Annotated in this window: 37 protein-coding genes and 1 pseudogene; 6 read left to right on the top strand and 32 right to left on the bottom strand. The window is 61.6% G+C overall.

Annotated features, from left to right (window positions below; genetic code table 11):
* The 3 genes from ACFCU0_RS08235 to ACFCU0_RS08225 all read left to right on the top strand — a co-directional run.
* Nucleotides 1-863: RHS repeat-associated core domain-containing protein (locus ACFCU0_RS08235; protein ID WP_434973184.1), on the top strand; the 863-nt coding region annotated here is incomplete at its 5' end.
* A gap of 23 nt (nucleotides 864-886) precedes the next feature.
* Nucleotides 887-1,453 carry a HEAT repeat domain-containing protein gene (locus tag ACFCU0_RS08230; protein WP_434973183.1) on the top strand — a complete coding sequence of 189 codons (567 nt, stop codon included), beginning with the start codon at nucleotides 887-889 and terminating at the stop codon, nucleotides 1,451-1,453.
* Between the two features lie 143 nt (nucleotides 1,454-1,596).
* Nucleotides 1,597-2,289, top strand: coding sequence for a fibronectin type III domain-containing protein (locus ACFCU0_RS08225; protein WP_434973182.1), 693 nt, complete (start codon nucleotides 1,597-1,599; stop codon nucleotides 2,287-2,289).
* A gap of 365 nt (nucleotides 2,290-2,654) precedes the next feature.
* Here the strand turns inward: ACFCU0_RS08225 and ACFCU0_RS08220 are convergent, their stop codons facing one another.
* From ACFCU0_RS08220 to tssB, 32 genes and pseudogenes are all read right to left on the bottom strand, one after another.
* Complete coding sequence (locus ACFCU0_RS08220; protein ID WP_434973181.1) at nucleotides 2,655-3,230, bottom strand: PIN domain-containing protein; 576 nt, start codon at nucleotides 3,228-3,230, stop codon at nucleotides 2,655-2,657.
* A 628-nt stretch (nucleotides 3,231-3,858) separates the two neighbouring features.
* Entirely contained in the window at nucleotides 3,859-5,505 is a 1,647-nt protein-coding gene (tssA, locus tag ACFCU0_RS08215; RefSeq protein WP_434973180.1) for a type VI secretion system protein TssA, read from the bottom strand.
* Nucleotides 5,506-5,597: 92 nt separating this feature from the next.
* The gene (tagF, locus tag ACFCU0_RS08210; protein ID WP_434973179.1) at nucleotides 5,598-6,611 is read right to left on the bottom strand and encodes a type VI secretion system-associated protein TagF; all 1,014 of its coding nucleotides are present in this window, start codon (nucleotides 6,609-6,611) and stop codon (nucleotides 5,598-5,600) included.
* 96 nt (nucleotides 6,612-6,707) lie between these two features.
* Nucleotides 6,708-10,235 carry a type VI secretion system membrane subunit TssM gene (gene tssM / locus ACFCU0_RS08205; RefSeq protein ID WP_434973178.1) on the bottom strand — a complete coding sequence of 1,176 codons (3,528 nt, stop codon included), beginning with the start codon at nucleotides 10,233-10,235 and terminating at the stop codon, nucleotides 6,708-6,710.
* Nucleotides 10,236-10,353: 118 nt separating this feature from the next.
* Nucleotides 10,354-11,106, bottom strand: coding sequence for a type IVB secretion system protein IcmH/DotU (gene icmH, locus ACFCU0_RS08200; protein WP_434973177.1), 753 nt, complete (start codon nucleotides 11,104-11,106; stop codon nucleotides 10,354-10,356).
* Nucleotides 11,107-11,164: 58 nt separating this feature from the next.
* Nucleotides 11,165-12,544 carry a type VI secretion system baseplate subunit TssK gene (gene tssK / locus ACFCU0_RS08195; protein WP_434973176.1) on the bottom strand — a complete coding sequence of 460 codons (1,380 nt, stop codon included), beginning with the start codon at nucleotides 12,542-12,544 and terminating at the stop codon, nucleotides 11,165-11,167.
* Nucleotides 12,545-12,640: 96 nt separating this feature from the next.
* Complete coding sequence (gene tssJ, locus ACFCU0_RS08190) at nucleotides 12,641-13,078, bottom strand: type VI secretion system lipoprotein TssJ (RefSeq protein WP_434973175.1); 438 nt, start codon at nucleotides 13,076-13,078, stop codon at nucleotides 12,641-12,643.
* A gap of 116 nt (nucleotides 13,079-13,194) precedes the next feature.
* Nucleotides 13,195-14,730: an FHA domain-containing protein gene (locus ACFCU0_RS08185; protein ID WP_434973174.1), complete on the bottom strand. Its 1,536-nt coding sequence runs from the start codon at nucleotides 14,728-14,730 to the stop codon at nucleotides 13,195-13,197.
* Between the two features lie 76 nt (nucleotides 14,731-14,806).
* A complete protein-coding gene (locus tag ACFCU0_RS08180; protein ID WP_434973173.1) occupies nucleotides 14,807-16,054 on the bottom strand; it encodes a hypothetical protein in 1,248 nt (415 codons plus the stop codon).
* Nucleotides 16,051-19,338: a nidogen-like domain-containing protein gene (locus ACFCU0_RS08175; protein WP_434973172.1), complete on the bottom strand. Its 3,288-nt coding sequence runs from the start codon at nucleotides 19,336-19,338 to the stop codon at nucleotides 16,051-16,053. Before ACFCU0_RS08175 ends, ACFCU0_RS08180 begins: the two co-directional genes overlap by 4 nt.
* A 150-nt stretch (nucleotides 19,339-19,488) precedes the next feature.
* Entirely contained in the window at nucleotides 19,489-20,754 is a 1,266-nt protein-coding gene (locus tag ACFCU0_RS08170) for a CsgG/HfaB family protein (protein WP_434973171.1), read from the bottom strand.
* 294 nt (nucleotides 20,755-21,048) lie between these two features.
* Nucleotides 21,049-22,191 carry a CsgG/HfaB family protein gene (locus ACFCU0_RS08165; protein WP_434973170.1) on the bottom strand — a complete coding sequence of 381 codons (1,143 nt, stop codon included), beginning with the start codon at nucleotides 22,189-22,191 and terminating at the stop codon, nucleotides 21,049-21,051.
* Nucleotides 22,192-22,306: 115 nt separating this feature from the next.
* Nucleotides 22,307-24,310 carry a serine/threonine-protein kinase gene (locus tag ACFCU0_RS08160; RefSeq protein ID WP_434973169.1) on the bottom strand — a complete coding sequence of 668 codons (2,004 nt, stop codon included), beginning with the start codon at nucleotides 24,308-24,310 and terminating at the stop codon, nucleotides 22,307-22,309.
* A 33-nt stretch (nucleotides 24,311-24,343) separates the two neighbouring features.
* Nucleotides 24,344-26,146 carry an FHA domain-containing protein gene (locus ACFCU0_RS08155; protein WP_434973168.1) on the bottom strand — a complete coding sequence of 601 codons (1,803 nt, stop codon included), beginning with the start codon at nucleotides 26,144-26,146 and terminating at the stop codon, nucleotides 24,344-24,346.
* Nucleotides 26,147-26,472: 326 nt separating this feature from the next.
* Nucleotides 26,473-27,069: a hypothetical protein gene (locus tag ACFCU0_RS08150; RefSeq protein ID WP_434973167.1), complete on the bottom strand. Its 597-nt coding sequence runs from the start codon at nucleotides 27,067-27,069 to the stop codon at nucleotides 26,473-26,475.
* Nucleotides 27,070-27,345: 276 nt separating this feature from the next.
* Nucleotides 27,346-27,675 carry a hypothetical protein gene (locus tag ACFCU0_RS08145; RefSeq protein WP_434973166.1) on the bottom strand — a complete coding sequence of 110 codons (330 nt, stop codon included), beginning with the start codon at nucleotides 27,673-27,675 and terminating at the stop codon, nucleotides 27,346-27,348.
* An 11-nt stretch (nucleotides 27,676-27,686) separates the two neighbouring features.
* On the bottom strand, nucleotides 27,687-28,529 hold the full coding sequence (locus ACFCU0_RS08140) for a hypothetical protein (RefSeq protein ID WP_434973165.1): 843 nt from the start codon (nucleotides 28,527-28,529) through the stop codon (nucleotides 27,687-27,689).
* 282 nt (nucleotides 28,530-28,811) lie between these two features.
* The gene (locus ACFCU0_RS08135; RefSeq protein WP_434973164.1) at nucleotides 28,812-31,613 is read right to left on the bottom strand and encodes a hypothetical protein; all 2,802 of its coding nucleotides are present in this window, start codon (nucleotides 31,611-31,613) and stop codon (nucleotides 28,812-28,814) included.
* Nucleotides 31,614-31,876: 263 nt separating this feature from the next.
* Entirely contained in the window at nucleotides 31,877-32,743 is an 867-nt protein-coding gene (locus ACFCU0_RS08130) for a hypothetical protein (RefSeq protein WP_434973163.1), read from the bottom strand.
* A 47-nt stretch (nucleotides 32,744-32,790) separates the two neighbouring features.
* Nucleotides 32,791-35,976 carry a peptidoglycan-binding protein gene (locus tag ACFCU0_RS08125; RefSeq protein WP_434973162.1) on the bottom strand — a complete coding sequence of 1,062 codons (3,186 nt, stop codon included), beginning with the start codon at nucleotides 35,974-35,976 and terminating at the stop codon, nucleotides 32,791-32,793.
* Between the two features lie 79 nt (nucleotides 35,977-36,055).
* On the bottom strand, nucleotides 36,056-37,357 hold the full coding sequence (locus ACFCU0_RS08120) for a hypothetical protein (protein WP_434973161.1): 1,302 nt from the start codon (nucleotides 37,355-37,357) through the stop codon (nucleotides 36,056-36,058).
* Nucleotides 37,358-37,381: 24 nt separating this feature from the next.
* Entirely contained in the window at nucleotides 37,382-38,434 is a 1,053-nt protein-coding gene (locus ACFCU0_RS08115; protein WP_434973185.1) for a peptidoglycan-binding domain-containing protein, read from the bottom strand.
* A 216-nt stretch (nucleotides 38,435-38,650) separates the two neighbouring features.
* A pseudogene (locus tag ACFCU0_RS08110) lies at nucleotides 38,651-38,944 on the bottom strand (PAAR domain-containing protein); the annotation flags it as partial.
* A gap of 77 nt (nucleotides 38,945-39,021) precedes the next feature.
* Nucleotides 39,022-39,543: a DcrB-related protein gene (locus ACFCU0_RS08105; protein ID WP_434973160.1), complete on the bottom strand. Its 522-nt coding sequence runs from the start codon at nucleotides 39,541-39,543 to the stop codon at nucleotides 39,022-39,024.
* A gap of 108 nt (nucleotides 39,544-39,651) precedes the next feature.
* The gene (locus tag ACFCU0_RS08100) at nucleotides 39,652-41,883 is read right to left on the bottom strand and encodes a type VI secretion system Vgr family protein (protein WP_434973159.1); all 2,232 of its coding nucleotides are present in this window, start codon (nucleotides 41,881-41,883) and stop codon (nucleotides 39,652-39,654) included.
* A gap of 803 nt (nucleotides 41,884-42,686) precedes the next feature.
* A complete protein-coding gene (gene tssH, locus ACFCU0_RS08095) occupies nucleotides 42,687-45,638 on the bottom strand; it encodes a type VI secretion system ATPase TssH (protein WP_434973158.1) in 2,952 nt (983 codons plus the stop codon).
* An 89-nt stretch (nucleotides 45,639-45,727) separates the two neighbouring features.
* A complete protein-coding gene (locus ACFCU0_RS08090) occupies nucleotides 45,728-46,864 on the bottom strand; it encodes a type VI secretion system baseplate subunit TssG (RefSeq protein WP_434973157.1) in 1,137 nt (378 codons plus the stop codon).
* A gap of 110 nt (nucleotides 46,865-46,974) precedes the next feature.
* Nucleotides 46,975-48,717, bottom strand: a complete 1,743-nt coding sequence (gene tssF, locus ACFCU0_RS08085; protein ID WP_434973156.1) for a type VI secretion system baseplate subunit TssF — start codon at nucleotides 48,715-48,717, stop codon at nucleotides 46,975-46,977.
* Between the two features lie 164 nt (nucleotides 48,718-48,881).
* Nucleotides 48,882-49,304 (bottom strand): type VI secretion system baseplate subunit TssE, encoded by a 423-nt coding sequence (tssE, locus tag ACFCU0_RS08080; protein ID WP_434973155.1) that lies wholly within the window; start codon nucleotides 49,302-49,304, stop codon nucleotides 48,882-48,884.
* Nucleotides 49,305-49,501: 197 nt separating this feature from the next.
* Nucleotides 49,502-49,978: a type VI secretion system tube protein TssD gene (tssD, locus tag ACFCU0_RS08075; RefSeq protein ID WP_434973154.1), complete on the bottom strand. Its 477-nt coding sequence runs from the start codon at nucleotides 49,976-49,978 to the stop codon at nucleotides 49,502-49,504.
* 299 nt (nucleotides 49,979-50,277) lie between these two features.
* The gene (gene tssC / locus ACFCU0_RS08070) at nucleotides 50,278-51,816 is read right to left on the bottom strand and encodes a type VI secretion system contractile sheath large subunit (RefSeq protein ID WP_434973153.1); all 1,539 of its coding nucleotides are present in this window, start codon (nucleotides 51,814-51,816) and stop codon (nucleotides 50,278-50,280) included.
* A gap of 54 nt (nucleotides 51,817-51,870) precedes the next feature.
* Nucleotides 51,871-52,401: a type VI secretion system contractile sheath small subunit gene (gene tssB, locus ACFCU0_RS08065; RefSeq protein WP_434973152.1), complete on the bottom strand. Its 531-nt coding sequence runs from the start codon at nucleotides 52,399-52,401 to the stop codon at nucleotides 51,871-51,873.
* A gap of 1,437 nt (nucleotides 52,402-53,838) precedes the next feature.
* Between tssB and ACFCU0_RS08060 the strand changes: the two genes are divergently transcribed.
* The 3 genes from ACFCU0_RS08060 to ACFCU0_RS08050 form a co-directional block, all read left to right on the top strand.
* Complete coding sequence (locus tag ACFCU0_RS08060) at nucleotides 53,839-54,405, top strand: recombinase family protein (protein WP_434973151.1); 567 nt, start codon at nucleotides 53,839-53,841, stop codon at nucleotides 54,403-54,405.
* A gap of 767 nt (nucleotides 54,406-55,172) precedes the next feature.
* Nucleotides 55,173-55,541, top strand: coding sequence for a type II toxin-antitoxin system RelE/ParE family toxin (locus ACFCU0_RS08055; RefSeq protein ID WP_434973150.1), 369 nt, complete (start codon nucleotides 55,173-55,175; stop codon nucleotides 55,539-55,541).
* Nucleotides 55,542-55,560: 19 nt separating this feature from the next.
* A partial coding sequence (locus ACFCU0_RS08050) for a helix-turn-helix domain-containing protein (RefSeq protein ID WP_434973149.1) occupies nucleotides 55,561-55,862 on the top strand: 302 nt, incomplete at its 3' end.

The raw sequence follows: 55,862 nt of genomic DNA, 5'->3' as shown, positions 1-55,862 counted from the left end.
GAGACGCGACCACCAAAGGTGTTCAGCAACCACCGGAGGTGTTTACACGCGAGGACTACACCGGCCACGAGCTGGACGTAGAGACCGGCATGCACTACGCCGGGGCGCGGTACTACATGGGGGCGTTGGGGCGGTGGACGAACACCGATCCAATCCTGAGGGAGCAATCGCCCCGGAAGCTCTTGAAGGACGGGAAGGTGCAGGCCTTCTCGACGTCCGCCTACAACTACAGCTTCAACAACCCAGCGAATCTTCGGGACCAAACGGGCAAGTGGCCGACGCCGTGGGATCTTTTGGACTTCGCCGCGGCAGGTCTCAGTATCCGTGATGCCTGGAATAATCCGAGTGCAGCCAATATCGGATGGGCTGCAGCAGACGTGGCTGCGGCAGCTTTACCGATCATTCCATCCACTGGTATATTTCGCCACGGACGTCGGCTTCTTCAGGGATCGGCGGCTGCAATGGAGATGGTTCAGGGAGCAGACAAACTTGCCGGGGCTGGCAGAGCAGTCAGTAGAATCGGTAGTGGTGCTGACCTCGGGCAAGACGTTAACGCGGCGTTCAGGTCGATTGACAATAATCTTCGGGACCACCTCACTGATATGGACCTGAGTGGTGCCTTCAAGGAGTTGGCAGGTATAGAAATAGTGGACAGAAATGGCAATCCGGTTAACCATATCGAAGAAGTGGGCAATGCCTTATCAGGGCTCAAGTCCTCGATGGATGACTTGAAGAAGGCATTGGGGAACGACAATCTTAGCGATGAAGCGCGACAAACTATTCAGTCAAAGCTTTCGGAAACGAGCAAGCTCACAGATCAGATTGAGGGCTTTTTAAATAAGGCCGAAGAACTAAGACAGTAACCATAAACCTACGAGAACTGCAGATGACTACCTCTTCCGAGTGGACACAGGATCGTCTTTCTGAACTCCTTCGGCTTGCAAAGTCTGGTCGTCTCACTAATAAGGCACAGTCCGAGGTTTCCAAACTTCATAAGGATGTCATCAAGGGAAAGGTACCTCAGGATTGTCTCTACACCACTATTCATATATTTGGTGAGGCTGACTATAAGGATGCAAAGGCGTTCGTTCTTTCCTCCCTCACCGATAGCGATCCTCAACTGCGTAAGGTGGCGGCGCACGTTTTGGCTCATCACTGGAAGCTAGATGATTGCCAGGAGGAGCTCGTCCATCTGCTTCAAACGGATCCTAACGATGAAGTGAGAGCCGAAGCTGCGACCGGGCTGAGCAATCTCAGGGCCAGTTCTGAACATGATCAAACCGTAGAAGCCATCCACAGGGTGTTATTTGATGATGATGAGCCGTTCTTAGTGCGCAAGAACGCGTACAAGGCATTGTTGCGCATAAGAGGAGGATACGATCCCACACAAGTCTTTCGACTTACGAGAAGAGCTAGCGACATGGGTGATCTAGACCTCTCCCTTGTCGAGTAGTCGTCACGTCCACCGCGCTCGGAGCATCCGCTCCGCTGTCGGCATCTCCGGGGGCAACCACCGCCACCCTGGCCTGGGCGGGCACCCGGCCGGTGGTGCTTGCGCAGGACCACGAAGGGTCGAGCCCACTCTGGCAGCGGTCGGTGCCCAATCAAACGCTGACCTCGGAGGCTGCCCGCTCGGGCGACCACACCTGGAAGATTGAGTCGTTCTCCGGGTGTGATCCCTCGTGTTACTATGCCGTTGGCGCGTGGAAGCTGGCCGCGGACCTCGACCTCAGCCGCCCGATCCGCTTCCCGGTGTGGGCGAAGGCCCCGCCTGGGCACGGCGACCTTCACATTCAGCTGAAGTACGAGGCGGGGGGAGAATCGCACTATCCCGGAAAAGCGCAGTACGAAGGCACCGGAGCTTGGGAGCGGCTGGAAGTGCATCTTGATCTCAGCCAGATTTCAGACTTGAATGGGGTGTGGGCAGCGGTCCGGCACGTCAGCACGACCGGCGCGCCCGCCTACATCGACGACCTGCAGCTGGCCACCGGCGGCCCGGCCGCGACGACGTACGACTTGGAGGTGGCCACCGATGCCGGGTTCACGAACGTGGTTGAGGCGTGGACCGACGTGAACGCGCCGGCGGCAGAGAACCGGCAGGTGACCGTCGAGGGACTCATCCGAACGACGGCGTACCACTGGCGCGTGCGAGGCACGAACGCCGGAGGAACCGGCTCGTGGACGCGCGGTGTGTTTACGACGACGGACCGCGCACCGCGGCACTACTACCTGAAGGCCTATACCCGCAGGAGCCGGCACGGGCTCTCGGCTCGATCCGGGCGGTGGTGAACCCGGACGCCGCCGGAAGCGAGGTCGAACAGCTGTGCTGGTCACGGACAAGGTCGTCGAGACGCGCGACGACTATCCGTATAGTTCCACCTTCGGCTCCGTGAATCTCCCGTTGGTCGATGTGGCCGCCGGATGCCGGGGCGAAGCCTCACCGAGGGCACACGCCGGCGGTGATGGACTACACCGGCCACGAGCTGGACGGGGAGACCAGGATGCACTACGCCGGGGCACCCCAGGAGTGCTTCCTCCCGCTGGTCGGGGCGCGCGATACTACATGAGCGCGTACGGGCGGTGGAATGAGCCGGGGGCGTGTCGGCAGCGCATCCGCCGGGCTGCCGCGTAGGAGGGGACGATACAGCTGGAGGCTACAGGTCAGTCAGATCGAAGTCGTCGGCCAGAAGATTCAAGAAGGTCACGCCTTCTACCGTAGCTCCCGTCGAAAAGTCTTCGCTCAGCACGGTCGGGATTTGGTTCAGCTTCGCAGCGGCCCAGATCTGCGCGTCGAAGTAGGGGAAGCGATGATCCCGAACGCCCCGTACAGCTTCCAGAGCCACTGCTGACGTGAGGGCAAGAATCGGAAAGACGGCTTCAAGGCGTTCGACCTGCTCGTAGACATCGGCGGGGGCGAGCGACGGCTTAAGTTTGTGGAGCGCCACGTTGGCAAACTCGGCAAGCACCTGGGCCGGAAGCGCTGCGTAGGGCGCGCGACCGGTCCGCTCAATGGTCGTTAGGGCCCGTTCCTTCTTTTGCGATGCGCCCTCGTCAAAGCAGGAGACCAGTAGGTTTGTATCCAACAGGTACCGAGTGGCCACCAGCTTAGAAGATGAGTTGTCATCGCGTCTCATCCAGCGGCTGGCGCGGTCGGCATACAGCTCGTCCCGACTGAACCGGTAGTCTGAAGGAAGCTGGTGGCCGTCGGACAGCCGGCGGGTGGTCTTCATGAGGAGGTCCACGGCCTCGTGCCGCCGGAGAGTCCCCAAGGGGGAGGCCTCGTCCAACAAGTCGTCGAGCGCGCGACGCGCGAGTTCCGCTTCCGATACGCCGAGCGCCCGGGCCTGCCGTTTGAGCGCTTCGTTCTGCGCTTAAATGATGCAGAGCTATTTCTGAATCATACCTAACTTGTATACATCACATCATTTGAGGAGAAGACACGTCAAGCGCAGGTCGGGGTTTCGGAAGATCGGGGGTTGGAGGATTTATGACGGACGGTAGGCGTGTTGCATGCGGGCCGCTCCGGCGCACGAGGACTACACCGGCCGCGTGAGCAGCCAGGCACCCCGGGAGTACTGACCTCGCCGTGCTCGGCCCTCGCTTCGCTTAGGGCGCGCGCTACTACACGCGCAGCCTGGGACAGGGGAACGGGACGGACGACTGTCACCTCGCAGTAGTACGACCGGACGGGTGAGGGCGGCGTTCTCCGGGAATCAGGAGAGGGCCGAACGTTTTCCCAGCATAGCGCCGTTCCGTCTCGGCGCCGCGCGCAAAACGGTGCCGTGGAAACCTGAGCAGCGGTATGGATGCCCGCCCCGTGAGCTCGCAGCCGGCAAACGAGTCAACGCGTTAGAACGCTCAGCTGGAACCTTCCGCACCCGCGATCGGCTGCAGCGTCAGCGCTTTGGAGGGAGCCAACTCGCAAATCCGGCCATACACCCTTCGGGCTTGAGCGACCTCCGAGGCCGGGAGCTCGTCCGTCCGGGTGTAACAGGTATGGAGCGTGGTCCACGTCCTCAGAGCCAGGTCCGGCTCCCACTGGTCGAGCGCATGTCGCTCGATGTCTGCATGGAGTTGCTCGAGGAGAGGTAGCGCGACTTCGGGATGACCACCGTCGAGGCACAGGGACGCGATCTCCAGTTGCCTCCGAAACCGGGTGCGTCCATCGGGGGCGCTCATCTCCGTTAACCCATGCAGCGCCTCTTCAAGGGACCCCGACTGCATCTTCTGCCGCGCGTCGGCCAGGACGTCGGCCAGCGGATCGGCCCCTCCGGAGACATCAGCGGTGGACGCGTCGGAGGAGGGGGCCAGAGAGTCCAGCCATCCGAGGGTCGTGGGATCGGCGAACGGGGTCCCATCCCGATAGCTCAGGTTCGGCAGCTCGGGAAATCGCTCTATCAGCCCCACCGTGTGATGCTGAATGGCATCCGCGACGTCGGTGAACCGACCGCCGAGTTGACGTGCGGCCTGTACTTGCATGCGCTGAAGGTCCAGCCAGTAGTGAGCGGGTCCGCTCTGAAACGTCGTTTCGCCAGCGTCAAGGAGCTTTTCGAACGCCTTACGATCGAACAGAGATGCGAGAGCCGATCGCTGGGCTTCTTCCGGAGCCCGAATCTGTGTTTCCCCGGATGAGTTCGGCGGCACCGATTGAAGCGACCCCCAGCGAACCACACGAAGCAGTGCGTACGGTTCGGGGTTTGTAAGATCAATGCTTCGCCGACGTGAGGCAACGTCGGTGATGATCCGGCGCGCGTCCTCATCACCGAACTCCTCCCCTTCGCTCGGAATCTCGAGGGACGACGCCGCGGGAGAGCCGTTCGACGACGATGCAGACGGGGACGAAGGGGACGTCGTCGACTCCTCGGTTTCAGTAGATTCTGAACGTGAGACTTCCGTCTCCTCGGCCTGCGACTCAAGCCGCTGCGTGAGCCTTCGATCGACCCGTTCAAATTCACTCAAGAACCCGCTCAACGCTGGGGCCTGGTCCCCCAGCCGGTCCATTGCCAGGGTTTGGACGGCCCTGCCGTGCTTGATGGCCTGCCGGACGGCTTCTGCATCGGATGTCGTGAAGGTTTGGCGCTTGATCCACGGCGACAGATGGTCGGCCACAAACTGGAGCGCATTCGAGCGCGCGCGTGCTCGTCGTGCAGGCGGGTACATGTTCTCCCAGTGAGCATCGAAAAGCGCGTTCAATCCCGCCAGTCCAATCGCGACGCCGTCCATCCCATGCGTATGCGATTTCCCGACGACGAAGTAGCTCGCCACCCGCACGTCTTTAGACAACTCGGTGAGCACGTCCAGGCTCTTGCTCGCCAGAGCCTCCACGTCGACCTCTCCCGCTGCCGTGCTGAGATCATCGACGATGTTCTTCAGCTCCTGGTAGCTATCGTCGTACGTGATGTCGGATCCCGTTGGGGCGTCGTCGGAGATCGGAGCGCGGATCAGCTCCTGGGTCTCCTGGACTTGCGTGTCCAGGTTTGGACTGTCAGTCGTCGTTTCGGCCATGGGTACGTGCGTAAAAAAGGAGTCGGTTCGCGGCGTCTTCGATGCTGAGCGTTCGCTGTCGAGCGTTCGATGCTGAGCGCCGGTGGCGCGGGTTAAATCAGCATCTCCAGAACCGAGCGATTCGTTTCGAGGGCATCGACGATGCGCCGGTGCTCCGGCGGCAGCGAGTCGAGAATCGATGCCGCCTGTGCCGGATCTATCCTCGTCGGGTCGTACAGGAACGAGCGGTCTTCCGTGGGTTCAAACAGGTGCTCGTAGGCTCCGGTCGGTGCCGGGCCGAAGAAGAGCAGGAGGAAGAGGGGGAAAGAAGACGCTGACGCCTCCATCGTCGAGGGGCGAGCATCTTCCTGCGGATCTTGCGGCGTGGTCAGACGGCGCAGGCTCCAGAACGCAGAAACCGGAAGATGCGGAGACCGGGTGATCCGCCGGGTGGCGTCGATCCAGAGAGCTGCGCTCCGGGTTGCTGAGTCGGCGGAAGGCAATGGAATCTGGAGCCCGTAGTTGAATCGTCGGATCTGTGCTTCGGTTTTTCCCTCGAACACGTTCATCCACGCCGCGAGAAACTGCGCGGGTGTGAGAGCCGAGCCGGTGGGCAGCGAGTGGTCAAGAAACGACGTGCCGAACTGCGGAACGAAGGCATCGTCCTGTTCCGTTTCGGGCGCGAAGGAGTGGTGCGTTCGGGCCGGGACCGACCGGTCGGGCGACGAAAGGCTGCTGAGCGAGTCGATCGGGATTTCGCCTCGGATAACCCTGGAAACGAATCGGAGACGGTTCGCAAACAGGGCCGTCGAGATGTCGAGCCCGGATGCCGGCCATGCCGCCCAGAAAGGATATCGGCGGCCCGTAGAATCGCGGCTGGGTGCGAGCACCCCCTGGAGGCGGCGGGCAGACTCCGTCTCGAACACGAATCCGAAGGCTGGAGCGCGGTCGTATCCGTCCGTCGGAGCCGATGGCTGGAGAAACGCACGACGATGAGCATCCCGAACCCAGCGATCCAGCTCGTCGACTGAAATGTCGCCAACCTGGCAATGGACGTATTCCCGGTCGCCCGGTAACTTTCCGTGACATGCCATCGGAATCGAGGACGGTTCGATGTTAGAATTCACCAGTTCCGTGGGGTCGGACGAAGGGAAAATCAAGAAGACGGGCCGAAAGGCTGAGCGCGAGGGCCAGGGGGACCCGACGGCAATCCTGCTCTGACGTCAATCGAGGGATGGCGGGACCGAGAGCCGGAAAAAGCCGGCGGGATCACCGAAGAGTTCGGTTCCACGGTACATCCGAAGGTCGTACTGGACAGACACGCGGTATCCACTCTGCGACTCGTGCGTCCACGTCGCCTGGCTTAGCGTTTTCGTCGAGGCACGAACGCGGGCGTCTTGCAGCAGGCGGAAAAGGGCCCATTCGCCATCGTATCGCTTCTCGAAGACGACGCCATCGCGTCCATCCACGGACAGGCTGACCCCCGGACGCCCGGGCCATACCACTTCAAACCAGTAGGGCTGCCCCATGGTGTAGGTGTCGGACACCCCGTGGGCCGTCATGCGAACGCGGGGAATCTGCGGGGCGCCGGACGATCGTTCTGGCTGATGCGGACGCATCTCGAGCGCTACGCGGACGACGCCCCCATCGAAGAGCGCCTCCTGAAGTTGATCCGCCCGTTTGAAGAGCCGCTGCGTCTCCGGCGAAAACACCACGCCTGCGCCATCCCAGGTCCGGATGCGGTGCCGATCGAGATCGTAGAACGGTTGGATCTCAGACTGAAGGAACGTATCCAGGACCCCGGATTCCGGCTCAAAGAACCGTTCGACGTCGAGGATGGCGGCATCGACCGAGGCATCGGCATCGAACGGATACGTCCGCCCCAGCTGCACATCGAACGGTCGGGAGACATCCTCGCGCCACCGGCGATTGAGATGGGTCTGCGTCGTGGCCAGCACGTTGCGCCAGGCCTTCTGTAGAGGCTGCTCGAACAGCTCTCTTCGCAGTTCTGCATCGAACCGGTAGAGCTGCTCGTTGAGGACGTCGATTCCTTCAGCAAATTCCCCTCCATCGGCCGCAAGGACCGAGGCCGCGAGCTCGGTGGTCTGCTGAGGGTCACTGACGACGCCGTCGACCGTGCGTCCAGCGTCACTCAAAATGCTAAGGGCATCGGCGAGCTGCGGAGACGGATCGGTTACCGCCTGACGGGGCCGCAGGGCATGCAGCCAGCTAAACCGTTCGTTCACGGGGTGAGACGCTGCCTGGGACACCGAGTCGGCGGCTCCGACGCGGTCGGTCGTGGCATCCACAGCAGCGCCGAGAGCCGAATTTTCCGCAACGCGTTTGAAATCGGTCTGATTGGCTACTTTCGCGAGCAAATGCAAGATCGGCGAGGACCGCGGATCCCCGAGCGTCTGCAGGTCTCTGGCACTCTGGCGAAGGCTGGTGGCGTTCCGGAGTTGAATCTGACTCAGAAAACGACGCCACTCGGCGGTGTAGTCTGCGAAATACGCATCCTGGATTTCCGACGCGATGGCATCGCCATCGACGGAGGCATCCTGCGTTTGAGCCATGCTTCCGAGAACCCAGTCGCCCTGCCCCGGCGCCTGGCGCTCCTCCTCGATTCTGGCTTCCATATACGTCGTCCAGCCTCGGATCGTAAACAGACCCGGGATTTCGGGGTCGCTGGCGAAGAGGGCCCGGTGCTCCCTCGGGATCAAATCCTCCAGCGTCAGCGGGCGCAGCGACGCCATGCCCTCGGCGCGGAGGCGATCGTAGGGCGAGAGAGACGCGAAGTCGATCAGGCGCCGCCGCACATTCTCGACGCGACGCTCATCCACTGCGTACGGCGACTCGCTACGTGCGGCAAAGGCATCGACGAAGGCAGCGATCTGATTTCGATACGCGGCGGCAGATTCCGCATCGCCCCACCGAGACGGGGAGCCGAGGTCGTACAGGTGCTTTTCCAAAAACTGGCGCTCGGTAGAGTCCGCCAGCCGTGCTTGATCGCTCGTTAGCAGCAAGTAGGCACGAAGGTCGGTGTACGTTTCACGCCGCAGGCTGTCCTCTCCGACGGCCGAGACAGGAAGGCGACTCGTGGCGCCGAGGCGCCGTTCGAGCGATTGCAGGTGACGCTGGACGACCGGCTTCGTTTTTTCGTAGTGCAGCGCGCGGGCCGACGACACCAGCGCGTCGTGGCGAGCCAGCCCCCAACGAAAGGACGGGGCACGCTCCGGGTCCGAAAACTCCTCGACCACGTTCAGAAGAGACGCCATGCGCGTCAGGCTCTCCGCATCGTTCGGGCGCGTCCACTCTACACTGGCCGCCGCTTGCGAGGCGTCATGAATCTCCTGGAGATCGAGTTCACTGCGAACCACGGCCTGGGATGCGACGATCACCACCAGAATGAGCACGGCCAGTCCGATGCTTGCGGCACCCGCCCGTCGCAACCATCCCGAGCGGGCCGACGCCGACGTTTTTTCCACGCGATACTGGTCGGGAATAACAACCTCCTGGAACAGATCACGGAGGAAGTAGCTCTTGGTCTCAATCTCTTCCGGGGACGCCCCATTGGACGGAGACGGTAGGTCCAGCCGTCCGGCAATGTTTCGGATGACGCGGTCGATCGGCCGGCCTTCCTGGGTGCCGCTCGTGAAGTAGAAGCCCCGGAGCTCCGGCTCGGCTTCGTACGGATTCGGCTGAAACAGGTGGCCGACGAACTCCGCCAGGGTTTCCTTCATCGCGGCGAACTCGACGGGGAAGACGTACACACGCCGCCGGGTTTCCCGCTTCATCGACCGGCGAAGCCGAGACAGGCGAATGTCCGTGAGCGCGGCGCCGAGACGGTCAAACTCCGCCTCGAACCGGTCCTTCGGCGAGCGTTCACAGCCATCCTCGTCGTCGAAGGTGCATCCCCAGATCTGCTCTCGTTCCCGCTGTGAGAGGTCCCGAAAGAACTCGACAAAGCCTTGAACGAGATCGCATTTCGTAAACATGAGGTAGACGGGAAAGCGCACGCCGAGCCGGTCCACCAGCTCGCTGATCCGGCGACGGATCGTGATGGCGTGCCACTCGACATCGTACGCATCGGCATCGAGAAGGTCGGCCACGCTAATCGCGACGATGACGCCGTTGACGGGGCGTCCCGGGCGGTTTTCCTTCAGCATATCGAGAAACGTATGCCACTCCTGTTCATCCTCGGTATCTCGAACGTACCGGCCGGCGGTGTCGAGGATGATCGCCTGATCGGAAAAAAACCAGTCACAGTTTCGCGTTCCGCCAACGCCCTGCACGCGGTCGGTCCCAATCGGGAAGTTCAGCCCCGAGTTGATGATGGCCGTGGTCTTACCGGAGCTGGGAGGACCGATAAAGAGGTACCACGGAAGGGCGTGCAGGGCGGCATTCCCTCGCTTCCCCCGCCCCAGGTTCGAGCGCTTCAGGCGTTCGACGGCATCCTCGAAGCGCTGTTGCATCTCTTCGATCTCCCGCTGCTTGTCCGGGCGCGAGCTTTGCACCTGCTGCTCGGCCTGCCAGCGCATCGAGTCTTCCATCTTGTTGGCGCTTCGCTGCGAGCGAACGAGCTCCACCAGCACCACGATCACGGACAGCGCAAGAATGCCGATCACGATGTAGAGTCGCGTCATCATCGACCACCCCAGCCACGCGCCCAGGGTGAAGGCCAGTGAAATCAAAAGCACAAACCCTGCGCCGACGGCGAAGTAGCGACTCCGGAAAAGAGAAGAGATCGACATGACGAGCCCGATATGAATGGGAAGAAGGAGGAAGCAGGGAGGGAGGCGTCCTGCGACGGTGCCGGGAAGCGGAGAACGGATCGCCCGGGAGGCCGACGACCCGTCGCCGGGGGCGCGACTAGCGTCGCGCCTGCTCAACCATCTGCTGCAGGTCGGACGCTTTCTCTTCGGCGGACTGCGAGATGTAAAAGCTCATCCCGGCGTAGACCAGTAGCGCGATGGCCAGGGCGGCTACGGCCATCATCCATCCCGGAATGCTGCGACCGACGTCCGCCGAGACTTGACTTCGCGGCTGACCGTGCGGGGAGAGCACATCCGAATACACGCCTTGAGTGTCGGCCAGGACGTCGTGACACCGTTCGATGTACTCCTGAAGTTTTTCTTGCTCAACGACCTGATATCGACCCCGAAAGCCCAGCGTCATGCAGAGGTAGTACACCTCGATGGCTTCCGCCTGACCGGCGGGCGAAGACAGCATCGCTTCGAGGCGCTCAAAGAACACCTCCCCGGCATCGTATCGGTCGTACCGCTCCATCTGGAGCGGGCGGCTGGCCCAGTCGCTCTTTCGATCCCACGAGGACGAGAGGATCGTCTCATCCAGAAAGGCGATGACGGCAAACTCGGCGGCGTCGATATGGTCGGGATCGATGCTCTTCTGGTGAGCATCCCGGGACGCGCGTTCCAGAACGTCCTTGATCCGCTGGCGCAAGTCGACGGGATCTCCCAGTTCATTCTGGGCACGTAGGTGCACGATCATCGCGAAGCATGGCGCAAACACTTCAGCGAGGCGCTGGTCGCTCGATTCGTCGAACAGCACCTGCGACCGCGCATCGGGAGCGGCGGAGTTGGACGTGCGTTGAGCAAGGGCCATGGTAGAGAGGTCCGGCTGTGATCGAGTCGGAGAACGTCGGGAACGGGGGAGCGGCAATTCAAGAGGTCGCGGTCAGGCTGAGCGACACGTCGCTGTATTCAGAGGGCACAAAGATCGCCAGAGCTTCGGCTTCCTGGATCCGATCCCAGAACGGCCCCGTTTTTAGCAGGCGAAAGTAGCTCGCCCGCTCGTCGATGGGCATGCCTGGCGGCAGCCGGCGCGTCGGCTCGATGCGGAGCGCGGAGATCGCCTGGCCGATTACCTGATCGATGTGTTCCGGGGACGCGATGCGAAGCATGTGCGGGAGACGCTCGACCAGTTCGTCTTCGGCCCGTGCCTGACTCCGTGCCGCGAGGAGAAGCTGAGCCGACTCCAACTGCGAGGGCGTCACCGACGCGACGAAGAGGTTCTCGCGCTGGCGCTCGAGAGGGATCGAGGTGAATGAATCGGAGGTGTGCGTGTCCTGCAGCGCATTCGAAATCGCGTCAAACAGCGCCCCGACCGGACGCGACGGAGAGCGGTGGTCGTAGGTGGGAAGATCTTGAGGCGCCGGCAGGTCCGGGTGGACGGCCGAGAGACCGCCTGCAAGTGACGCCAGCGTGCGGAAAACGTCGGCCGGATGGTCGGGGCCTCCCTCCAGGTGATGTCGGAGCTGTGGGATGTGGAGATTGACCAGCTGAAGCATGTTCAGGCGCACGGCATCCGACGGGGAGAACTCGCGCTGATTCATCGCTTCCCGCTGGCGATCCATGAGCGCACGACTCTTGGTGACCAGTAGCTCCACGATGCGGCGGCAGACCTGCTGGAGTCGGGAGCTTACGCCGGCCTGAAGGACGCACGGGATAAATCCGCTATCGAGCACGAAGGTGCCCCCACTCCGTGCGACGCGAGCAATCGGAAGCGTCGTGAAGCCGTCCAGGGACTCGGTGCCGAACCGGATCTGCGCGTTCGTTCGAGCCACCTCGATCGACTGCGCGTCGGCTCCTGTGGTCTCATCTCGAAAGGACTCGACCGTCGACGTGTATCGTGTGTGCGAGCTTTGCTCAGGCGTTCCGTTTCCCGGAACGTCCTGTCGCACCGGGCGCTCGACGATGCTCCGGTCGATGGTTGTGGAGGGAACGGCAAGAAAAACATCGACCTGGGTCTGAGTCGAGTCCATCGCCTCCCCCACGGGGCGTGGAGCCGGAAGGGGCGAGGCGCCCGGCATCTCGAGCACGAGACCATCGGGAAGCACGCCGCTGCACGCGTTGAGTGCGAACTCGCCGTTTCCGAGCCGCTCCTCATCGATCGAAAGAGCCGTAAGCCCCCAGTGCAGTCGAGACAGCCCTTCGACCCGGGCGTCGAGTCGCTCCTGGTGATAGCGGTCCCACTGCTGGAAATGCTGAGGGTCGAGCGTCATCCCCTCATACCAAACTACTTTGTTCGAAGTCGCAGCCATCGAGTCGGTTGTACGGATAGAAAAACGGGAGCGGATCGCGTAGATACATCCCGGCCCGGAGGGCCAGAAGCGAAGGAAGTCATCATCGGTGCGATCTTAAAACGTCACGTCGAGTCGGTCCTCCAGAATCTCGACGGTCACCTCTTTTCCTTTAAGATCAGACACCGCATGGATGGAGCGCCAGCGATTGGGCGTCGGATTGCGCAGGTCGGCGGCAAACCCGATGAACTGGGCGTTCTCGCTCGGCTCAATCTCAATCGTGCGCGACTCACCCGGAAAGATGGTGAGGTCCTGCGGCCGTCCGATGAGCTCCCCGCTCACCTGGGCGATGTCGTCCTCCCAGAACACCTCCGCGGTGGCCTGGGTGAAGCTGACCTCCCCGGACAGCTGGTAGATGCGCACGACGGCGGGATTGCCTCCGCCATTCATCTGATCGTTCCCCTGAATCATCATCTCGACGGGCGACGAACAGCCGCCGACCGTCATGAGAATGCAGGCGAGGAACAGAACAACATGTCGAGATCGGACAATCATGTACGAATCGGGTTGGACCGAAGGAGAAGGCGGTTGTGAGGTTGAAAGGGGTAATGCGTGGAGCGTGCCCTCCGAGGTTGTGGATCAACGAACGGGTTTGACCCCGATCCAGGCGGTCAGGGAGTCTCGGGGGCGGCCGGGCGTGCGTCTTGCTCGGAATGATTGTCGGAGGAGGTCATGCGGGCAAGATACGCCTTGATGAACGCCGGGCGGAAGACGCGGTGCTCTGCAACCGACCATGCGCCCCGGCGAAGCTCCAGGTGTTGCTCGGAAAGCCGATCGAGTGCGGTCGGCGCACTGAGCATGGGGATCCACTGGTACAGCTGATTTTCCTCCTGGACGCGCTCGCGCACCTGGTTGGGATCGAGCGCGTCCAACAGCTCGCGCCCACCGGACGAAACACTGGCCTTGTAGCCGTCAAGCATGGCCACCTGGTGCTTGACAACAGCGTCGACGGCTTCCCGGAGGCACGCGATCCGGCGCGCGCGTTCAGCGGGAGAGATCCTGTCTCCGAGCAGGTCGTCGTACACTGAGTCTGGGGACCCGTAGAGAAACGCCGAGTCCGGCGACTGCATGATCGTTTGCCCGATAAACTCGTGGCGGAATTGCCAGGGAATCGTGATCAACCGGGCCACGGCGCGGACGAGCTCCTGCTTCATGTCTTCCACGGAGGCCTCGCCGGGGGACCCATCCGCGGAACGCTGCTCTTGATCGGATGGAGGCGACGCGGCTCGGCCCGCCCCGAAGTCCAGATAGGACACGTCCGGAATGTTCGGGAGGGCATCGGGATCGATGAACGGCTGATCGCTATCGGATCCCGGGTCCCGGTCTCCGCCGGGCTCAGATGCCGACGGTTCCTGCCCTGATGCGTCCTGCGGTGTCCACGGCTCGAAGTCATCGTCCCGCCCAGAGGTGGGCGATGCCGGATCCGGCTGGGGAGAGACGGAGGAACGAGCGCTGGCCGGTTGACGGCCGGGCGTGGTCGTGTTCTGGTCGTCCGAATCCGTCTCGTTCTCGTTCGGACGGTCGTGCGAAGCGGACGCACCGTCGGAGTCTGCGATCGAACGGGCCGGCGAGAGGGCATCACTCAGTCCAAGCAGTTCGAAGAGTTCTCGGAGCCCGTCACTGGTGACGAGGCGCTCGGTGTTTCCGTCCGAGCCACGCAGGGCGTCCTGAAGCGCGTCGGTCCGCCGGGTGGTCGCCATCTTCTCGTAGGCGATGGCGATCTGCTGCAGCCCCTCGACAACGTCGGTGACCGGCTCTTCGAACGGATTCTGAAAGTCAGCGGCGAACGCCGTCTCCTGAGAATCGCTTTCCATCCACGCGGGAATCTCTTCCGGCTCTCGAAGGTGAACCGTGAGATTATAGTCCCCAATCGTAAACGTATCGCCGTCTTCCAGAGCGCGAGGCTGGTTGGCCTCCAGGCGCTCGCCATCGAGGAAGGTGAAGTTTTTGCTCCCGAGGTCAACCAGTGCGTAGCCTGCGTCTGTTCGCCGAATCTCGGCGTGTCGCTTGCTGACGATCCGGTTGACGTCGGCAAGATGCACGCGGGCATCGGGCGACCGGCCAATCGTGATGGTGTCGGCGTCGTAATGGGCTTCGATCGGGTCCGCCGAGCTGCTGGGCGGCTGGATGGTGATCTGAATAGACATGAGTCGTGAAAGTCAGTCGGAGGATCCGAAGGGTGGGGTATCCGGTGTGTTCAGCCGGGAGACGTCGTCGTAACCGTCAGGGGCTCCACATCAGCGCGGAGCGGACGGATACTTGCCGAAAACTTCCGGCCGTAACGGCGACGCCCGGTTGCCACGTCGTTGTCGATCCGAGTCGAACGTTGAGCCCTCCGCGAGCCGTTACCAGCGTGCGGGCATCATCGAGGTTCCACGGACCTGAAAACTCGATGTCCGTGGCATCATAGTGGGAAATGCCACCGCCCAAGCGGAAAGCAAATCCCTCGGTTGGGGCCACCCGGTAGTCGAGGCGCCCGGTGAAGCTTCGCGGCAGCGCCTGCACATTCGTCGACGCAGCATCGGGCGGGCCGAGCCCGGACAGGGACGGGACGTCCCCTCTCCCCTGCCCGGTGTATCGCGCCAGAACACGGATGTGCCGGTTGGCGCGCATCATCTGCACCTGAGAGGTGAGGGTCCACCGACTGCCGGGATCGAACGCGTCCACGTCGTCGAATTGGTCGGTTCCGTAGGCGGTGTAGGCCACGTCGAGGGACCATGCCGCGGTGCGGGAGAAGCGCCAGTCGAAGCCTCCATTCAACAGCACTTCGTTCCCGGGTGCGTACGTAGCGTCAATGCCATCAAAGGGTGTGTAGCCGCCAACGAGTCGGTAGAGCGCGCCCACGCCGAGCGTCCAGCGGTCCCCGGCGGTGAAGACGGCCGTAAGAGACGGGGAGACGCTCCAGCCACGCCCGTAATTCGGAAGACGAAGGCCGAAGGCCGTCTGGCTCAGGAGAATCGAGGTGCCCAGTGAGTCGACGGCCGGCTGCCCGCTCGGCACGTTGACGCGGAGAGAGGCGGCCAGTCGATGATCGCCCATCGGCAAGCCGGTCGAAACCCCGGCCTGGGTGTCTCCCCATCGCGTCGTTCGAGAAAGAGAGGTGGCTGTTGTCGTTGCGCCCTGGCTCTTCGCCCAAACGGTGGTCTCGCTCCCGATCGGAACGGAGAGCCAGATCTCGGAGCTCAATTGATCGATCGAGTTGCCATCCTCGGAGAGGGTTTGGTACGCCGGTTCGATGCCGACGACGACGGATCGCTGCTCCGGTGTGGCGTCGGTTTCGGGCATCGCCGCTCCCGAATTCTGGGCGAACGCGTCGGGAGCGTGCACAACCAAAACGCAGAGGCATCCCGCGAGAAGGGGGCCATACACCCAGACCGCCCCCTCGCATCCATGCGCGGTGCTCACAACGGCGTTCCACATCCGTCGCAGAACGCCGGGACTCACGAAGTCGATATGTGTGCGTCGTCTCATCGGATTACGACCAGCTTCTGAGTATTCGAATAAGCCCCTGCCGTCATCCGGACGAGGTAAACGCCGCTGGCAACGGGTTCACGCCCCCGGGTTTCGCCGTTCCACTGGATGGAGTGGGAGCCCGCCGGATACGTGGAGTCGACCAGTTCCGCAACCCGCCGCCCGATGATGTCGAAGACCTCGATGGTGACTCGGGACGGTTCAGCCAGCGTAAAGGGAAGCGTGGTTGATTCCCGGACGGGGTTGGGATAGTTCGGCAGGAAGGCCGTCGCGCGGGGAGCCGGCAGGCTGCCGTCATGAAGCGACGACAGGAACTGCTCCGTGCCAATCACGAGGCGAAGGCGTTGGGACGGACTCCCAGGCTTCAGGGTCACCTCCGCCCGGTTACCGTAGAGGGGGATGAGCGCGCCGTCTGTATCGTCGACGAGCACGAGGCGGTGACTGCGTGGGAGGGTGCCGAGGTGATGAAATCGCAGCGTCACGGGCCGTGGCGCCGCGAGAGACGCGCTGGTTTGAACCTCGAGGTCCCAGACCTGACCGTCGCTCACGGATTTGACGCTTCGCATCAGCGGGTGCTCGCCGTCGAGGATGCTCAGTCGAACGCGCCCATCGATCGGGGGAGGCTCGAACCGGTCGAGCGGATCTCTTTGGTCTCGCGCCGATGGTGCCATGCCGACCACGTTGTAGGCATCGCGTCCTCCGTCCGGGGTTGCAGCCGTCACGCGAACGGTGAACGCTCCCGCCTCTCGATCGAGGCGAGCATCCGCCAGCTTCCTGGCGTTTGCGCTCGGCACCCCTCCGACGTCCGACGCGACCCCTGGAAGAGGCTGACCCGCCTCTCGGGGAGGAATGGACAGCGTGACCGGCTCCAGCGATGTGTTTAAGACGAAGTAGCCGTTCCAGGGAAGGAGGGGTCCTTGACTCAATACAAATCCCGTCCCGTCGAATCGGTAGGGACCGGCCACGCGATCAACTCCTTCGACGTCCAACCAGTCGACCGGAAAGGCGAACGGATTGCTGATCTGATGCCAGCCGGGCTCGAGGGTCAGCGTGCGCGGCTCCCGCAGGTCGCTCGACCGGCCCGAGCCCACATCGAACGACGATTCCTCGCGGGTGATCAAAAAATAACTACGACCGGCTGTCAGGGGATCGTCCGGGGCCGACCGCTCCTCGTATGCATTCGCCTCCGCGCTCCACTCGACAAGACGCCACTGTGTGTCGTCGTAGGGGTCGAGGTCATCCTCGAAGACACTCCCAACGGTTGCATCATCCAGATCCAGTGGGATGGAAACCATGCGGTACGTCTGCGGAGGCAGTGTCGTGGGGCTGGTAATCTCGTCGAATGTCACCCGTACCTGGGCCGGTTCTGTCTCCGGGTCTGTCCCCGGGAACGTAAGGGTCTCGGTGACCTCGATGCCTTCCTCGACGAAACGGAGATAATACTGCACGCCCCGCTCGGTGGTGAACTGCGCGGGTAGGACGCCTTCGAATGAGTTGTCCTGACTCAGTGTGACGGGCTCGCAGCGATATTCGACCTCTCCGCCCGGACGGAAGCAGAGCTCGCGCGTGGTAGGGACGAAGGAGTCGGGCAACGTGCCGTCGATGGTCAGTGCGGTGCTCGCCGCCACTTCCGGGTTCGGATCGACGCCGAGATCAAAGCCCGTCCCATCCATGAACGTGGATGCCGATCCGTTCGACGTTTCGACATCGAGGAATGCAAACTCCTCACGCAGCGTATCCGGCTGGAACTGAACCTCAAGCTCTCGGGAGTCGCCGAATCCGAGGGCCTGTTCGCCCGAGTCGCTGATGATAGAGAATACGTTCGATTCGAGGGTCAGCGACTCAACGCTAAGCGGCTCTTCGGACGTGTTGTAGACGACAACGGACCGGGAGTCGGAGGTTGAACCGACTTCCTGGAGGCCGAATCGAATCCGGTCCGGCAGGATCGTGACCGGCTCGGACGTGACGTTGATCGTGAGGTCGGTGACGGTTGAAGCGGACGGACTGCCATTGTCTGTGGACTCGAAGACGAGGTCGAACTCCTGACGGGCCTGGGCGGCCGTGGGCGTGAACTCGATCACGGCAGTCGACGGATTGCCGTCGGTCAGCGACACGACGACGTTGCCGGGTAGCTCCGAGCGATTTGCGAGGACCGTGGAGACGGTTTGGCCGACCTCCGGCCCGATAAAACGGAGGGTGTCGCGGTAGGTGTCGCCAAACGAAACGTTGGACGTGCCGTCCTGGGGTAAGTCAAGCGCGACCGGGGGAAGGTTGCCGCTCTGCGTGCTGAAGCAGAACCGCTGACCGGAGAGATAGCCAACGCCGTCCGGCTCGCCTCCCGGTCCGTCATACGACGACCCGGGCGTATTAAACCGGCCAACGAGAGAATAGTCGATGCCATTGCCCTCGTTCACGCCGACGGTCGCCGGGAATCCGCCGAGTCCGTCAACGCCTCCCGATGCGTCGCCGGTGGTCCATTCCATCGGTCCGTAAGCGAAACACACGTTGTTTCCAATCCCCATGAGGGGATCGTTCCCATCGCTCAACAGCACCTGGAATGTGTTCACCTTGTCCACATTCTGGTCGAAGTATCCGACCGAGGACCAGGTGAAGACGATCCGGTTCTGGTTAGAGTCGATTCGCTGGTAGACAAGACCGCTCCGGGTGTTACGGTTGTCGACATCCGCGAAGAACGGGGCGATGAGCGGTGAACTATCGTTGGGAAGTGGAGTCGACGTAAACGTGGTATCGGGTCTCGCGAAATTCAGATTCCCGTTCATGTTCAGGTAGACGCTGTCGCGCACGGTCCCATAGAACTCGAAGGGAAAAGGAAGCAGGATCACGCTGCTCGACCCATCATCCGTCCGCGGACTCTGGCCAAACTGGACCACGCGGAAGGTATCATCGAGCGGAATGAGGAGCCCCCCGCCATTCTTCGGCCTCGTCGCGGCGTGACTCCCGATCAGTCGTTGATGGTCTTCCCAGAGCCGCTGCGCTTTCCGGTCCCCACCCGAGTTTCGCTCGGACCGGAGGGAAAGCTCACGAGCAGCCGCCTTGATCTGCTGTTTCCGCGCTTGATCGCTCAATGCCGGAACGGCGTCTCTTGAGGCGGCCGAACTGGAGGAAGCCGGAGTCTCTGTCGAGGACGCTTCTCCATTCGGGTCCGAGTCACCGGAGACCTGTTGCGCGGCCGTTGCCACCGGGGATAGTAGCACGCTCGCACTCAGCAGCAGGGCAAAGGCAATCAGCTGAAGAACCGCCCGAATGTTAGGTTGCGTGCGCATGAGGACAGGCAAAACCGAGTGTATGAACCGTGTGAGCCGGCAGGGCATGGGCCGGCCGAAGAGCACGAAGGGTTGTCGTAGGGGCCGCGTTTGTGCTTCAGGATTGACGAATGGGGGTGTGCTGGCAAGGTGCGGGTCCGCGAACCGTCGTTACTGAGCGCCATCCCCGCCGGATGAGGGCGGCGGGGGGAGCGGAAGCTGTTCGAGTGGAACAACCCCAACGGTTGCCCACTCGCCATCGGGTCGATCGCGCTCCGTTCCGGGAGCGTCGAGGCTCCCCGTCGTCGGCATGTTCGACAGTCGGAGGCGGGTCATATCGATCGATGACGTCAGCACGGGTGTTGGCAGCACCCCGGTGGCCGCCTGGTTCAGGGCCGAGGCTTGCGAGGCGCGCACGGCGGCCACGCGAAATCCGGGATCGATCTGCTGGGCCCGCCGGTAGTGCCCGGCCGCCTCCCGGTACGCTCGGCGGTCTTCCGCGTCGAGGCCTCGACTAAACGCGAGGAAGGCCTCGAAGCTCTGCGTCGGGGGCGTTTCCAGCTGCTCGTCTATCTCCGGAGTGACGCCAATTCCCAGTGCCTCCAGGGTTTGTCGCACGATAGCCCGCTGAAGTTCGAAGAGGCGGTTGATCTCCGCCGAGCCCGATTCCAGGTCCTGGCTGCCGGCGTCCACGCTCGAAAGCAGGGCCCGAAGCGTGACGCGCTGCTCATTCTGCACCGTAAAGGCACCGTTGACCACCTGACCGGCTCCCAGAAGCTGACCGGTTTCGGGGCCGGCATTCGGATCGAATGGCCCCGTCTGAGACCGTCCGATCTCATCCAGGACTGCTTGCAGGCGCACCCGCTCAACGACCGTCAGCGAAGCCACGTTGGCAAGGTCGATCGAGATCAACTCCGCTAGGCCGCGACCGATCGGTGCAAAGCGTTCGTTTCCGCCTTGATAAACCAGGGGAAGTACCGCGACCGTGGACGGAGATGCCGACGAGCACTGGCCCTGATCCAGACACTGGGCCACCTGTTGCCGTGCCTGCTGCCGCGCCAGCTCGCGGAGCACGAGATCGTAGCGCCCCTGCAGGGCCGCCCGGTACGGGGAGGATGCATCGACATCGCCATACCGCTCGTACATGCGAAGTGCCTGATCGAGCCGGTCGAGTCGCTCGCTCGCGAGACCGAGATAGAAGAGCGTCTTCGGATCGTTCTCGTTCGCCTCGAACGCATCCACGAGAAGGCGTTGCCCTCTCTCTTCGCGGCCAACCAACACATACAGCGCTCCGAGATCCCGCTTCACCTCCACATCCTGAGCATTCTCTGCCAGGTCCTTCTCGAGACGCGCAAGATCTGGACGCGCCTCGGCCTCGGTGATTTCAAGCGAGGGTTGGGGCGTGGCACACCCTGCAAGAAGGGCGAAAGCTAACACACCAAAGATAAACGACCATGCGACCGTGCACGCACGGACGTACGGCCCGCGGACGCCGTAGACACGGAGCCTCGAAGGTCTGTCGCCGCCGGAATGGTGGAGGAGCGAGAGCATGATTTTTCCTGTGTGCAGACCGCGAAAGGCGTGTTCAGGGTTCACGTTCGCAGATTGACCCTGCGCACGATCGCCCGGTGTTCTTTCCACTCGAACCCTTTCATACATATTGCGAAGAACGAAAGATAGGCCGGTCACCGAACGGGTACCTGGTGACGCCTACACCTTGGATCTCATTCATCACCGTGATCCGTCGGCGGCGCCATCTTCCGAGGCAGATGCAAGCATGGGACGCAGGCTCTCAAGACGCCGCTGGGCCTGAATGTAGTCGGGGTCGTGCCGGAGAGCCGTCTTCAGTTTCTGCGTCGCTCGCGCGTAGTCTCCGTCCTCGATCAGCTTCAGGGCGTCCGAGTAGGCGAGCATCGCATCAAGCGATTTCGACGGCCCCGAGCCGGTCTCCGTCGGATCCGTCAACGAGATCGTCGAGTCGATCGCCGTCGCCATCTTCTGGCTCAACTCCCGGGTCAGGCCGTGGAACTCATCGACCTTGCCATTAATCGTTCGCCCCAGCCGAATCCGACCGGTTTCCGTCTCCACGAGGCGCGACCAGATGGTGATCTGACCGTCGAAGATCATGTAGCTGCCGAGCATCACGTTCGTTGCGCCGAGCAGGCGGCCCGCCTCAGCGGCCGTCTGCGGATCCATGATTCCTTCTTCGCTCATCCCGATCTCCTGTTTGATCCACTCCAGGCGCTCTCGCTCGATCAAGCGCAGCTGCGTGGCTCCGCTCATGTGCTGCACGAACATCGTCGGCAACCCCCACTTGAGTCCTTCGAACCTCTCCTTCTGGTCGATCGAGTTGTTGCTGAAGTCGATGATGGCGAGGGTGTGTATGTCTTTCGGCACGTAGCACGACCCGTCAGGCTGCTTTTTGCCGGTCCAGCATGGATTGTCCGCCAGATCGCGTCGGGCCTCGTAATACACGTTCATGATGGGCGGCGGCTCGACATCGGGGTCAAGCTCGATCATGGGCGGCTCCAGGCGCAGCAATTCGGTCATGGCCAATCGCGCCTGTTCCGGGTTATCCCGAATAATGTGGGTCCGACCGAGATACTTCAGCGCCTCTCGCTTCCGCTCCCGGTAGGGCGTGGTCTCGGCCACGGTCGCGAAGAGCTCCGCCGCTTCGTCAAACGCCCCTTCCTGGTAATGGGACTGCGCTTGCTCGAACAGGTCGTCGGTCTCCTGCCCCGTATTCTCTTCCCCGGTCTGCGCATGCGCCAGGCCCAGACCGACCGTCGCGACGAACACGCAGGCAATGGCCAACCGGATCATTGCTCCGACACGGGGTGGAATCGATCGGACGAATCCGTCAAGAGAAATCATGGCCTTGTAGCGTTAGAGGAAAATAGAACGATGATCAAGAAAATCAGAACCCGAGAGGCTCAACACGTCAAAACCGATGGACCCAGGGGCGGCGCATCGTCAACGTAGAGGCGAGTCAGTAAGAACTGGCGCGCTCGATGGTGAAGGAGAGAACGTGCGTCGTTTCCTCGAAGCCCGGTTCGATGTCGACCACGACAGACGCGCCGGAGAACGGTTGCACAGCATCGGCCTCCTCCCCTGTCCGCTGGTTCCACGTTCCGCCCTGGATGGTAAACGCGTCGCTCCGATTAATGCGAAGCTCGATTTCGTGACGCCCGGGGCCGAGTCGTCCACGGAATGGCGTATTGCCGCGGTTCTCCCCGTCAATCCACACGTTACCCCACGATCCGATCGTGTTCACCGTGACCGGTTGTTCGAAGTAGAACGTGCGGTCGACCGTCTCGCCGGCATCCAGCGTTAGGGTTTCGGTCCTCGTCCCGTACACCGGATGGCGGTATTCGACGCGTTGCGCTCCCGCATCGACCGACACGGTGCCCGTCGTGCGAATCGTTTGCCCCTGCACGACCGCGGAGCCGCCAGGCACGGATACACGAAGCGTCGCGGTGGAAGCCAGCGCCTCTTCTCTCGGGGACGGATCCGTGTCTCGATCGGTTCGATCCGCGTTCGCCGTTTCGGCGGGCTGGAGCTCGATGACGCCGACGTCGGCGGTATTCCCGGATTGAACGTCTACGGAGGTCAACACCGACTCGAAGCCGTCGAGCGCGAGCCGCACCTCCGCCCGTCCCGGTCGGAGGTCGCCGCTCGTGAGGGGCGTCGTTCCGAGCAACGAGTCGCTCAGGAAGACCTGTGCGCCCGGAGGGGACGAATCAATTTGAATGGTCCCGCGACGGTCGACGGCCGTGGGTCGGAGGTCGACATCGAGGATGGATGCACCCTGCACCGTCAGCAACGTGTCGATCGGCTGATACCCGTCACGCTCGATGCGGAGCGCGAGGGTGTTCTCTGCCACATCCACCCGCGTCAGGGGTGTCACGCCGAGCCGCGTTTCGCCGGCGTAGACGGTTGCGCCTGCCGGAGTCGTCTGAATGGAAAGGGAAGAAGACGCAGACGGCCAGAAGACGTAAGCGAGAGCCCCAAACACGGTGAGAACACCGACGCCCATGAGGATCGCTTTCGTCGTATAGCTGGTCGTTTCGTCGCTCTCGGTGCCCTCTGCAGATGCTCGGCCGTTTGCGCCTGCCGATTCATTTGCCGTACCCTCAGCCGTGTCGCGGGGGCCGGCACCGGCCTGTGAGGCCATCGACGTCAGGGCACGAAGGGTGTGTCGCGCAGAAGGGTACCGGTCGTCGGGATCGCGCTCGAGGAGGCGGCGGACGATGCGATCGAGCGCCTCCGGAATGCCGTTGTCGAGCGAGCGTGGACCGGGAAGGTCCTCATCCGCAATGGTTCGCATCACCTCGTAATCGGTGGCCTCGGCGTCGTAAGGTAGCCGACCGGTCAGCATCTCGAAGAAGACGATGCCAAGGCTGAAGAGATCGCTGCGGGCATCGAGGTCGGCACTGTCGCGCACCTGCTCGGGCGACATGTACTTAAGGGTGCCGGCGATGCCTCGGGTGACGGTTTCATCGCCGTCGTCGTGCATGCGGGCGAGCCCGAAGTCGGTCACCTTCACCCCACCCTCGGACGGCAGCATCACGTTCTGGGGCTTGACGTCGCGATGGATAATCCCTGCTTCGTGGGCGTCGACGAATGCCTGCAAGATGTCCTTCATCATCGGAATCGCCGTCTCCCACGCGAGCGCGCCTTCGTTCCGTAGATACTCTTTCAGCGTGGGGCCGTCGACGTACTCCATGTCGATAAGGAGTCCTTCATCCACCTCTCGCAGGGCGTGGATGCCGACGATCGACCGGCTATTGATCCGGGCAAGCGCGCGAGCTTCCGTTCGGAAGCGTCGGAGGAACGATGCGTTACCGGCCAGACCGGGTCGGATCTGCTTCAACGCCACGGTTCGGCCGAGGGAGACGTCTTCCGCTTCGTAGACGACGCCCATACCGCCTTCTCCGAGGACACGGATCAGGCGGTAGCCACCGAGGACACGACCTACGTCAGGAGACGGCATGAGCAGAGATGGAGATCGAGAAGGCTGGGGGCGTCACGGGCTGTCGTCTTCACGGGCGACCGGAGGAGCATAGGAGACGTCGGCCGCTGCGTCGATGGCCTCGGTCAGCGGGTTATCGAAGTCAAACCCGAAATGACGCGGGGCCTGACCGATCACTGCTGCGGAAAAGACGCGAAGCACGTAGTCGCGCGTTTCTTTCGGCATGCGAGACCGGTAGGTCGTCAAAAACTTCCAGTAGTTCCGCTCGTCGGGGGTTTCCTCAATGCCCTCCAGGGCGGCATCTGGAATACCATATCCGTCCATCCGGTTGAGCTTGCTGTTCACCCGGTGTTCGCCCCAGTTGTACGAGGCGATCACGAGAAGACCGGATGCCTGCGCTTCGGTGGTGTAAATTAGCTGGAGGTAGCGGGCCGCAGCCTGTGTAGACTTCTGGAAGTCGTGGCGCTCATCGGCCGGGTCGACCGCTCGGAGGTTGACGCGATTGCCCGTATCCAGCCCGAAGGCGCGGGCGGTCGTCGGGATGAATTGCCACATCCCCTTGGCGATCCCCCAGTTCGTGGGCGGGCCGACGGCGTCGGTTTTAAAATCGCTCTCCTGAAGGGCGAGGTAGAAAAACTCCGGGGGAATCCCTCGCCGCATCATTTCGCGGACGATGGGCTGTACGTAACCGTTCGACTGCGCCCGCTCAATCGCCTGCCGGAAGCGCGGCTTGCCCGGCCCGAGCCAGTAGCCGTGAATCGTCTCCCGGACCTCACGGACAAAGCCCGCTGGCATGCTGAACTCACTCTCCCCAAACGTGCGAGCGACCCGGTGGATGATCTGCTCCTCTGCAGTGAGGTCGCGACGCAGTCCGAGTTCTTCGACGTATCCCTGATACACGTTCTCGAGGTGCCGGCGCTCTTGCTCGATCTCGGCGATCGTGCCCTCAACCGGAGGGTTGTCCTCGACGGTGCGGCGAAGCTGTGCGAGCGCGAGATTCTGGCGCTGAATGCCTTCGGATACCTCCATAGCCAGGTCTTCCAGTCGCTCGCGCTGCTGGTACTGCCAGAGTGCGACAACAGCGAGCGAGAGGCAGATCACGAGGACCCCGACGACGACGTACAAAAACTGTCGGCGCTCCGAGTGCCGCGCCCGCTGGTACGCCTGCCGAAGAAGCCGGGTATGGGCTCCGCCGGTCTCGTCGTTGCCGTCTTCCGCAAAGTAGTAGTCGTAGTAGGCGGTCACCGACCGCTTCATCGGCCCCGGATCCGACGGAACGGCGTCCGGCACGGACTGCTCGCGAGAAGGTCGTTCGGCGCCTGGAGAGGAGGGCATCCCCGGGACGGCTCCGTTCGACGGGCGTTCGGCGCCTGCATTAGAGGCCGCACCATCGCGTTGATTCGGGTCGTCGTGTCCCGGTGTCGAGGACGGGTTGGGGGCAGAGGCCTCGGCGCCTTCCCCGGATGAAGACGGGGCCGTCTCTCGCGGGGACATTGACGACGCGGATGCCCCCCGTCGACTCTCTCCTCGCTGATCCTGCAGACCGAAGGTGAGCGCGGGTCCATCGATGCCGAATCGCACAACGGTGCCGTCCTCGATGAGCGCCTGCGTCTGTCGCGTCCCGCCGATGTAGAGCCCGTTGGTGCTGTCGCAATCGTGAATGCGCCACGCCGCGCCGTCAACCACGACCTTTGCGTGGGTTCGGCTCACCAGACCCGAGTCGATCGTCACGTCGCACGACGCATCTCGCCCGATCGTAAACGCTCCCGTGAAGGAGAAGGCCTCCTTCAGGCTATCCCCCCTGACATGAACAGGGACGGACACCGCCTCCGAGGATGTGTTGGTGGAATGCGTCACGGTAGATCCTGAATCCGTCGGTGCGTAAGTCCGATGCTTCGTACCCCGATGCATGTTGCCCCGGTGCGCCTCGAAAAGGGTCGAGATCGCGAGGTCAGGGCATGTCCGAGTTGTTCGGACCGATCAGACGTACCAGGATAGATAGTATGATCATACTCATTGCGGAGTACCGCATCTTTGCGTCCCTGGAGCACTCGATAGTCTCCAAACCCCCCGTCTAAGGATGCGCCGCAGCCCCTGCCTTCGCTTCACTTTCGCTCCATCCCCGCACGGAAGGAGCCTGATCTGATTCGTGGGCCGGGCCAGATCGAATCTGCGTGCGAGAGCTATCGATGGCGCGCGTCCGCCTCGGGCGAACGAATACGAAATGATCGCATCACCTGCTCGATGATCGGTCCGAACTCTTTCCGTGTGTCCCGGCGGAACGATGCGGTGAGCGTGTAGCCAACACCGTCTCCGAAGGCGTAGACCTGTTCCTGGTAGAGCGGCTCCTCCTGGTCCTCCGGATGCCACCGGTAGATGCAGCGGTACGCATCGTCTCCGGACTGCAGCGGCAATGGTCCGTGCACCAGAAGCCGACACTCAGGCAAGCTGCTCTCGAGCGGTTCCATCTGCTTCGCTGCATAGTCCGAAAGTGTAGCGCAGTCCGTCTGGCGTTCGACGGTCACGGTAATGTTGTGTCGCATTCCGCGCGAGACCGGCCCGAGGAGCGTGTACGTGGTCTCGCATCTCCATGCGTCGCTCGGCAGCGGCATCTGGAAGGCGTCGGCGTGATACAACTCACGGTGCATCGACCGCTCTTCGTCAGAAGGCGTGGAGGTCGCCTCCTTCGCATCGTCTGCGGACGATCCCTTCATGGGGGAGTCAGAGGCATCTCCCGTGTTCATCAGGTGCTGGTAGTAGTCGGGGATGTCGGAGGACACGGCGTTCGCGGCTACGTGAGGGTGTAGGAGGGTGTAGAAGAAATCAGTGTGGGTGCGAAGGAAAACGCAAGGAGCTCTCTTGCATCTCGGCTTTCCCGGCGCTTGTAGCATTTCCATCCACCCTCTTATGCGTAAAAGAGGGGTCGATCATGACATCGCGATCAATTTTTTTGGACTCCTCTCCGGCCGTACGGTCTGGGATGTGGAGGGCGTCTTTTTTCAGAAACCAAACGCGGCAGATCGAAATCGGCCACGATGTGACGTTGAGCGCTGTTTCTACAGAAAACTCCCGGTCGAATCGAAGGCGAAGGCTACCCAGTACGCGATGATAGATGCCTGAAAGAGCCAGCTAACCGCGAGATACAGAACCCCGAGGATCAAGAGAACGCGGCGGCGACCTGAAAGCTGAGAACACTCCTGGAGAACCATGGCTATCGCCACCGGGCTAGCAAGGCATGCGGCGATGGTTAAGCTGAGGCCGATGGCGGAATTGAATCCCGTGAGGTAGGCAACAATCTGTGCCGTTGATAATCCTGCGGCCAGGAAGATGATCGAGCCCAGAGTTCGCTCCGAAGAGGCGGAAAATGTAGGCCAGGGACCGTCCATTGCGAGACCGCTCACTGGATTTTGGATGGCTCTCGAAGGAGGCTCCCGAACAGAGCCCCCAATCCAGCAAAAATCAATATGGTTGCGCCCATGTGGAGCCCATAGATGGCCGCAAGGCCCCATCCTCCGAGCGCCAGGAGTGGAGCCACCCGAAGCGCGTCCGTTCCCCGAAGCTGCCTGCGTTCGGCGATGCTCATTGCGTGGCGTACGCCCTGGTCATAGTACATCTGGTGGATTCGCCGTCGCGCCCGAAGGTGGCGTACGAACATCCATGCTGCCGGAATGCCGAATCCGACCATTCCCGCAATCGAAACGCGCACGATCGTGTTGTCAATCGAGGGATGGATGCCGAGGGAGCCGCCGTCCGAGATCACGAGGAGGATCTGGCTGATGACAAGAAATAAGGCCGAGACAGCCGGGACGAACAAGAGGGCCCGATGCGGACCGATGTGCGCATCGATCAAGTGATGCACGCCCTTGGAGGTCTCATCGGTAATGGACAACCCGCTTTTGCTCCTGACGGCGTAGCGGATGCTTCCGGCATCCACGATCTCGAGGGTCACACGGTCTCCCGTTGGAAGGTAACCGGTCCAGTGAGCGGGCAGGGCCACGATGGTGCCCCCCACCCAATGTTGGATTCCCGAGGAGCTGCCAGAGGTTCGGTGTATCCCCGTGATGGTTGACACGTATTCGGGGAGGTCATCTGTCAGTTGCAAACGGTCCCGGTAGACCCAGGCCAGCCCGCCGGCAATCATCAGGCACACCATCGGCCCGACGATCAATGCGGCGGGTTCATTCTCTGTGATGCCCAAATAGACGAAGATGCCGACGAAGACGATGGGAATGCCCAGCACCAACTGAGCAAACCGCCGACCCTTCCGGATGCAATGCCGCACGTAACGCCGTTCCGCGCTGGTTACAGGACGTGTCCCGCGAGGGGAGCGGCCGCCCTCGGGAACGTCCCTTGACCGTGTGGCACCGCTCGCGTCTTCCGGCATAGAGTCGAGAAAAAATGGGGGGTCAGATTGTGATGTCAGCTTGCCAAAATCCTGGCTTCGGCACGTCTCGGTTCCCTGAGCCCTGTGGTGTGAAGGAACGAATGCGTCTCGCCTCGGGCGAGCGACGGGGACAGGTAGCTACGATGGACGAGACTCCACGGTGGTGGTTCTGGATGGGTGAAGGCGTCCACCTCGAATGTAGCCGACGGGGCCACGCATATGGTAGGACTGGTCGAGGTCGTCGACCGTCGCCACCTCCTGGATCTGAACGCGGACCTCGGCTCTAAAGGAGAATCCGGCGGCCGGCATTTGCAAACGGTTTTGCGTATCCGTACGAAGGTCGAGATCCTGGATCTTCCACTGGCGAACGAAGCCACGGGGTACCTGGACAGGATCGGATCCAGTATCTTCCGTAAGGACGAGGTCGAACCCCGGGGAGGGAATCTGCATGTCGTCGGGCGCGACGGAGTCGGCAACGTCATCAATCGCATGGGAAATGCGAAAGTCAGACACTTCGTATGTCGTCCCAGGCGGGTGAAAGCCGGGTCGGACCGTAAGGCGAAGAAAGGTGGGAGTTGCTCCAGGGGATGAACCATATGTATAAATCGCCCCATCGGCATCGAGCAGGTCCATACTGAGTTGGGGCCGTGCGAGGAGTTGAAGGAGATCGACCAGCTCTTGCTGATGTCGCTCCCGCAGCGCAGCAGCATCCAAACCCTGAGCTGCCGCTCGCTCTTCCTCACTCCAAGCACAGGTGCGTAGGAGCTCTTCGAGCTTTGTGTCTGCGAAGAGAAAAACGACGACAGACAGGAGCGCCAGACCAATTCCGACGGGCCCGAGGAAAGAAAGCGCCTTGATCATGCTCAGCAGAATGAGGACCGAGGCCCCGAGGGCCAGCCCGGCACTCCACGCCCCGAACGTGTCGTGCTGATCGCTCTCTGAGGCGAGAGTGATGGCTGCCGCCACCGCCCCCAGCACGGCGCCAACGACACCGACTACGCGCAGCCCGATAGCTAAGCGGGTCATGGTACCGGCATTCGAGCGCAACGCCGTTCGAGGAAGGAGGTGTTCGACGCCTTCGACCGATCCGGCAACAGCGCTCCCCAGTCCCAGGCCGCTCGCTACGGCACCCTGGTAGCTCGCCCACCAGTTCTGTCCGCGCTGCTGTTGCTGTTGCCCCGCTTCTATTTTGTCGATAAGGTCTGGGATGCCGGTTGCCACGTCCAGTACATCGAGAGCCAGCAGGAACCGTCCGGCATAGTTTAGCTGCCGCGTCCGCAATTCCGCCTCGATCTGAGTAGCTGAAACGCGGTCCCCATGCTCGTCGATGGCGGCCGAGAGTTCGGCGAGATTCTCTCGACCTCCTCGCGTCGAAACGGGGGATAGCTGTCGCAACTTCGCAATATAGGCATCGCGGCGCTGGGCGGCGGAAGGGGCGTCACCCCGGCTTCCGCTCGAAGACAAAATGTCGCTCGCGTTGGCGATGGCGGCGAAGTCCCGGTGCTTGGCTACGATCAGCCCGCTCTCCGACGTCTCAAACTGAAACGTCTGCACGAACTGCTGGGGCGAAAGGTGGCGGCGCGTCCCGACGACGTTTGCCACAGCCCGGGGATCGACGAGCTTCATTCGAAGCGTCGAAAGCTGCGTGGACTGAAGGGACGCGGACGGATTCGGCATGAGGATCTGGTGGGCGCGGAGAAGTCCTGCCGTCGATCCCGTGCGCAACTGCGTGCTCAAATCTCCTCGTCCACTCGACAACATCGCGTCCCGCAGGTCATCAAACGCCGCATCCCCCGGCAGAATGAGCCTTTGGCCCGAGAAAAGACCTTCGTGTAGCGGCTCAAGGATGCGAAGTTGATGGTCGGTAACACGCTGTCGGCGCGAACCGCTCACCCGCACCCGAACGGTCTCCAGGTGCTCCAACAGAAGCCCGTTGGCTCGGACGCGGCGTGCACGAAGATCACTGAGCGCTTCCTCCGAAGATCGCTCAATCAGTTCCGCCTTTTCGTGGAGTGACTCGAGGTATGATTCCGAAATCTGACTGAGCCGCCGCGTAAGGCGCGTGGCGAGCGCGACTCGCTCATACCAGTTCGTGGCATCATCCTGATTGTTGGCAAGATACTCTTTGAGAAAGTTCAGGCCGTGAGTAGAGTCCCCGCTCGCCATTAATATCTCCATCTGGCGCAGGACTTCGGACTCTACCTTGTCCAACTGTGTGTCCGAGCAATCTTCAATCGAGGCGGCAAACTCGGTTGCGTCGTCCCGGGCGGCCGTGAACTTGGGGGAGTCCAGTAAGATGCTAAAGAGAAATCGGCTCCAGCGCTGGATTTCGCGTTCCAAGCTCTGCTGATCCGAGCTGTACGTCTCCAGAAACGAGTCGATGTGATCGGTTGGCCGTCCCGGCGCGTGGTCCTCGTCCTCTTGCTGTTTGTAGGCTTCGGCCGTCGCTTTGTAGAGGGACCCGTGAAACACCGTTGCCGCGTGCTGAATGGTATGTGCCCGGGCCCGGTGAATGGCTGCCTCGTACTTCACCTGAATCTGTTGAGCCAGGTGCACGGGATCGAACAGTGGAATATACCATCCCCCGGACGGACGGCGTCCTGCCGTAAATCCCGTGAGGAAGATTCGTGTACAACGGGATTCCAAAAGCCTGTTTGCGTTCGCAAGGTAGGCTTCGATTCGGTGCCGAGGGAGCTGAACGTGCGACAGACACACCCAGAGCTCGGTACGATCGAGGTTCCAGTCGAACGTCAATTCGTCTCGCTCAACGGTAGCCTCTCGTTCGTCTTCCCCAACCCATGCCTCGTTTCGCCAATTGACCAGCTTCGTCTGCCCCTCGTCGTCGTACTGTATTTCGGCACTCAGAGAAATCCACTCCGTGCCGTCATCGGCCCGGGCAACATGACCGTTTCTGTCGAGATGGCGACGAAATACATACACCCATTTCTGGTGTCGATCGTCCGATTGGATGGGCCCAAATGAAAGGCTGTCTCCATTTGTGATCGAACGAAACCTGAGAAATTCCTCGTCCGGAGGGCGAGTGATCACAGGAGACTCCGAACGTCCCGAAAACTCGGTAAGCTCTACGAATTCGAGGACGACCTCGCGCGTTTCGGCGACGGTGTTCGTTGTCGAAGTTTGTCGTTCGTCAGCGGGACCACCCATGGGCTGAAGGTCGGGGAAGGGAGATAGAGCGAAAAGATTTAGAGCGATTTCCGGTCGGGAAACTCAAAGGAAATCGGGCCGGGCGGAAGATCTTCTTCTCGTGCGGTTCCGTCCGCATCGAGAGACCCCTCGCGCGTCTTCCCATTGGCAAGATGCAGCACGTAGCGTTCATCGGAGATCGGAGTACCGTCCTCAGAAACGCGCTGGATCTCGAACCAGTCCTTGAACGTGATGAGGTTGGACCTCGCCTGGAGTCCTCCAACATCGACCCGGAAGATGTACTCCGGATGCTGATACCCGTCCTCCGCGTCTCCGTCGGCCGGGATGTCGTCGGTATCTTCGACGTATTCGAACTCCCATTCCGCTTCGACCTTTTCACCGTTGATCTTCGTCGGGAACCGGGTGACGAGGTCGTGGGCCCCGTCGGCATCGTGCTCCAGAATAACGAGTTCGGCTTCGGTGCCGTCCGGCGCCCCGGTCGCGGAGGCCGACAGGGTCAGCACGTCGCCCCGGCGGGCCTCGGTGACGTCCTCGCCGTCCTTGATCCATTGCAGATCGTCGAGCTGAATACGCGGTAGGAGCGAAAGGGGAGGCGACGTCGCGCTCAACCCGTGATCGGGGAGTGTGATGTCGGCGAAAAGAATGTCTTCCGCGTCGCCGGGAACGGGGATCTGGGCGCGGAGTCGATTCGCCGTTAAGGCTTCGGTGTACGTCTGAAAGGTTGTGCCGGCCTGATCGCGAAGTTGAATCTGGACGACGGCACCATTGCCAACGAAGTGGGTCTGGATCTGCAGGCCCACGCGGGATCCGGGCGCCGCCTGGCGTCGACTCCACGAGACAACCTCGATGGCGGAGTCGAGCTGGATCTGGTGCGTTTCGTTTGTGCTTCCTCGATGGGTCGGCATGGCAAGAGGAATGGATAGGCCAAACGGTTAGGGGGCGGTACCCGGGCTTATTCCGGCTGGGCGGCGTTCTTCCACTGGCTCCAGTCGTGACGCTGGATGCCGAGGCGGGCCGCCGCAAGTTTCTGCTCGGGTGAGAGGTTGAGAAACTTTTCGAGGCTGCTGTTGGCCTGTGTGGGATCGCTGTAGACGGCGTCGGGGAACTCGCTGAACGGCGTCCGCGGGCGATCGTCCCAGGCTTCCTGGGTCCATCCGAAAGCGGCCATGTGTACCTGCTCGGCGTGTGTCAAGTCGTCCCAGAGCAGGTCCGGCTCGAAGTACTCGTACACCGTGCGACGCTCGAAGAAGCCGGGCGCACGCGACAGGTAGGCAACGATGTTCTCCTCCGTCAGCCCCATGAAATGCACCCCCACGTACACCTCGCCCAATTCGGTGTCGAGGACGATCCCGTGGCCCGTCTCCTGAGTCAGGTAGTTGTGTTGTCCCGTGATGTCGACCACGCCGACGCCGCCGGTGATCTTGACGTTGCCGTCGTCGGCGACCTCGAAGCCGTAATCTTTGATACCGACGTTCCACTTCGTCTTCTCCTCGCCGGTGGCCTGATTACGTTCGACCTCCACGCTGGCGTTGACGATGTTCTGCTTGTCCGATCCGACCCCCGTACTCACGCCGGCATCGGCGCCAAGGACATGGATCGGATCGCGCTTGACGAACGTGCCGTTGGCCCCGATATCGATGGTCGTTTCAACCTCCCAGCGCGCATACGGCCCGCCTTCGACGGGCGAGGGCCCGGCGACCCTCCGGAGCGAGCGCATGTCCGCCTTCGGCTTGACCTTGATCCGGAGGTACGGCATGCCCTGGCTCTGGCGCTCGTTGATGGCGTTGATGCCATCGGAAACGGCCCTCCAGGCGCGGTAATCCCAGTAGGAGCTCATCTCTTCGAGCAGCTCATCCCACTCGTCTTCCGTGCAGCCGGGGGGACGGCGGAAGGTGTAGAGCTGTGGCGGTGGCCCCAACTGCTTCAGCGCCAGCGTCTTGCGCTTCACCTCCCGTCGCTTCTCGGCCTCAGCCGCTTCCAGTTCGGCCCTCCGCTCATCTGATACGCCGGTGGCATCGCCAAAACCAAAGCCGTCTTTCGTGATCTCATCGAGGACCTCGCCGACGCCGACGTCGTCGGGCTCGGTGATGCGCTCGACCTCGGCGATGTACTGCCGGGTGGCGTCCGCATGAGCCGAGACCACGGACCGGATGGTCTTCTTGTTGCGCTCGTGGATGTTCGCTCGCGCATGGTCGATGTAGGATTCGAGCAGGCCGGAGCCCCCCCGCAGGGCAACCGTTGCCACCTGCGCTTCGGTGGGTGCATGATAGGTGATCTGGAAGCGATCGTCGTATCGGCCCACGAACGCCTGAATGCGGTCGGCCGCCGCCGGCTCGGCCACCATGTCGATCGCGTTGATCCGGTCGTCCGCGTTGACATCCTCAAAGTCGCCTCCCAGACCGCGCGTCCGGGACGCCATGTCGAGCAGCATGGGGTTCTCTGGCGCAAAAAAGGCGGCGAAGGCCCCAAAGTATCCCTGTACGGGCGCCTGTAGCGCAGCCTCGACTGCGATTTCCCCGTCCGGGTTGAAGCATCGAACGGACTCCGCATCGTAGACGATCAGGAAAAAGCCATGCTCTTGAACTACGGCATGGTAGTCCTGCAGCCACTGCTCGACGGTGTCGAACAGGCGTTCGTGATTCGGATCCGGCCCGTCCGCGCGGGCAACGAGGGCAAGGTTGTCATACGCGATCGGTCCCTGGGGGCGGTCGGGCTCGTCCCCCGCCGCGTCCTCGTCGTCTGCAGCGGTGATCTCGATATCATCCGGGTCCGTGATGACGGTGCCCAGCGGCTGGTCTGACGACGGAACCGGGGGACCGTAGCGCTCCTGGATCCACCGACGGTCCTCACGCTCCTCGTCCGGCAAGAAGGTGACGACGACCTCGGGAATCCCCGCCACGCCGAGTTGACGGCGGGTGCGCAGCACGGCCGGTACGAGTTCATTGCCCCGGCGCACACATCCGGTCTCTTCCGTCTCGCCGTGGAGGATGCGCACATAGCCGGGCGGCAGCTCCCCCTCGAGGCGGCCGTAGCCATCCTCATCGCACGACATCGACAACCGCTCCTGTGTCAAGTGAGGCTCGATGAGTAGCTGCACGTTGGCGATCGGCTCTCCGGCCTCGGACACCGCCTGGACCTCCAGGCTGTTGTTGAAGACGAGCTCCGGATCGAGGTAGGCGCGCTCGTAGGCGCTCGTGTCGTAGAACGGGCACTCGTCGATCGAGTACGTGCTCCCCTGGTTCGGTTCATCCGGCAGGGTCGGAGCATCGTGCACGGGAAAGAGCAACAGCTCGACGCGCCGGTTCGACTCGGAGCGATAGTTGTCGCGGTGCTGCTCGTCGACCGGGAACGACTCGCCGAAGCCCTTGCAGGGCCACTCGGGGTCCGCCCAGCGGATCGTCGACCGCCACTCGTCGATCATTGGCCCAACCGGTGGGCAGCCGAGCATGTAGGACAGCTCGCGGAGATAGATCACGTCGAAGAGCGCGCTCCAGGTCTCTGGTCCGATCGCGCCGTCGACGCTGATCGGGTGAGAGTCGCCGAAGCCGAGCTGGTCCTTGGCTGCATTGTAGAGCTCTTGAAAGGACCGCACCGCGTGCCGCGTGTTCGGCCCATAGGCATCGTCGACCGGTCCGGGATCAACGTCGTCATTGCCCCCCATCCGCCACGCCAGGTACTTGAGCAGTCGCTGCAGGTCGGCGACCTGGTGCCAGTCGTCCATCAGGTCGCCCCACTCGACGCGCCAGTCCCAGCCCATCAGCAGGAAGTAGACGCTCTGCGCTCGCGCGAGGGACAGCTCATCGTTATGGCGCGAGTCACCCGCCGTATCGGTGTGACCGGCGATGAGTAGGCGGAACTCGCTGTCCTGGTGGTCGCGCAGGTAGTGAAGCAAGGCGTAGAGCAGTCCGAGGCCCTGCGGCCGCATGACGCCTTCATCGTTGGTCACGATCCGTCCCGTCTCATCGTCGATCTGGAAGGGCATCATCACGGCGCTGTTGGTGCTGAAGAGGACATCGTCCAACTCTAACAGCGTCAGCCCGTGCGGCCGCACCTGGAAACGGTGCTTGTAGGCAGCGTGCAGGCGCACGCCGTCGCGAAGGCTGGAGGAGGCGGTGTTGTAAGACGCGATTTTCTTCACGGCCAGGAAGACTCTGGATCTGGGAGGTTTCGTCGCCGGATCGAAGACCCGCTGCAACGCTCCGACATAGCACAATGCGTTAATCTTCAACCGTCACCGATAGCATGTTGCCAACGGCTTCCGAGAACTCCACCGAATCGTCGTAGCCATGAGGGTTGTAGACCTTGAGGTAGGTCTTTTTATTGGACCGGTAGAGATCATAAACAGCGAATGCGTGATTCCCTGCATGGTCTTTTTTCTTCAATCCTTCTGTCGGTAAATCCGTCCCGAGCACGACGACTTTGCCTTTTTTGCAAGCCGTCTTCACTGCGTCCTTGAGCGTCTGTGCGGATGGCTCCGCTTTCATATCAAACGGAATGGATGGCTTCTGGCGCTTGTGCCGCCTAAAGTTCGTAATTTTAGGATGCGACATGTCCTTCAAGTACATCGTAGAACTGGACCCTTTCAGCCCATAAATAGAGAGAGAAGCACCTAAATTGATGGGGGTATGTCTCAAGACCTGAAGAACCGTGCTTCCCTGTCCCTGATTCACGGTCGGTTTGTAGCTTGAGAGGCGCTCGTCCTTCGAAAGTGTTTCAATCAGATGCTTGGCATATGCCACTTCTATAATGGATGACCACAAGTACTTGAATTCAATGGCATCTTTAGAAGTAATACGGCCTCCCTTAGACAGAAAATGCATTTCCGAACATGTTGCCCCGCGCGTTTTGACCTTCATCGAACCCAGCTCGACAATGTACTTGTCGGGATCCACCAGGTCCGACGTAATGATGGATTTGCGATCTTTCTTGCTAAGGGTGAAGAGCATGCAATTCAGCACCGCGTGGTAGTAACAATTCGGGAGTTTATCCTGGATCCCCTGAGAATGAACCGGCCTTCCCAGTTCGCACTCCAGCGAGGCTTCCACGTTGTCCAGAGCGTCTGAGTATGTTTTCAGGGTCGCGTTCGACGAGCGTTTACGCTCTTTCTGGATCAGGCGCTCAACGGCAAGCAGATCCGCAATCGTTAGCAACGTGTCCGTGTTTTTGCCGTCTTCAGAGACGGAAAAGAGGTCTTCCTTCATTTCTACAGCTGCTGCAAGAGCTGCTGCCGTTTGTTTTTTCTTATCTTCGGTCATCGCATGCAAGCGATTGTACCTCGTGTGTCCAATCGCTTTTTCCAGGCGGGCGTAGGCAATGGCCTCGTCCTTGACGGGAGGAAGATCCGAATCCGGGTAATCGTGCAAATAGTCCCAATCACGCACAATGCCCTGCACGAACGGCGACGTCAGGCCTTGAATCTGAAGTTTGCAGCGTGAGGCGCTCTTCTTACATACGATCTTTTGATCGGTGATCTTGAGATCGCGCCAGAGCACCGTTTCTTCCTGGTCCGGATCGGACATCTCTTTTTCGGCTCACGGGGAATATCAGCTACGAAATTCTGATCGTAGAAGGCGCTGAAACACAGCATCGACCTCTCCGGTCACGGGAAGATAATTCTCTTTCTGAAATGCCCGGATAGCCGAACGGGTACGGGGACCCATGTCTCCATCGACGTCTCCGCAGCTGTACCCAAGCGCATTGAGTTGCGACTGTACTTCTTCCAGCGTGGACCGATACTCATTCGCAAGCTCGATCTGAAATGTGTGGCCCCGGGCGTGCACCGTGATCTCTTCCGCTCCATTTAGGGGAAACGGTTCGGTCCATCCCTCTCGGTCCGTCCGTCCCTCCACGGTGCGTCCCCCAACGTCGACGGTGTAGGCAACATTCGACACGTCAGTCTCCCCATCATGAATCTGAATTTGGAAGGAATCGTCCGACAGCGCCTCTGATTCGGATGCTGAATCGTCGGACCCTGCGTCTTCATCGACATCGAATTGCTCGTCGCCGGCTTCCAGATCCGGAAGCTCCGGAATGCGCACGATACAGTCGGACACCGGAACGTCCCTCTCGCTTGCCTTCCCCTCTCGGTCAAGCGTCCCCGTGCGGCGCTCGCCGGTGCCTGTGATGATGACGTAGGGTTGGCCCGAGACAGCCTCGCCCGATTCGGTCGTGACTTCGATTTCCAAGGTATCCGCGATGAGGAGGACGGGCGACCGGGCCGTACTGGGGCCAACCACGACCTCGAAGTAGTAATCCGGCGCAGAGAACGTCCGGTCTTCGCCTTCAGGACGCAGATGCTCCTCGTCGGGCAGGTCGGGCGGATACTCGTACCGCCATTGAACCTCGACGGCACCGTTTTCTACGGTCGTCTGGATATCGGCTACGACCGTGTCTGCACCCGACAGATCCCGCTCGAAGATTTGCACCTGGGCGGGGGTGCCGTCCTCGAAGCCGATGACGTCTGCGGTCAACGTCAGTTTGTCGTCGGGGCTGGCGCGATCGGTGTCCCACTGCGCGGCGTGCACGCTGCGGAGCACCACTTCGCCCTCGCCCTCGGAGACGCCATCGACCCGAATCGTGCCATCGGTACGGAGCATGCCCTCCTGCTCGATGCCGTCCGGGTCCGTGAACGTGTACGGGACGCCGGCGACCGGCAGCCCCGCGCTGTCGACGAATTCGAACTCGATCCAGTGCGTTTCTCTGGTGGTGCTGACGCCCGTGTCGATCGTGGCTGCGACAGCACTTGCCCGGGCGCCGGCAGCCCCTCCGCCTCCACCGCCCGCGCCTCCGCTGGCAGCCCCGGCGCCCACCTCCCCGATCAGCACCGTCGGGCAGCCCATCACGATCGAGTCCGGAGGCCCGGCGCAGACGCACATATCACCCATTCGGGCCGCGGGCATCCCGCCGATCATGACCCCGGCGCTACCGAGCGTCACCGGACCGCCCACGTGCGGGACGGGCGGAACGGCGGGCGTCGCCATCGGGCAGACGTGCATGTCGCCCAGCCGCGCCGCGGGCATCCCGCCGATCAGAACGGTGGGCATCCCTGCGACGATCGAGCCGCCGTGTGCCGTCATGTCGCCGATGCGTGCTGCGGGTTTGCTCATGAGGGGTTTCAGGTTGCTAGTGGCAGGTGGTTGGTGGCATTTGCCGCGAGCGTGTCGCGCAGCTCGAGATCGGGATGCTATGATCGAGCGGAGGAACGCCTATTCGCTCTTAACGGCGATGAGCCGGGGATGAAGCCGTGAACGGCGCGACGGACGGCGGGGCCAAGCGTCTTTCTCGTTTTGCGGGTAAAGGACGCCGTGATTCGATAGCCCGTCCCCTCATGCAAGACAAACCAGACCTCCTGGTAGACCCGCCGCTCGTCCGAGGGCCACCAGACAAATGCGGCGAAGTAGGCTGGCACGCCGCAGTCGAGGCGGGTGAGTCCGCGCGCCTGGCATCGGCACCCCTTCAGCGTCTCGAGGATGCTGTCAACCTGCGGGTATGCATAGGCGAGAAGATCCTCGTCGCCCGCCTCGTCTTCCGTCGCGATCGTGATCGTGTGCTGCAGGTCGTGCTCCTCAGGCCCCATCAGCACATACGCCGTCCGGTCGGTCCAGTCCACTCCCAGGTCGATTGAAAATCGATCAGCGACGAACGTCCGAGACTCCATCGATGCCGCCGGGCTCGGACGCGAAGGCGGGGGAAGAACGCGTGCCATCGGGGAAGAGGGAAAGGTGAGAATGAAAGAGGGAATTGGGGCTCCGGGGACCGAGGCGCTCGGGGTGGTGCTCTGATTCCCGTCCCCTCACACCCCGAACGTCATCCCTCAGTTGATCTTCACCAGGGAGCCCTGGATGGTGTTGACGCCGGATGCTTTCAGGTTGGTCATGGTCCCCGATACGTCGTTCTGCATGCTGGCCTTCGACTTCACGTTCATGCCCGACGTCTCGTGGTTCATCGATGCTTTCGACTTCACGTTCGTGCCCTTCTGCTTCAGGTCCATCTGGGCCTCCAGTTTCATGTTCGCGGCTTTCATCGCATGCTCCGATTTCGCCTCCGTCTTGATGTTGGCGGCTTTCATCTTGGTGTCCCCCTTGGTTTCGACATTTAGCTCTTTGGCCTGAATATCGATCTTGCCCTTGGGGGCGTGCATGTCGATGCTCCCATTCTCAGTCTTGATCACGATCTTGTCATTTTTCAGATCAAGCACGAAAAGGTTTTTCTGGTCTTTACCGGATAGGGTGATGACCTCGTCCTTGTCGTTGATGCGGACAATGTGCTCCTTGGCGCTCTGGAGGGTGATCGCTTCGTTCTTGTCGTCAAAGATCAGCGTATGCCCCTTTTCCGTCTTCAGCGTCAGATTCTCATTCTTGTCGTCGAGGGTGACGACGTGCTTCTTCGTCGTCGAAAGCTGAATCCGGTCATTTTCGTCGTCGAGGTGAACCGTGTTTGCATCCGGACTCTCGAGCTTAACCTTCGCTTTGTCGACCGTGTCGTCCATGATGAGCTGGTTGCCCGCCTTCGTCCGGATGATGTTCTCGGCCTTATTCTCGGCCACAACCGGCGACTTCTGCGACGGATTGGAAACGCTGGATAGCACGACGGGGCGGTTGGGGTCACCGTTCATGCAGGCCCAGATCATCTCGGTGTCCTCGTGCTCGCCGAAGTGAACGCCGTGATTGGGTCCAGTGTGCATTTGCCCTTTCCGAACGGGCAGCGTCGCCTCACCGCTCTTCGTGTCCGTCCGGCGGTCGAAGTCCATTTTCAGCCGGTAGCGGCCCTCTTCATCCACGTAGGCGTAATCGCCCCCGGTAGACTCGGTACGCGCGGTCATGATGCCGGGCACTTTCGGCACCGGCGTCCGTCGCGGCGGGCGGTAGGCAACCTCGGCCGGGATGCACGTGAACGTGTTTCGGTAGACCGGCTCGTCGGGGCGTGCGGCCGTGCCCTCCCCGGAGGCATCGCCTCCAGCGTGTCCCGCGTCCGACTGGCCCGCCCCGCCGGCGTCCCGCGCAGAACCAGAAGAGCCGTCCCCGCCGAAGAGGTTTCGGGTTGCCCCATGCGCTCCGCGATGCTCGACCTCGGTGACCAGATACTCGCCGTCTCCGTCGCTCCGGTAATGCCCTTCGAGCGTAAACGTATGCCCCGGTCGCAGGCCCGAACACGTGCTTTCCCCCCTCAGGACCTTCCGCTGGCACTCAATCTCCTCGTTCCGCACCCGCGCGAGGCGCTTCCCGGTCTCGGTGTCCGGGAAATCCTCGCCGTACTCGTAGCGCACCCCGGGCATGTCATCGTTGATCTTCGACTCGACCTCGAGCCGCGTCTCGGGCGTGCGGTAGTTGTAGTCTTTGAGGACGACCGATCCCGTGACCACCCGTTCGCGACCCGTGAAGCGAAAGACCGCCTCCTCGCTCGGGACGGTGCCCTGGCTGGCGTTGAAGTCGAGCGTGGACGGACGGGCCATCTCGGGGTTCTGGGCACGGTCGTCGGTGAGGACGAGAATGTCTTCGGTCCCGTCATGCTCGAAGAAATATTGGATGCCCTCGTATTCCAACAGCCGCTGCACGAAGTCAAGATCGGTCTCTTGATGCTGGACGCAATACTCGCGGGGCGAGTAGCTCTCGGACAGGTCGAAGCGAAATCCAGAACTGGGCAGGCCGGCCTCTTCAAGCACCTGCGTGACGATCTCTTCGACCGTGGCCTCCTGGAAAATCCGGCTCTGATAGCGGAGCGAGAGCGTCCAGAGGCGAGGGACAAGGACGGCGCGGTAGCGGTACTGCCCGTCCGCGCTGGGCCCCTCCTCGTAGAAGTCGGAGACGATGCCACAGGTGGGGACGTCCTCCGCCCCCTCGATGTCACGGCGGGTGGTGAGCGTAGCGGACTGGTTGACGACATCGGCGAAAGCAACCTCGGGATCGTCCGAAACCAGAGCGATCTCAAATTCGAAGGGTTGTGAAATCAACTCTTTGCCGGTGTAGTCAACGACCGTGAAGACGTCGGGACTGAGCGTCGACACCTCGAAGCGGTGATGGGCAACGTTGGCAACAAAATCAGACATGGAGCCTGGCATCTTGTGCAAAGGATGAAAGCAACCGTGCGAGGGATGATCGTCTATGCCCGGTGAGAGGAATCTCTGCCTGGGCGCAAGCCAGACGCCCCGTCGAACACGTCCCCGTTTGTATCACACCGGGTAATGGCATCACGTCTCGGACGAAAAGGCCCGATATCACAATGCTATGCTCCCCCATCGCTCAACGGATATGCCGGGAGCACCGGCTACTACAGAATGCGTTAAATCGGCCCGCAGCATGACATCTAAACCCCAAAAAGCGATTCAGAACGATGTAAGATTGTCGCTGAAATATACCGCCTGGCAGATCGCCATGATCGGTCGTCTAGCGGGGAGCGGTATCTCCTGAGGATGATGCAACGGGAGCGCGGGTAAGGTGCGATGCGATTGCCACGGGCCGCCCGTCCTTCAGCACCGCGGCCCCGGCGAAGACCCGTTCGCGACCGGGGAAGCGAACGATGGGCCTCTGTTGGGGGCCGGAGCGGCAATTTCGACATCGACGGGCTAAGCCACGGCCTCGGCCCCGGTGAGGAAAACGGTAACGGCGTCGGTTAAGACGTCGGTACAGACATCGAGACGCAGAGTGCAGACGCAGCCTGGAGACCGCGAAGCGATCGTCAGCATCATGGGGGATGCAATCAGACATAGGGCCAGAGGTCGAGGGTGCTGGTTTCGGGCGCACGTCTCACCAGGGTCATCTCTCATGCCTGCCAAAAACCAGCAGGGAATACGGAGTTCTGAGCGTGATGGATGCATCGCTGGGCCCCACGCGGAGGCGGCCCGCCAGGGACCTATCCGGGTCGGGAGGCGTCCGTCGTCTCTTCTTCATCCGAGGAATGAGTGGCTGCCGATTCCTGCTCGTGATCGAACGCCGAGGAGGGGTCCACGATGTCGGAAGCGCCGGCCTCGGCGAAGGGTTCGGCCGAGCGAGCCTCGCTTTGAATCTCGTCCCCGAACGTGTACGTGAAGTTGCCTTCGTCGTCGAACCCGAGGGTCAGAGCGTTCGGCATCGTCTCTTCGGCCATATGCCCCAGGAGTGCACGAGACGCTTCCGGTAAAACCGTCCGGTCAAGGATAAAGTCGATATTCCGGGCGCCGGAGTCGACCTGGGTACAACGCTCGGCGATTCGATCGACGACGTCCGGCGCAAAGCCGAACTCCATCTCGTGTGCCCGCTCCAGTCGGGTGCCGATGGTGCCGAGCTTCAGACGCGTGATCTCCATCATCGCGTCTTTGACGAGCGGGTAGTACGGAACGACCTTCATCCGGGCCAGGAGCGCGGCCTGAAAGTGATTGACGAGCCGGCTATGGATTGCCTCCCGGAGCTGGTCGGGCGTGGGGCGCTCGTCTTCGGTGCACACCTGCAGAAAGACGTCCGAGCCGATGTTCGACGTCATCAGGATGACGGTGTTTTTGAAGCTTATTTCCCGCCCTTCGCCGTCGCGCATGAATCCGCGGTCGAAGACCTGGTAGAAAAGCTCCATGACATCGACGTGCGCCTTCTCGACCTCGTCGAGGAGAACCACCGAGTACGGTCGTCGGCGGACCGCCTCGGTCAGAATGCCGCCTTCCCCATAGCCGACGTATCCGGGAGGCGCCCCCTTGAGCTGGGCGACGGTGTGGCTTTCCTGGTACTCGCTCATGTTGATCGTCGTCAGGAAGCGTTCGCCTCCGAAGAGCTGCCGCGCGAGCTGGCGAGCGGTCTCGGTCTTGCCCACCCCGGACGGACCGACGAGCAAGAATACGGCGATCGGGGCGTCGGGATTGCCCATTCCGGCCTTGGCCGAACGAATTGAATCCGCCACTTCGCCAAGGGCTTCGTTCTGCCCGCGGATCACGGACTGCAGCCGGTCCTCGAGTGAAAGAAGGGTCTCGGCCTCATCGCGCAGCATGTTGCCGAGAGGAATGCCCGTCCAGTCCGAGATGATGCGGGCGACGGCGTCTTCGTTGACCTCCGCATGCACCAGGGCCGGTTCCTCGTCGCGGAGCGCTTCGAGGTCGACGCCAAGTTGGTCTAGCCGCCCGTGCAGGTCATCGACCACGTCCTGAGCGTCGGACTCCGTCATTTCCGATGGATTGGGAGACGCCTCCGCGTCTTCCACATCCGGCTCGTCCGACGACTCCGATGTGCTCGCGGGCTTCGGTGTTGGGGTGCCGGCCGTCAACGCGCCGGATTCCGAGGCGCCGTCCCCGGAGACACCATCTCCCGACACCACCGACCCGCCGATGATCTTCCGCCGAACGTCTTCGATCTCGTCCACCAGCGATCGCTCGGAATGCCATCGCGCCTCGAGGGTTGCGTACTCGGCTTCGAGGGCCTCGATGCGCTCTCGCAGCGTATCGAGCTCGCCGTCGTCAGCACGAAGGCGGGCGGAAAGGTCGCGCTCCAGCGCGGTAAGTTCGACGTGCAAGTGATCCAGACGGCGCTGCAGAGTGTCGAGAGCCGCCGGCCGGGCGTCTTGAGACATCTTCACGCGCGCCGCCGCCGTGTCCATCAGGTCGACGGCTTTATCGGGCAGCTGCCGCCCAGCGATAAACCGATCCGAGAGAAAGGCAGCCGCGCGGGCGGCCTCGGCGGTAATATGAACGTCGTGGTGGGATTCGTACTTCGATTTGATTCCCTGAAGCATGATCGTCGCCATGTCAGGGGACGGCTCGTCGATCTTGACGAGCTGAAACCGGCGCTCCAGGGCCGGGTCTTTTTCGATGTACTGCTTGTATTCGGACCACGTCGTCGCAGCAATCGTCCGGAGCTCGCCGCGAGCGAGGGCGGGCTTGAGAAGGTTTGCGGCGTCGCCGGTCCCCGATTTTCCGCCGGCCCCGATGAGGGTGTGGGCCTCGTCGATAAACAACAGGGTCGGGCGCGCAGCCTCCCGGACTTCCTGGATGACGGACTTGAGACGGCTCTCGAATTCGCCCTTGACCCCGGCGCCTGCCTGAAGGAGCCCGAGGTCCAGGACCCGGATTTCGGCTTCGGCGAGGCTTTTCGGGACGTCCCCCGCCGCAACGCGAAGCGCCAACCCTTCGACCACGGCCGTCTTTCCGACGCCGGCCTCCCCGACGAGAATGGGGTTGTTCTTGCGACGCCGGCTGAGGATGTCGACGATCTGTCGGATCTCCCCGTCGCGCGCATAGATCGGGTCGATGTCTCCGCCGCGGGCCTGTTGGGTCAGGTTGTAGGTGTACTGGCCGAGGGCGCTATCGTCGGCCGTCTCACCGTCCGACGCCGGGGCCGCCGACGTCATCGGCCGCGTCGTTCGCGAGACGCGGTCTTCATCAGACCCTGCGGTGATGTCCCGAAACTGCTCCCGGAGTTCATCCGATCGGATGGGGGCGAGCGCCTCGGCGATTTCTCCGGTAAACAGCGTCGGATGCTCGCGAAGCGCTTCGAGGATGTAGCCAGACCGAATGGCCCGGGCGTCATGGTGAACGGTCGCGACGACCAGGGCATCCTCCAGGAGGTCCATCAACGGCGGGGAGAACGTTGGCCGCCCCGTGTTTCCGGCTTTCAGTTCGTCGATGTGGACCAGCAGCGCCTGCCAGAGCTCACCGTCGTCGACGCCGAAGTGGCTTAAGATCCGCGGAATGTCGCCGCCGCCGTCCTCCATCAGCTTCAGGAGGAGATGATGGAGGGTGACCTCGTAGTGCATGCGCGAGGTGCAGAACCCCGCGGCCGCTTCGAGGGCACGGGTCGAGTGGTCGTTCAGCTTCTGCAGCAGCTTTTTGACGTCTTTGGCAACCATGGCGAGACGGATCAGGTGAAATCGACAAAAGGCAGAACGGTAGCGATGAGTCCCACGCGAAGAAAGCCGAAACCTCGGCGCTCGTCGGACTACGGGGAGGCGGAGGTCGGGGGGCGGGTGTCGTACGCGACGACCTCGGAGACGAGCTGGTCGGGGGGGCGTCCGAGTCGGGCCGTCGAGCCCACCCGGGAGCGTTTGTCCCCGAGCGCAGCCGGTTGAAGTTCGCTCGGATCGAGGAGAAGCTCGACGTCGTAGTCGAGCGACCCGTTGAGATACAGACCCACCGCGGAGCGCAGGAGGTCGGCTTTTGCACCGCCGGGACGGAGGGCGCGATAGGCCGACAGGTCGAGGGGACCGACGGCGATCCGAAATTTCCCCGCCACGTCGTATAGGCGTCCGCCAACGACGCCGTCTCCACCCAGACCAACCGGCCGAGAGCTGCGGCGCCCGAGCGTCGGGCGCTGGCTGATAGCGGTCCAGCGTCCAATATTTTCTCGCACGCGAACGGGAACGTCGAGCACGTGGCTGAGGAGGGCTTCAAGCCCCTCCCGGTTGCGTACATGGCCCGACAGCCGACCGGCGAAGGCGGCCCAGTGAAGGCGAGAGGGATGCGCGCCCGGTGCAACGTTCGGCGGGTTCGCCGGAGAGGGATCCTCTCCGGCCTGCGCCGTGGACGCTGCATCGAGAGACGACCCGCCGGAGGAGCCTGAGATACGACGATGCCGGTCAGCGGGCGGCTGGTGGTGGACGCCGAGCCCAGCCAGGCTCCGAAACACGTGAGCGTGCGTTGAGGTCTGCCGATCCGGGCGGAGCTGCGTCAGGTCAAGAAGCGGCCGGTACTTTTTCCAGGAACGGAAAAAGAGGCTGTAAACCCGGTGGTTGAAAATGTCGAGGAACGCCTGGAGACTGCCTTCATCCGACCGGGCAACATGCTCGACAAAGTAGGACGGCAGCGGCGAATTGATGCCGTATAGCCCCATAAACGTGACCGTGACGTCGACAATCGGCGTCTCCGAACGGTCGGGATTGTCAATCGCCTCGATCCGCCGAACATCGGAGGCAGGAAAGACCGTCGACCCGTCCGCGGTAATCCGAAGGCGGGCGTCCGCGCGCCGTGGCGAGACCTCGAACATCTCATCGGGATGACGGCCCCCGAATCGCTGTTGCAGCAGCCACAGGGCCTGGAAAAACTCAAATCGGTAGGCCTGATTGAAGAGATCCTGCATGACGGTGCCCCTCACGGCCGCCTCCCCCCTGCCCGGTTTCGTCTCCGAAGCATGGGGGGAAGAGAGCCCACGCGGGGTCTCGCCATCCCGTTCGTCTGTGGCCACCGCATCTATAGAAGCGGCAGCGTCCCGTCCAGAGGATCCCACGTCAGGCGGCGGTTGGATGGATGAGTGAGAATCGTGAGGTGCACGAAGGTGTTGATCGTCGCGTATGTCGACAGAAACCGGCTGAGGACGTTGCCGAACAGGGCGAGGTCGCCCTCGTCGGCAAAATGCCCGTCCTCGACTTCGATCTCGACGTCGACGCCCCGGCGAATACTCCCGCGATCCAGGCGTTCGGACGGCTCCCAGTCCACCCGGCGAATGCCTTCGATCCGGCGCCGCGTGGCGGGGGTGTCCGCCCAGTCATACAGGGCGAGCGTGCGCTTGAGTGCCTCTACCGACAGGACGGAGGTTCGATTGTGGGCGAGATGCGAGATCAGCATCCAGTACAGCCGCGGATGCCGGTCGAGGGGAGGGAGGATTTCGCGAGACGGTTGCGTCAGGTTGCGGAAGGAGGCCACATTGACGTAGCCCGATCCAGGTTCGGTGATGTCTCCCTCGCGAAGCTCCTCGCGGGGCGTGTTGCCGTTCGTGCAGCGCACCTCGACGGTGAGTGTCTCCTCGGCAAGCTCTTCCACGGAGGCGCCGACGCCCCCGATGGACAGGAAAGTGTCGTACGACCCGGTCGGCCCGATGCGGGCGGTTTCTGAGTAGACGGGGTCGTCGCCCGTGTCGTGGCGCATCGACAGGAACGGCTGATACGACTTCCGCTGTCCAGTTGAGGACACCGTGCCGACGACATCCTGGATTGAGTACACGGACACGCTCTCGGGGCGGCGCATGTCCCCGCGCACCCGGTACTCCGACGCGCGGTGCGTGACGCGAACCGGCTCGGCGTCGGTCTCGAAGAGGTTCACGACCGGCGTGCAGTGCATCCGAAGATTCTCCTTTCCGAAGGCCCACTTTTCGGGATACGACCGGTCGAAGTGGACCTGGACGGAGAACGTAGACGTCTCCGGCATCGAAGCCAGGGCGTCGAGCCCGCAGATATCGATGAACCAGAATTTAGGACGGAAGCAAAAATACTCCTGGAGCAGCCGGTATCCGGTGAAGGACTGCTTCGAGTACGGCACCAGTCCTTCGTCGGACTGCAATCCGACCGGACGCACCCACTTTTGCCCGTGCCGATGAACGGTCTGGTCCCCCGCCTGAATCGTCAGGCCCGAGACGTGCCGGGTGAAATAAAGATACATCCGGCTCGCGTCCGACGGGTCGGCGTAGAAGTACAACCGAAGGCGATCGAGATCCAGATCAGCCAGCGTCGCGTTCCGATCGACGGAAAACGTGAGCGTCGCGGACGTGGACGACGGATCAGGCCATTCGAGGCCGACGTCGGTGAGTTCGATGGGCTGTAGGGTGACCGGGTACGTAGTGGTGAACCGACACGGCGTTGACTCGTCCCCGACGGCTCGTGACTGGACCTCGACGCCCGGTTCGAACACGGTCGTTTCCTGCAGCATGCTGGGCCGCGGTGTGAACTCCAGAATCGAGAACGAGGGCACCGGGCGGACGAGGTGCGGGTGCATCAACCGAAGCAACCCTTCGGAATACTGCGGAAGCTCGTCGTCGAGCCGCTCGCGAACACGTGCCGTCAGAAACGCCACGCCCTCAAAGAGGCGCTCCACGTGCGGGTCCCGATCGGTCAAGCTATCCACGTTCAGGTATCGCGCCTGATCGGGGTGGACCTCGGCAAACGCACGACCCGCCTCCTGCAGGTAGCGCATCTCATCCTCAAAGTAATCCTGGATCATAGCGCAGAAGCGTGGAACGGTGGACGGTGGTCGGCAAAATCCGGCGCGGCGCGGTCTCTACGTTCGGACGGCGCAATCTCTGAACGGGGCGATGTCATCGACAAACATGACGGCGAGGCCGATGAAGTCGACCATGAGACCCGTACGGATGCTGGTGAGGTCGATTAGCGATGTCGGTCTCGTGAAGCCGCCACGTTGACGAGTTCGTGGGAGGAGAAGACCGTCTGAAACTCAGCGCGCTGCCCGTTCTCAAGCTCCCCTGCAAGCAGAAACACGAGCCGCATGTTGAGACGGTCGGTTTCCTTGTAGGTGACGTGGACGCGTTTGAGGCGCGGCTCGAAGCGTTCGACGGTCGACTTGATCGATCGCTGGAGATCCACGACCGAGTCCGGCATGTCGCGATAAATCTCCGAGATGCTTGGCAGGCCGTAATCCGGCATGTGGCGGAGCGATCCACGCCGGGTGCTGAGCAGGTGATTCAGGTGGGTAACGACGCTCATCAGCGTGCGCTCATCCTGAGCCACGCTATCGATGCGGCGCCCGTCCGCGAAGCGCCCACTCAACACGTCGAAGAGTCCGGCATCCATAAGCAATTACGATCCATGAGGGACAACCCGTGGCTGCAACGCGCAGAGTGCGCCAGCAACCTGAAACGCGCTCGAGCGATGCGCTTTGCTTCGCCAGGACCGCGCGTGGCTTGTGCGCGACGGTCTGCAGCCCGAGAGCGGCACCGGGCAGAATCCTCCGGCGCCGCTCAGGGGAGCAGTCTTGCAGGGAAGACGGCCTACGCCATCTCGACGGCCCATCCGTCTTCGTACTCCATGCCCGCGGAAATGTGCTTCCAGAGAATCTTCTCGTACGAAAGATCCACGGCGGCCCGATGACCCGTTTCATCAAGCTCGGGGTTCTGGGTGTCCGGGAGCTGCATTTCGACCGCAGCAACCCGTACGTTCGTCATCATGTGGGAGAAATAGTGCTCCTGAAGCCCATCATCCGTGATGCGGTACCACATCAGTTCGAGCTCCTCGAGCACCTCCCCACGGCAGACCGCCTGATATAGCGATGGGATGGCGCGGTCGGCTTCCAGGATCAGGTTCATTTTTCCGTGCCGGCGCTCCCCCATCGGGATGCCGCGCTGCGAATCGGTGGGGATATCGACGCGGTGATTGACTTGCACGACCTGTGTGGTGCCCTCGCGACCCCCCTTCAGGTTGTCGCCTTCAATTCCGTTCGAGTACTTCAGGGCGCATTCAAGTGCCATAACTGGTATCCTCCCTCGTTGGGGTTTTCGTTCTTGGATTGGCGTGATTCGTTCGATGGTGCTTAGGTACTGCTTCGCGAGCGCCGGAAACGTCGGCGGCTCCGCAAACGCTACGGGTCGCACGGGAGACACGTGGAGGAAAACCACTCCGGCCTCCATGCGATACTGCTTGACTCATAAGATTTCTAAGATTCCGCGTACCCGTGGCCAACCTGCATCTGCCCGGGCTGCGGCATGTGCGTGGACCGTGGGGCGACACGGACGTTGCCGTCCTGCCACGTTGCCGTCTTGCCAAACGGTTATTCGGCCTTCGGCATTTTGCCGACGAGCGACAGGTTGATGTCCATGCCTTCGATCTGGAAGTGCGGCATAATCATCATCGAGACGCGGTAGAAGCCAGGGTTTGACTCGATATCCTCGACGGTCACCTTTCCATCGCGGAGCGGGTACTTGGCGATCAAGTCCTCCGTCGGGTTGGGCATGCGCGTGATCAGGTTGCGCATCCAGTTATTCAGCTCGTTCTGGATCACGCTTGCATCTTTCGTGGCGCCGATGTTCTCGCGCTGCAGCACCTTCAGATAATGCGCAATGCGGGATGCGAGCAGGACGTACGGTAGGCGCGCGTTGATGCGGCTATTCGCCGTCGCCTGCGGGTCGTCGTACTCCGTGGGCCGCTGCGCGGAGTTGGCGGAGAAGAAGCAGGCGTAGTCTCGACCCTCGTACACGCTCAAGGGAATAAAGCCGAGGTTGGCCGCTTCAAACTCGAGCGTCTCGCTGATCGGCACCTCGGTGGGGATCTTCATCTGCTTGCCACGACCGGCGTCGTACAGGTGCACGGGGAGGTCTTCGACCTTGCCGCCGGACTGCGGGCCGCGAATCTGGTTCGTCCACCCGTCATTGATAAACGCCCGCACCATGTTGGCTGCCATCGGGAAGACGGCGTTGCTCCACAGGTACTTCTCGTGATCCTCGCCGGTGACCCCTTCTTCGTATCCGAAGCCCTTCACCGGAACGGTATCGGGTCCGTAGGGAAGGCGAGACATGAACTTGGGAAACGTCAGCCCTACGTACCGAGCGTCTTCGGTGTCGCGGAAGGCATTCCACTTGGTGTATTCCACCGTGCTCAGGTGTGCCTCGAGATCCGGGATTTTCTTCCAGTCCTCCATCGACTCCTTCCCGAAAAACTTCGGCCCAACGGAGCCGAGGAAGGGACAGTGCGACGAGGCGGCGACCTTTGACACGTTTTGCAGCAGGGCGATGTCGGGCGCGGTGTTCTCGAACTCGTAGTTCGAGACGATGGCGCTGTACGGATCGGCTCCGGGCTGGTCGTAGGCGCCTAAGTACACCTGCTCGTAGAGCGGCGACTGGATGAGCTCGGGCACGTCCTCGAAGGAATACCGCAAATCGTCCTTCGACGCGTTCAGCATCTCGATCTGCACGTTCTCGCGGAAGTCCGTCCGGTCGACGACGAACTTGAGCCCGCGCCAGGCCGACTCCAGCTCCTGGAACGCATCGTGATGGAGGATTTCGTCGAGCTGCTCGCTGATCTTCTCGTCGATCTGGGCGACGAGGTCGTCGAGCAGGTATTTATCGATCTTCTCGACCTTGTCTTCGCGCTGAGCAACGGCATCGAGAAACACGCGGAGGGCAGCGGCGACGAGTGCTCCCTTTTCTTTTTCCGCATTGGCCTCGTTGTCGTCGAACTCGTCGATGTCTACTTGCTTCGACGGCGCGTGGACGTCGACCTGCGCGAAGATGTTGTCGAGGAGACTGGCTTTTTCTTCCGTCTGAACGGTTTCGGCCGCATCGGGCGTCTGTGCGGATTTTGCGTCAGCCATGGTGTGTCGTGTCGGGTTGAAGTGGGACTCGAACCGAAAGGAAACAGTCGACGGCTATTCTACGTCGTCGGGCGCCGCTCCGTCCGTGGCTTTGGCACCCGCGGGCGGGACGAACTGGTCGAGCTCCTCGGCGAGGGCCTGCAGCGCGTCGTCGTCACTTACGATCTCTTCGAGCTTTTTGCGGAACTCCCGAGTGCTCACCACGCGGTTGCGCAGATCCTGCAACAGGTTCCGCATCGCAAGAAGCCGCGTGAGCTGGGGCACCTGTCGCGCGACGCTCTCCGGCTTGAAGTCCTTCATATTCTGGATGTCGATCTCGACGGCAATCTCGCCGTCGTCTTCGCTCAGACGGTCGGGCACGGTGTAGTCGAGCCCCAAATCCATCGACTCCATCACGGCGTCGAAGTTATCGCTCGTGATGTTGATCGATTCCCGGTCGGCAAGCGGCGTGTCGTCCTCTCGACCAAGGTAGTCGCCCATCATCAACAGGCGAAGGGGAAGCTCGACTTTTTCCTCGGCATCGCCCTTCTGCAACTCCAGAAAGAGGTTGATGCGCGAAGGGGGTTTTTCTTTTTGAAACGACATAACGGGTCGATGGAAGCTGGTGAAAGGCGGAGGTTCACACGTCGGGAGTACAGTCAGGAGTTAAAACACAGGTAGCAACTCAAGGGGCCGCATCGAGAGCAGAACGGGCACAGTGTCCCGCAGGGAGCGACTGAACCTTCCGGGTTCCGGAACAGGATCATGCAATTTACACCATGTTCACCACTGGCCTCTCGCTCCAACTCTCAAAGGGGAAGGGGAGAAATGGATGGTCTTCCGGTCCAATCATTCTCCAATAATCGAGAATGACGGGAGCTTTGGATGAATCCAGTCCCATACCGAAGGGCTTTCGCGTCGTCATCCAGGCCCTGTCGACTCTTGCAGTTCGCACGCTCTCCCTGGGTCACACGGATCTCAGGTGCGGAGGGCACCGCCAACCCGCAAGGTCCCGTTGGTGGGGCACGACAATTCGTTTTGTCGCGCCCGGTGGCGATGCATTGCGCGATACATGGATGGATACATTGAGTCATCCCCCCTCGGTTGACCACGGATCGTTTTGACCAGCTTCGCGATGTGCAAAGGGTCGTACGGCCACGAATCCGGGAAATCGCTTCCCGCTTCACTCTTCTATGCGTGAAATCCGCCGAAAAGCGGTCACGCCGTTTTCATATTGTTGACACTGTGCCCCCGAGCGAGCATGCAACGCCGATATGAAGGAGCGACGTATACTCTCCGATGTGCAGGGTACCCATCATGCGCCGGGGTTCTGGCGACGCGACCGAGATCTACTTTGCCCCGAACTGGACGACCGCGCGGTGCGACATGAGCGCTGTGATCAAATAACCGATTGCACTTGGGCGCGCGACCGGCCTCTGGTACGGCGTAGATGCACAGGCGGATAAGATCGTCGCCGCTAGCCTTGATTGTCGTTGGCCTGAATAGCCGCTGGCCTCAACCGGATAGGCTGCCAGGATCCCCGTCACGGTTCGTAGACCCCATTGATCGTAGATCCTATCGAGCGATCCAGGCAGGCGTGGGCACACGTATGAGCGGGCGGGGCGTGAAATGAGTCGAGGGCTCGCGTCTACTGGTTTCACCGTGGACACGACGTCGGCAACATGCAATTCCTTACTCCACAGCACGTCGAAACGGAGAACCGGTAGCCGAACGTGTCTGCTACTCATCAAGCACATGCTTCAGAAGGTGGGCACGGGGTCATGTGCGATCGGCTTGCCATGAACCCGATTACGAAAGAGTCGGTCGCTGCAAAAGCAGGCGCATAACGGTCTTTAGGAGGTGTCAAAAAGGGGGCATCTGAACGAACCCTTCTGAGCTCGCGGAGACCGGGATTCCCAGAGGGGTCAGAAACCGTTCGTTTATTGACACCCCTCTGTGGAGGCCGTAATACGAAGCCTTGTGCATAGGTTTTTTAGTTTGTGACCTATGATACAGACAGCCCTCTGACGGGGCTTCCCTCCCATGCGCATCGGATATGCCCGTGTATCGACCGGCGAACAGAAACTCAACCTTCAACTGGACGCCTTAGAAGCGGCAGATTGCAAGAAGACGTACACCGATACGATCTCGGGCGCGACATCGAGCCGCCCAGAGCTCGATAAATGCCTGGAGCACCTCAGAGAAGGCGATACCCTGGTGGTTTGGCGCCTCGATCGATTCGGCCGGTCGCTGAAAGACCTCGTCACCAAGATCGAAGCCCTGGACGAACGGGGCGTTGAGTTTGTCAGTCTCACCGAAGGGATCGACACGACCACCGCGCAGGGCCGATTGGCGTTTCACCTCTTCGGCGCTTTGGCTGAGTTTGAGCGGGAAATCGCCCGGGAGCGGACGGTGGCCGGGCTGCGGGCGGCAAGAGAACGCGGACGGGTGGGTGGACGGCCCAGGGCGCTCTCGGAGGAGGACCTGCCGCAGGTCCAGGCACTCATGAAGGACCCGTACGTCTCGACCGCGCAAATCTGCGAGCGGTTCGATCTGTCAAAGGCGACGCTGTATCGATCCGTCGGACCCGATGGCAAACGCCGACGCTAATACGTGAAACTAAATTTCTTGCGGTCATTGCCGGGTTTCTGTGTCCATTTTCCACGTTCAGGTTTGGTTTCTCAATACCCGCACCGCAATTAAACAGGGGGTTACAACTCCTTCAGTCTCTCTTTTAGCTCATCTCACATGGAGGAAGTCCTTCCATGGATCAAGGAAAATCCGGTTGTCTCTAGCGTGCTCGCAACAGTTGGTACTTCTTTTTTAGTCATGCTTACAATAGGAGCCGTCTCAAAAACCAGAAGCTGGATACAGAATAGCGAGGACGACGGAACTGGCACTCCAAGCTCCAACCTCAAAGTCGAGTTCGCGAAACAAGGGCGAGGCAAAATCGGTGGAGGAGGACTTTTCACGGTTACACTCCGAACGATGACGAAGCGAGAGAGAAAGCTTGGGACATTGAGCTTTGGATCTACGAGATGCCGATTTCTGAGCATAACCGGTTTGATCTCAGAGAGAAACTACCCGTTGACCTCGTTCTTCGACCTGCTGGACGGTTCACGTTCCTCGTTGAATATTGGCCTACGGAGCCGTAGAAGGTTGACCCTGTCGTTGCGTTTGTCCGGTGGAGCGACTCCGACGGACGGCACAAGAGCCGCCGAAAAGCTTTCCCATCGGAGCTCTGACATACAGCAAGACTCCATTCCCGGAAGCCAGAACATGTGATTTGTAACGTCTGCCAGAGTTTTAGGAACGTCTCCAGACTAACGCCATAGACGTTATGCAGATTTGCATTACGTCAGTAGATAGTCCTGTCAATGCCTGAGAGCCATCGTCAAAAGCTATATTTTCACCCAGCTGCTAAGAAGGACTATCAGAATCTCCCAGCCCCCATACAGGATGATGCTGGTCATAACTTGGACCGGGTGCAACAAGGGCTTCAGCCCGAATGCAAATTCGGCTACCTTAGTGGCATTGGCTCAGGCGTCCAAGAGCTGAAAATCCCTTACGACACCAATACCTACCGCATTGTCTACGTCGTCAAACTGAGTGCTGGCATTTTTGTGTTGGACGCCTTCAACAAGAAGTCCCCAACAGGAAACAAGCTATCTAAAAATATTCAGGAGCGAATCTCGAGTAGATACGAGGACGCGAAAGAATATAGCCGGCAGCTATCCCAGTCGTAGCAACAACCCTCCTGGACCCATGAAACCCACCGAAACGACCTTCGACGGCCCATACGATAGCGCATTCGACGTCATTAAAGACAAAGAACGCGCTGCAAGTATGAAGATCCGTTCCAAACTCGCCGTTCGCCTCACCGCACACATTAAAGAAGAGGGTTATACCCAATCTGTAGCCGCAGAGGAGCTAAAGGTTGACCAGTCTCGCATCAGTCGTCTTCTCAACGGCCGCATCAGCGGCTTCACGATCGACGCACTAATTGACATGTGTCACCACGCCGGCATCAACGTCGACGTGATCTTCGACGAAGAAGATGGCCTACA

It is taken from the genome of Longibacter sp. (assembly GCF_051155795.1).
GTDB lineage: Bacteria > Bacteroidota > Rhodothermia > Rhodothermales > Salinibacteraceae > Longibacter.
This window is presented reverse-complemented; position numbering and strand designations above follow the sequence as displayed.

Excerpts from the sequence above, each read along its gene's own strand:
- ACFCU0_RS08180 (WP_434973173.1), bottom strand. The coding sequence starts at position 16,054 with ATGAGACGACGCACACATATCGACTTCGTGAGTCCCGGCGTTCTGCGA.
- ACFCU0_RS08100 (WP_434973159.1), bottom strand. The coding sequence starts at position 41,883 with ATGTCTGATTTTGTTGCCAACGTTGCCCATCACCGCTTCGAGGTGTCG.
- tssE (WP_434973155.1), bottom strand. The coding sequence starts at position 49,304 with ATGGATGCCGGACTCTTCGACGTGTTGAGTGGGCGCTTCGCGGACGGG.
- ACFCU0_RS08230 (WP_434973183.1), top strand. The coding sequence starts at position 887 with ATGACTACCTCTTCCGAGTGGACACAGGATCGTCTTTCTGAACTCCTT.
- tssH (WP_434973158.1), bottom strand. The coding sequence starts at position 45,638 with ATGGTTGCCAAAGACGTCAAAAAGCTGCTGCAGAAGCTGAACGACCAC.
- ACFCU0_RS08055 (WP_434973150.1), top strand. The coding sequence starts at position 55,173 with ATGCCTGAGAGCCATCGTCAAAAGCTATATTTTCACCCAGCTGCTAAG.
- ACFCU0_RS08160 (WP_434973169.1), bottom strand. The coding sequence starts at position 24,310 with ATGCCGTCTCCTGACGTAGGTCGTGTCCTCGGTGGCTACCGCCTGATC.
- tssD (WP_434973154.1), bottom strand. The coding sequence starts at position 49,978 with ATGGCACTTGAATGCGCCCTGAAGTACTCGAACGGAATTGAAGGCGAC.
- ACFCU0_RS08130 (WP_434973163.1), bottom strand. The coding sequence starts at position 32,743 with ATGCCGACCCATCGAGGAAGCACAAACGAAACGCACCAGATCCAGCTC.
- tssM (WP_434973178.1), bottom strand. The coding sequence starts at position 10,235 with ATGTCGATCTCTTCTCTTTTCCGGAGTCGCTACTTCGCCGTCGGCGCA.
- ACFCU0_RS08185 (WP_434973174.1), bottom strand. The coding sequence starts at position 14,730 with ATGTCTATTCAGATCACCATCCAGCCGCCCAGCAGCTCGGCGGACCCG.
- ACFCU0_RS08060 (WP_434973151.1), top strand. The coding sequence starts at position 53,839 with ATGCGCATCGGATATGCCCGTGTATCGACCGGCGAACAGAAACTCAAC.
- ACFCU0_RS08175 (WP_434973172.1), bottom strand. The coding sequence starts at position 19,338 with ATGCGCACGCAACCTAACATTCGGGCGGTTCTTCAGCTGATTGCCTTT.
- ACFCU0_RS08120 (WP_434973161.1), bottom strand. The coding sequence starts at position 37,357 with ATGTCCGATCCGGACCAGGAAGAAACGGTGCTCTGGCGCGATCTCAAG.
- ACFCU0_RS08105 (WP_434973160.1), bottom strand. The coding sequence starts at position 39,543 with ATGGCACGCGTTCTTCCCCCGCCTTCGCGTCCGAGCCCGGCGGCATCG.
- ACFCU0_RS08090 (WP_434973157.1), bottom strand. The coding sequence starts at position 46,864 with ATGCAGGATCTCTTCAATCAGGCCTACCGATTTGAGTTTTTCCAGGCC.
- tssA (WP_434973180.1), bottom strand. The coding sequence starts at position 5,505 with ATGGCCGAAACGACGACTGACAGTCCAAACCTGGACACGCAAGTCCAG.
- tssJ (WP_434973175.1), bottom strand. The coding sequence starts at position 13,078 with ATGATTGTCCGATCTCGACATGTTGTTCTGTTCCTCGCCTGCATTCTC.
- ACFCU0_RS08115 (WP_434973185.1), bottom strand. The coding sequence starts at position 38,434 with ATGCTCCGTACCGATGGCACGATTCGGGTCGATGGCGTCTCCGAGGGC.
- ACFCU0_RS08145 (WP_434973166.1), bottom strand. The coding sequence starts at position 27,675 with ATGGACGGTCCCTGGCCTACATTTTCCGCCTCTTCGGAGCGAACTCTG.
- tssC (WP_434973153.1), bottom strand. The coding sequence starts at position 51,816 with ATGGCTGACGCAAAATCCGCACAGACGCCCGATGCGGCCGAAACCGTT.
- tssB (WP_434973152.1), bottom strand. The coding sequence starts at position 52,401 with ATGTCGTTTCAAAAAGAAAAACCCCCTTCGCGCATCAACCTCTTTCTG.
- tssF (WP_434973156.1), bottom strand. The coding sequence starts at position 48,717 with ATGATCCAGGATTACTTTGAGGATGAGATGCGCTACCTGCAGGAGGCG.
- tssK (WP_434973176.1), bottom strand. The coding sequence starts at position 12,544 with ATGGCTGCGACTTCGAACAAAGTAGTTTGGTATGAGGGGATGACGCTC.
- ACFCU0_RS08220 (WP_434973181.1), bottom strand. The coding sequence starts at position 3,230 with ATGAAGACCACCCGCCGGCTGTCCGACGGCCACCAGCTTCCTTCAGAC.
- icmH (WP_434973177.1), bottom strand. The coding sequence starts at position 11,106 with ATGGCCCTTGCTCAACGCACGTCCAACTCCGCCGCTCCCGATGCGCGG.
- ACFCU0_RS08165 (WP_434973170.1), bottom strand. The coding sequence starts at position 22,191 with ATGATTTCTCTTGACGGATTCGTCCGATCGATTCCACCCCGTGTCGGA.